This window comes from Pigmentiphaga sp. YJ18 (genome assembly GCF_038066655.1).
Taxonomy (GTDB): Bacteria; Pseudomonadota; Gammaproteobacteria; order Burkholderiales; family Burkholderiaceae_B; genus Pigmentiphaga.
Genome location: NZ_JBBUKU010000004.1, coordinates 1 through 56,101, shown reverse-complemented (window position 1 = coordinate 56,101; position 56,101 = coordinate 1). Strand labels below are relative to the sequence as shown.

At 67.7% G+C, this 56,101-nt stretch carries 53 protein-coding genes and 1 pseudogene (1 of these 54 cut by a window edge); 23 read left to right on the top strand and 31 right to left on the bottom strand.

Going from position 1 to position 56,101, the window contains the following annotated elements; translation table 11 throughout:
- The 4 genes from rho to WKR98_RS22575 form a co-directional block, all read left to right on the top strand.
- Window positions 1-1,223: the 3' portion of a transcription termination factor Rho gene (rho, locus tag WKR98_RS22590; RefSeq protein ID WP_124690466.1), read on the top strand. Its footprint begins 34 nt before the window's first position; only the last 1,223 of its 1,257 coding nucleotides appear in the window; the start codon falls outside the window, past its left edge; it ends in the stop codon at window positions 1,221-1,223.
- Between the two features lie 333 nt (window positions 1,224-1,556).
- The gene (locus tag WKR98_RS22585) at window positions 1,557-1,823 is read left to right on the top strand and encodes a type B 50S ribosomal protein L31 (RefSeq protein ID WP_124690467.1); all 267 of its coding nucleotides are present in this window, start codon (window positions 1,557-1,559) and stop codon (window positions 1,821-1,823) included.
- Window positions 1,824-2,035: 212 nt separating this feature from the next.
- Entirely contained in the window at window positions 2,036-3,838 is a 1,803-nt protein-coding gene (locus WKR98_RS22580) for an ArnT family glycosyltransferase (RefSeq protein ID WP_341434730.1), read from the top strand.
- Window positions 3,835-5,271, top strand: coding sequence for an MATE family efflux transporter (locus WKR98_RS22575; protein WP_238160104.1), 1,437 nt, complete (start codon window positions 3,835-3,837; stop codon window positions 5,269-5,271). The genes WKR98_RS22580 and WKR98_RS22575 overlap by 4 nt, the downstream gene beginning before the upstream one ends.
- Here WKR98_RS22575 and orn read toward each other — a convergent pair.
- Window positions 5,268-5,813, bottom strand: a complete 546-nt coding sequence (orn, locus tag WKR98_RS22570) for an oligoribonuclease (RefSeq protein ID WP_124690469.1) — start codon at window positions 5,811-5,813, stop codon at window positions 5,268-5,270. The genes WKR98_RS22575 and orn overlap by 4 nt on opposite strands.
- Window positions 5,814-5,949: 136 nt before the next feature.
- Between orn and WKR98_RS22565 the strand changes: the two genes are divergently transcribed.
- The 4 genes from WKR98_RS22565 to WKR98_RS22550 all read left to right on the top strand — a co-directional run bounded on the left by WKR98_RS22565 (window position 5,950) and on the right by WKR98_RS22550 (window position 9,476).
- Window positions 5,950-7,260, top strand: a complete 1,311-nt coding sequence (locus tag WKR98_RS22565) for a M48 family metallopeptidase (protein ID WP_341434729.1) — start codon at window positions 5,950-5,952, stop codon at window positions 7,258-7,260.
- Window positions 7,257-7,601 carry a 4a-hydroxytetrahydrobiopterin dehydratase gene (locus WKR98_RS22560; protein ID WP_124690471.1) on the top strand — a complete coding sequence of 115 codons (345 nt, stop codon included), beginning with the start codon at window positions 7,257-7,259 and terminating at the stop codon, window positions 7,599-7,601. The genes WKR98_RS22565 and WKR98_RS22560 overlap by 4 nt, the downstream gene beginning before the upstream one ends.
- Window positions 7,598-8,527: a ribosome small subunit-dependent GTPase A gene (gene rsgA / locus WKR98_RS22555; protein ID WP_124690472.1), complete on the top strand. Its 930-nt coding sequence runs from the start codon at window positions 7,598-7,600 to the stop codon at window positions 8,525-8,527. The genes WKR98_RS22560 and rsgA overlap by 4 nt, the downstream gene beginning before the upstream one ends.
- Window positions 8,528-8,636: 109 nt before the next feature.
- Window positions 8,637-9,476, top strand: a complete 840-nt coding sequence (locus tag WKR98_RS22550) for an EAL domain-containing protein (RefSeq protein ID WP_341434728.1) — start codon at window positions 8,637-8,639, stop codon at window positions 9,474-9,476.
- Here WKR98_RS22550 and WKR98_RS22545 read toward each other — a convergent pair.
- From WKR98_RS22545 to WKR98_RS22510, 8 genes are all read right to left on the bottom strand, one after another.
- Window positions 9,473-10,033, bottom strand: coding sequence for a ferritin-like domain-containing protein (locus WKR98_RS22545; RefSeq protein ID WP_341434727.1), 561 nt, complete (start codon window positions 10,031-10,033; stop codon window positions 9,473-9,475). The genes WKR98_RS22550 and WKR98_RS22545 overlap by 4 nt on opposite strands.
- A gap of 68 nt (window positions 10,034-10,101) precedes the next feature.
- A complete protein-coding gene (locus WKR98_RS22540) occupies window positions 10,102-12,147 on the bottom strand; it encodes a TonB-dependent receptor domain-containing protein (RefSeq protein WP_341434726.1) in 2,046 nt (681 codons plus the stop codon).
- A 193-nt stretch (window positions 12,148-12,340) separates the two neighbouring features.
- Window positions 12,341-12,505, bottom strand: a complete 165-nt coding sequence (locus WKR98_RS22535; RefSeq protein ID WP_192901763.1) for a hypothetical protein — start codon at window positions 12,503-12,505, stop codon at window positions 12,341-12,343.
- 16 nt (window positions 12,506-12,521) lie between these two features.
- On the bottom strand, window positions 12,522-13,679 hold the full coding sequence (locus tag WKR98_RS22530; RefSeq protein ID WP_124690476.1) for a YeeE/YedE thiosulfate transporter family protein: 1,158 nt from the start codon (window positions 13,677-13,679) through the stop codon (window positions 12,522-12,524).
- A 20-nt stretch (window positions 13,680-13,699) separates the two neighbouring features.
- Complete coding sequence (locus WKR98_RS22525; protein ID WP_341434725.1) at window positions 13,700-14,650, bottom strand: sulfurtransferase; 951 nt, start codon at window positions 14,648-14,650, stop codon at window positions 13,700-13,702.
- A gap of 208 nt (window positions 14,651-14,858) precedes the next feature.
- Window positions 14,859-15,638: a 2-keto-4-pentenoate hydratase gene (locus tag WKR98_RS22520; protein WP_124690478.1), complete on the bottom strand. Its 780-nt coding sequence runs from the start codon at window positions 15,636-15,638 to the stop codon at window positions 14,859-14,861.
- Window positions 15,635-16,456, bottom strand: a complete 822-nt coding sequence (locus tag WKR98_RS22515) for a 2-keto-4-pentenoate hydratase (protein WP_124690479.1) — start codon at window positions 16,454-16,456, stop codon at window positions 15,635-15,637. Before WKR98_RS22515 ends, WKR98_RS22520 begins: the two co-directional genes overlap by 4 nt.
- A 100-nt stretch (window positions 16,457-16,556) precedes the next feature.
- Window positions 16,557-17,063, bottom strand: a complete 507-nt coding sequence (locus WKR98_RS22510; protein WP_124690480.1) for a MarR family winged helix-turn-helix transcriptional regulator — start codon at window positions 17,061-17,063, stop codon at window positions 16,557-16,559.
- 187 nt (window positions 17,064-17,250) lie between these two features.
- Here WKR98_RS22510 and WKR98_RS22505 point away from each other — a divergent pair, with 187 nt between their 5' ends.
- The 7 genes from WKR98_RS22505 to WKR98_RS22475 all read left to right on the top strand — a co-directional run bounded on the left by WKR98_RS22505 (window position 17,251) and on the right by WKR98_RS22475 (window position 24,858).
- A complete protein-coding gene (locus WKR98_RS22505; RefSeq protein WP_341434724.1) occupies window positions 17,251-18,708 on the top strand; it encodes a 2-hydroxymuconic semialdehyde dehydrogenase in 1,458 nt (485 codons plus the stop codon).
- A 47-nt stretch (window positions 18,709-18,755) separates the two neighbouring features.
- Entirely contained in the window at window positions 18,756-19,724 is a 969-nt protein-coding gene (locus WKR98_RS22500) for a LysR substrate-binding domain-containing protein (protein WP_124690482.1), read from the top strand.
- 188 nt (window positions 19,725-19,912) lie between these two features.
- Window positions 19,913-20,449 carry a 3-hydroxyanthranilate 3,4-dioxygenase gene (locus WKR98_RS22495; RefSeq protein WP_341434723.1) on the top strand — a complete coding sequence of 179 codons (537 nt, stop codon included), beginning with the start codon at window positions 19,913-19,915 and terminating at the stop codon, window positions 20,447-20,449.
- Complete coding sequence (locus tag WKR98_RS22490; RefSeq protein ID WP_341434722.1) at window positions 20,446-21,342, top strand: MBL fold metallo-hydrolase; 897 nt, start codon at window positions 20,446-20,448, stop codon at window positions 21,340-21,342. The genes WKR98_RS22495 and WKR98_RS22490 overlap by 4 nt, the downstream gene beginning before the upstream one ends.
- A 29-nt stretch (window positions 21,343-21,371) precedes the next feature.
- Window positions 21,372-22,547, top strand: coding sequence for an ABC transporter substrate-binding protein (locus tag WKR98_RS22485; RefSeq protein ID WP_341434721.1), 1,176 nt, complete (start codon window positions 21,372-21,374; stop codon window positions 22,545-22,547).
- Between the two features lie 91 nt (window positions 22,548-22,638).
- The gene (locus WKR98_RS22480; RefSeq protein ID WP_124690486.1) at window positions 22,639-23,805 is read left to right on the top strand and encodes an ABC transporter substrate-binding protein; all 1,167 of its coding nucleotides are present in this window, start codon (window positions 22,639-22,641) and stop codon (window positions 23,803-23,805) included.
- 87 nt (window positions 23,806-23,892) lie between these two features.
- On the top strand, window positions 23,893-24,858 hold the full coding sequence (locus tag WKR98_RS22475) for a glycosyltransferase family 9 protein (protein ID WP_238160108.1): 966 nt from the start codon (window positions 23,893-23,895) through the stop codon (window positions 24,856-24,858).
- A 34-nt stretch (window positions 24,859-24,892) separates the two neighbouring features.
- Here the strand turns inward: WKR98_RS22475 and msbA are convergent, their stop codons facing one another.
- Window positions 24,893-26,644, bottom strand: coding sequence for a lipid A export permease/ATP-binding protein MsbA (gene msbA / locus WKR98_RS22470; RefSeq protein ID WP_124690487.1), 1,752 nt, complete (start codon window positions 26,642-26,644; stop codon window positions 24,893-24,895).
- A gap of 129 nt (window positions 26,645-26,773) precedes the next feature.
- Between msbA and WKR98_RS22465 the strand changes: the two genes are divergently transcribed.
- The 4 genes from WKR98_RS22465 to WKR98_RS22450 are packed head-to-tail and all read left to right on the top strand — an operon-like array spanning window position 26,774 to window position 31,261.
- Window positions 26,774-27,733: a glycosyltransferase family 9 protein gene (locus tag WKR98_RS22465; RefSeq protein WP_341434720.1), complete on the top strand. Its 960-nt coding sequence runs from the start codon at window positions 26,774-26,776 to the stop codon at window positions 27,731-27,733.
- Complete coding sequence (rfaQ, locus tag WKR98_RS22460; RefSeq protein ID WP_341434719.1) at window positions 27,730-28,887, top strand: putative lipopolysaccharide heptosyltransferase III; 1,158 nt, start codon at window positions 27,730-27,732, stop codon at window positions 28,885-28,887. Before WKR98_RS22465 ends, rfaQ begins: the two co-directional genes overlap by 4 nt.
- Complete coding sequence (locus WKR98_RS22455; protein WP_341434718.1) at window positions 28,884-29,960, top strand: glycosyltransferase family 4 protein; 1,077 nt, start codon at window positions 28,884-28,886, stop codon at window positions 29,958-29,960. The genes rfaQ and WKR98_RS22455 overlap by 4 nt, the downstream gene beginning before the upstream one ends.
- Window positions 29,957-31,261, top strand: coding sequence for an O-antigen ligase family protein (locus tag WKR98_RS22450; protein ID WP_124690491.1), 1,305 nt, complete (start codon window positions 29,957-29,959; stop codon window positions 31,259-31,261). Before WKR98_RS22455 ends, WKR98_RS22450 begins: the two co-directional genes overlap by 4 nt.
- Here WKR98_RS22450 and dnaE read toward each other — a convergent pair.
- The 4 genes from dnaE to WKR98_RS22430 form a co-directional block, all read right to left on the bottom strand.
- Entirely contained in the window at window positions 31,258-34,749 is a 3,492-nt protein-coding gene (dnaE, locus tag WKR98_RS22445) for a DNA polymerase III subunit alpha (protein WP_124690492.1), read from the bottom strand. The genes WKR98_RS22450 and dnaE overlap by 4 nt on opposite strands.
- A 68-nt stretch (window positions 34,750-34,817) precedes the next feature.
- Complete coding sequence (locus tag WKR98_RS22440; protein ID WP_341434717.1) at window positions 34,818-35,789, bottom strand: Bug family tripartite tricarboxylate transporter substrate binding protein; 972 nt, start codon at window positions 35,787-35,789, stop codon at window positions 34,818-34,820.
- 19 nt (window positions 35,790-35,808) lie between these two features.
- The gene (locus tag WKR98_RS22435; protein WP_341434716.1) at window positions 35,809-36,789 is read right to left on the bottom strand and encodes an alpha/beta fold hydrolase; all 981 of its coding nucleotides are present in this window, start codon (window positions 36,787-36,789) and stop codon (window positions 35,809-35,811) included.
- Entirely contained in the window at window positions 36,776-37,102 is a 327-nt protein-coding gene (locus WKR98_RS22430; protein ID WP_341434715.1) for a hypothetical protein, read from the bottom strand. The genes WKR98_RS22435 and WKR98_RS22430 overlap by 14 nt, the downstream gene beginning before the upstream one ends.
- An 84-nt stretch (window positions 37,103-37,186) precedes the next feature.
- Here WKR98_RS22430 and WKR98_RS22425 point away from each other — a divergent pair, with 84 nt between their 5' ends.
- Window positions 37,187-38,101 carry a LysR family transcriptional regulator gene (locus tag WKR98_RS22425; protein ID WP_161567879.1) on the top strand — a complete coding sequence of 305 codons (915 nt, stop codon included), beginning with the start codon at window positions 37,187-37,189 and terminating at the stop codon, window positions 38,099-38,101.
- 13 nt (window positions 38,102-38,114) lie between these two features.
- Here the strand turns inward: WKR98_RS22425 and WKR98_RS22420 are convergent, their stop codons facing one another.
- Window positions 38,115-38,579, bottom strand: coding sequence for a MarR family winged helix-turn-helix transcriptional regulator (locus WKR98_RS22420; RefSeq protein ID WP_161567880.1), 465 nt, complete (start codon window positions 38,577-38,579; stop codon window positions 38,115-38,117).
- Window positions 38,580-38,709: 130 nt separating this feature from the next.
- On the opposite strand from WKR98_RS22420, the gene WKR98_RS22415 reads away from it, so the two are divergent.
- Window positions 38,710-39,864, top strand: coding sequence for a M20 aminoacylase family protein (locus WKR98_RS22415; protein WP_341434714.1), 1,155 nt, complete (start codon window positions 38,710-38,712; stop codon window positions 39,862-39,864).
- A gap of 26 nt (window positions 39,865-39,890) precedes the next feature.
- Window positions 39,891-40,868 carry a Bug family tripartite tricarboxylate transporter substrate binding protein gene (locus tag WKR98_RS22410; protein ID WP_341434713.1) on the top strand — a complete coding sequence of 326 codons (978 nt, stop codon included), beginning with the start codon at window positions 39,891-39,893 and terminating at the stop codon, window positions 40,866-40,868.
- Between the two features lie 85 nt (window positions 40,869-40,953).
- Here WKR98_RS22410 and WKR98_RS22405 read toward each other — a convergent pair whose 3' ends face one another.
- From WKR98_RS22405 to WKR98_RS22360, 10 genes are all read right to left on the bottom strand, one after another.
- Window positions 40,954-41,733, bottom strand: a complete 780-nt coding sequence (locus WKR98_RS22405; RefSeq protein ID WP_341434712.1) for an SDR family NAD(P)-dependent oxidoreductase — start codon at window positions 41,731-41,733, stop codon at window positions 40,954-40,956.
- A 149-nt stretch (window positions 41,734-41,882) separates the two neighbouring features.
- Window positions 41,883-42,578 carry an ABC transporter ATP-binding protein gene (locus tag WKR98_RS22400; protein WP_341434711.1) on the bottom strand — a complete coding sequence of 232 codons (696 nt, stop codon included), beginning with the start codon at window positions 42,576-42,578 and terminating at the stop codon, window positions 41,883-41,885.
- Window positions 42,579-42,593: 15 nt separating this feature from the next.
- The gene (locus WKR98_RS22395; RefSeq protein WP_341434710.1) at window positions 42,594-43,349 is read right to left on the bottom strand and encodes an ABC transporter ATP-binding protein; all 756 of its coding nucleotides are present in this window, start codon (window positions 43,347-43,349) and stop codon (window positions 42,594-42,596) included.
- Complete coding sequence (locus tag WKR98_RS22390; protein WP_124690501.1) at window positions 43,346-44,356, bottom strand: branched-chain amino acid ABC transporter permease; 1,011 nt, start codon at window positions 44,354-44,356, stop codon at window positions 43,346-43,348. The genes WKR98_RS22395 and WKR98_RS22390 overlap by 4 nt, the downstream gene beginning before the upstream one ends.
- Window positions 44,357-44,476: 120 nt before the next feature.
- Complete coding sequence (locus tag WKR98_RS22385) at window positions 44,477-45,391, bottom strand: branched-chain amino acid ABC transporter permease (RefSeq protein WP_124690502.1); 915 nt, start codon at window positions 45,389-45,391, stop codon at window positions 44,477-44,479.
- 324 nt (window positions 45,392-45,715) lie between these two features.
- Entirely contained in the window at window positions 45,716-46,876 is a 1,161-nt protein-coding gene (locus WKR98_RS22380) for an ABC transporter substrate-binding protein (RefSeq protein ID WP_341434942.1), read from the bottom strand.
- Window positions 46,877-46,914: 38 nt separating this feature from the next.
- Window positions 46,915-47,106, bottom strand: coding sequence for a 2-hydroxymuconate tautomerase (locus tag WKR98_RS22375; RefSeq protein WP_087840781.1), 192 nt, complete (start codon window positions 47,104-47,106; stop codon window positions 46,915-46,917).
- Between the two features lie 10 nt (window positions 47,107-47,116).
- Window positions 47,117-48,571 carry a 2-hydroxymuconic semialdehyde dehydrogenase gene (locus tag WKR98_RS22370; RefSeq protein ID WP_124690503.1) on the bottom strand — a complete coding sequence of 485 codons (1,455 nt, stop codon included), beginning with the start codon at window positions 48,569-48,571 and terminating at the stop codon, window positions 47,117-47,119.
- 10 nt (window positions 48,572-48,581) lie between these two features.
- Window positions 48,582-49,283 carry a class II aldolase/adducin family protein gene (locus tag WKR98_RS22365; protein WP_341434709.1) on the bottom strand — a complete coding sequence of 234 codons (702 nt, stop codon included), beginning with the start codon at window positions 49,281-49,283 and terminating at the stop codon, window positions 48,582-48,584.
- The gene (locus WKR98_RS22360; RefSeq protein WP_124690504.1) at window positions 49,280-50,143 is read right to left on the bottom strand and encodes a VOC family protein; all 864 of its coding nucleotides are present in this window, start codon (window positions 50,141-50,143) and stop codon (window positions 49,280-49,282) included. Before WKR98_RS22360 ends, WKR98_RS22365 begins: the two co-directional genes overlap by 4 nt.
- Window positions 50,144-50,347: 204 nt before the next feature.
- On the opposite strand from WKR98_RS22360, the gene WKR98_RS22355 reads away from it, so the two are divergent.
- A complete protein-coding gene (locus WKR98_RS22355) occupies window positions 50,348-51,076 on the top strand; it encodes a GntR family transcriptional regulator (RefSeq protein WP_238160112.1) in 729 nt (242 codons plus the stop codon).
- Window positions 51,077-51,097: 21 nt separating this feature from the next.
- Here the strand turns inward: WKR98_RS22355 and WKR98_RS22350 are convergent, their stop codons facing one another.
- The 6 genes and pseudogenes from WKR98_RS22350 to WKR98_RS22325 all read right to left on the bottom strand — a co-directional run.
- Window positions 51,098-52,033 (bottom strand): D-2-hydroxyacid dehydrogenase, encoded by a 936-nt coding sequence (locus WKR98_RS22350; protein WP_341434708.1) that lies wholly within the window; start codon window positions 52,031-52,033, stop codon window positions 51,098-51,100.
- Window positions 52,034-52,039: 6 nt separating this feature from the next.
- Window positions 52,040-53,269, bottom strand: coding sequence for a M24 family metallopeptidase (locus WKR98_RS22345; RefSeq protein WP_341434707.1), 1,230 nt, complete (start codon window positions 53,267-53,269; stop codon window positions 52,040-52,042).
- Window positions 53,266-54,282 (bottom strand): amidohydrolase family protein, encoded by a 1,017-nt coding sequence (locus tag WKR98_RS22340; RefSeq protein WP_341434706.1) that lies wholly within the window; start codon window positions 54,280-54,282, stop codon window positions 53,266-53,268. Before WKR98_RS22340 ends, WKR98_RS22345 begins: the two co-directional genes overlap by 4 nt.
- Window positions 54,283-54,294: 12 nt before the next feature.
- The gene (locus tag WKR98_RS22335; RefSeq protein ID WP_124690509.1) at window positions 54,295-55,272 is read right to left on the bottom strand and encodes a Bug family tripartite tricarboxylate transporter substrate binding protein; all 978 of its coding nucleotides are present in this window, start codon (window positions 55,270-55,272) and stop codon (window positions 54,295-54,297) included.
- A gap of 47 nt (window positions 55,273-55,319) precedes the next feature.
- Window positions 55,320-55,790, bottom strand: coding sequence for a MarR family winged helix-turn-helix transcriptional regulator (locus tag WKR98_RS22330; RefSeq protein WP_161567881.1), 471 nt, complete (start codon window positions 55,788-55,790; stop codon window positions 55,320-55,322).
- A 221-nt stretch (window positions 55,791-56,011) separates the two neighbouring features.
- Window positions 56,012-56,101: pseudogene (locus WKR98_RS22325) on the bottom strand (oxidoreductase); the annotation flags it as partial.

The window sequence follows — 56,101 nt, the reverse complement described above, 5'->3', positions numbered from 1 at the left end:
CGCAACTGCTGGAAATGGCCGCCACGCTCGAGATCGAGAATGCCAGCCGCCTGCGCAAGCAGGAGCTGATGTTTGCCATCATGAAGCGGCGCGCCAAGCAGGGTGAGCCGATCTTCGGCGATGGCGTGCTGGAAGTGCTGCCCGACGGTTTCGGCTTCCTGCGTTCGCCCGAAACGTCCTACCTCGCCAGCACCGACGACATCTACATTTCGCCTTCCCAGATCCGGCGCTTCAACCTGCATACCGGTGACTCCATCGAGGGCGAGGTCCGCACCCCCAAGGACGGCGAGCGCTACTTCGCCCTGGTGAAGGTGGACAAGGTCAACGGCCAGGCGCCCGAGAGCATGAAGCATCGCATCATGTTCGAGAACCTGACGCCGCTGCACCCGAACAAGCCGCTGCGCCTCGAACGCGACATCAAGAGCGAAGAAAATCTGACCGGCCGGATCATGGACATCTTCGCCCCCATCGGCAAGGGCCAGCGCGGCCTGCTGGTGGCAAGCCCGAAATCCGGCAAGACGGTGATGATGCAGCACATCGCGCATGCCATCACCGCCAACCACCCCGACGTCACGATGATCGTCCTGATGATCGACGAACGTCCGGAAGAAGTGACCGAAATGCAGCGCTCGGTGCGCGGCGAAGTGGTCGCCTCCACTTTCGACGAACCGGCCACCCGCCACGTGCAAGTGGCCGAGATGGTCATCGAGAAGGCCAAGCGCCTGGTCGAACTCAAGCACGACGTCGTCATCCTGCTCGACTCCATCACCCGCCTGGCCCGCGCCTACAACACCGTGGTACCCGCCTCCGGCAAGGTCCTGACCGGCGGCGTCGACGCCAACGCCCTGCAGCGGCCCAAGCGCTTCTTCGGCGCGGCCCGCAACATCGAGGAAGGCGGCTCGCTCACCATCATCGGCACCGCCCTGATCGAAACGGGTAGCCGCATGGATGACGTGATCTACGAAGAATTCAAGGGCACCGGCAACAGCGAAGTCCACCTGGAGCGCCGCCTGGCCGAGAAGCGCGTCTACCCCGCCATCAACCTGAACAAGTCCGGCACGCGCCGCGAAGAGCTGCTGATCAAGCCGGATGTGCTGCAGAAGGTGTGGGTGCTGCGCAAGTTCATCTTCGACATGGACGAGATCCAGTCCATGGAATTCATCCTGGACAAGATGCGTTCGACGAAGAACAACGGCGAATTCTTCGACATGATGAAGAAATAGGGCTCCCCCCTACGCGCTTCGCGCGCCCCCCGGGGGGCGATGCGGGTGGACCGGCGGAGCCGGATCCACCGCATCCTGGCAACTACCGGGCTGGCGGGGGGGGGTTGCTCTGCCAAGCGATGTCTTTGAAGCGCGAAATACGCCAAAAACATGGTGCCGATTGCACAAACCCGAGAATCCCGCGATAATTCAAGGCTTAGCTCTAGAAATTGGGCACGTTGTCGGACCGGCGCTCCGCCTAGCAAGTCACCACGGAAGCCGCCCTAAGGAAAAGCGCCCCCAAGGCGCGAACCTTCGTCCCGGCTGGCGACCCGCATACCCCCAAGGAAGACCATGAAAGAAGGCATCCACCCCGAATACCGCGACGTCGTGTTCCAGGATCTGCAGACCGGCAACAAGTTCGTTACCCGCTCGACCCTGAACTCGCGTGAAACCATCGAACTCGATGGCAAGACCTACCCCCTGTTCAAGTGCGACGTGACCTCCGAATCGCACCCCTTCTACACCGGCGCGCAAACCCGCATCGTCGAAACCGGCCGCGTCGAGAAGTTCCGCGCCCGTTTCGCCCGCACCACCGGCGCCGGCAAGACGTCCGCCTGACCGCACCGTCCGCGCCACGAAAAAGGCAGCCTGCGGGCTGCCTTTTTTCTGTGGTCGACCTTTCCCGCCCGCCTGGCCGGGGCTCGCGGAAATCCGCCCCTTCGCTGCAATTGCTTGCAATCCGGCCTCGCATTCCGCCTTTTTTTGCGTGTCGCGGCCTGCCGGGACACTAGAATCCGTCTTGTCGCCTGTTAGGTAATCCCAGCGGTTCGATGCCCCACCGATTCCCGTCGCCCTTCCATACGTCCATCCTGCCGCCCACCCCCGCGCGGCTGACCGCGCTCGCGGCCACGAAACTCCCGCGCTGGGGCCTGCTGGCCCTGTGCCTGCTGTACATCGTGACCGGCCTGGTCATGCGCGAGCCCTGGAAGAGCGAGGACGTCATCGGCCTGGCGCAGATGTGGACCGCCTACGACGGCGGCTGGGCGCAATGGCTGGCGCCCGAGGCGGCCGGCGTGGCTGTGTCGCAGGAAGGACCGCTGGCGACATGGGTGGGCGCGCTGTGCATGGCCATTTTTTCGCCGCTGCTGGGCCATATCCTGGCAGGACGCATCCCCAACCTCATCTGGTTCGGCATCGCCAGTACCAGCCTCTGGTACGGCGCCTACCTGCTGGGCCGGCGGGCCGAGGCGCAGCCGCTGGCGCTGCCTTTCGGCGGCCAGCCGGAACCGCGCGACTACGGCCGCATGCTGGCCGACGCCGCGCTGCTCCTGTTCCTGGCCACCCTGGGCATCCTGTGGCGGTCCCACGAAACGTCCGCCGAACCGGCCGCCCTCGCCTTCCACGCGCTCGCCTTCTATTCGCTCGCCCGCATGCTCGATCACCCGCGCTCCGGCGCGCTGACGCTGGGGCTGGCGCTGGGCGGCGCATTCCTGGCGCGCGGCTTCCCCGCCGTCATGCCGCAACTGCTGGCCGTCGCCGTTCTGGCCGGCACCTGCTCGGCGCTGCGGCCGGCGGCGCGCTGGATCGCGCTCCTGAGCCTGCCGCTCGGCCTGGCGCTGTCGCTGGCCTGGTGGCTCGCCACGGCCCAGCTCCACCCTTACTGGATGAGCGGCTGGTGGCACTGGAACGCCAGCGTGTTCGGCATCCTGACGCCGCGCGGACTGTCCGACGTGTTGCGCAACATGCCCTGGTTCCTGTGGCCCACCGGACCGCTGGCGCTGCTGGCGCTGTGGCGATGGCGCGGCTACCTGCGCTCGCCCCACGTGCAGATTCCCGTGGCATTGATGCTGGCGGGCCTGGTCATGCTGTTCGCCACCCGCGAGCCGGTCGACGCCGAATACCTGGCGCTGGTCATTCCCTGCGCGATGCTGGCCGCGCTCGCGCTGCCCACGCTGCGGCGGGGCCTGATCAATGCCCTGGACTGGTTCGCCGTCATGGTGTTCTCGGCAACGGCCTGCGTGGTCTGGATGGGCTGGATCGCCATCATGACCGGCGTGCCGCCCAAGATCGCCCGCAACATCGCGCGCCAGACCCCGGGCTTCGACGCCGATTTCTCGCTGTTCGCCTTCACCGCCGCGGTCGCGGCCAGCGTAGCCTGGATCGCGCTGATCATCTGGCGCTTCCGCTCGCGCCCCACCGGCTTGTGGCGCGGAACGGTGCTGTCGGCGGGCGGCGTGGTCGCGTGCTGGCTGCTGATCATGACGCTGTGGCTGCCCTCGATCAACTACAACAAGAGCTACCGCGAAGTCTCGAACGGCATGGCCCATGCGCTGGCCGCCGAGCAGGGCCGCACCGGCCGGCACGAGTGCGTGCGCAGCTCCGGCCTGGGGCTGTCCCAGCGCGCCGCGTTCGCGGTCTTCGACAACCTGCACTTCGAACTGTCCGGCGACTGCCCGCTGGTCCTGCTGCAAGGCAACGCCAGCGTGCTGTTGAACGCGGTCCAGCGCGGCGAATACGCCGGCAGCCGCGTGCTGTGGGAAGGCACCCGCGCGGCGGAATTCCGCCGTGCCCCGCAGTTCCGGGAATACTTCATCCTGTTGCGTCCGGTCCCGGCCGGACGCCCCGCCTCGTGACCGACACCGGGCTCGCGCTCCCTTCCAGTTGGGGCGCGACCCTGCGCCGCATTCTCCAGCAGGGCTGGCCGGTCCTGGTCGGCCAATGGGCCAGCATGGCCTTCGGCGTGCTCGACACCGCGATGACCGGCCATGCATCGCCCGTGGCGCTGGCCGCCATGGCACTGGCGGTATCCATCTACGTCACCGTGTTCATCGGCCTGACCGGCGTGCTGCACGCACTGATCCCCATCGCCGCCCAGCACTTCGGCGGCCGCCGGCTGGCCGAGATCGGCCGCGCCTGGGGCCAGGCGGTCTGGCTGTCGCTGGGCCTGTCGGTGGTGGGCGGACTGGCGATGCTGTTTCCGGACACCTGGCTGGCGATGTCCGGCAACGTCGACCCGGCCGTGCGGGACCAGGTGCGCGGCTATCTGGCCATGCTGATCATTGCCCTGCCCGCCGCGCTGGTCTTTCGCACGGTCTACGCCCTGAACACCGCGGTGTCGCGGCCCAAGGTCGTGATGATGATCAACATCGCGGGCATAGGCTTCAAGGCATTGTTCAACTGGCTCTTCATCTACGGCAAATTCGGCCTGCCCGCGCTGGGTGCGGTGGGGGCGGGGCTGTCCACCGCGCTGGTGTTCTGGATCAGCGTGGGCCTGAGCGCCTTCATCCTGCGCCGCGACCCGTTCTACCGGCAGTTCGGCCTGCGCATCGGCCGTCCCGACAGGAAGACACTGGGAGAACTGCTGCGGCTGGGCCTGCCGATGGGCGGCTCCTACCTGATCGAGGTCACGTCCTTCACGTTCATGGCGCTGCTGGTGGCCCGCGAGGGCATCTACGCCACCGGCGGGCACCAGATCATGGCGAACCTGGTCGCGCTGTGCTTCATGATGCCGCTGGCGCTGGGGATATCGACCGGCGCGCTCACCGCGCAGGCCATCGGCTCGGGAGATCCGCTGCGCGCGCGGCGTACGGGATCGGCCGGACTGATGATCAGCACCACGGGCGCGCTGCTGACGATCGCGGTCGTGATCCTGGCGCGCGGCCCCATCGTCCAGGCCTACACCAGCGATACCGAGGTCGGTGTCGTCGCGCTCGGCCTGCTGGGCATGCTGGCCTTCTTCCATCTGTTCGATTCATTGCAGTGCATGACCAGCTACCTGCTGCGCGCCTACAAGATGGCGGTCGGGCCCATGCTGATCCAGGCCGGCGCGCTGTGGGGTATCGGCCTGCTGGGAGGATGGTGGCTGGCATTCGGCCCGGGCGCCGGCGCGCTGGGCGGGATGGTCGCGGTGCTGATGCCCGGCGCGCCCACGGGCGCCGGGACCATGTGGCTGATGGCGACCTTCAGCATGGCGGTCTCGTCGCTCATGCTGCAGTTCTTCTACTGGCGGGTGGCCGCCCGGCGCCCGGCCGGCCCCACGCTGGCGCAGTCCCGCCCCCAGGCCTAGACGCGCAGGAAGTGCTCGCGGTAGTACTTGAGCTCGTCGATGGACTCGTAGATGTCGGCCAGCGCCTCGTGCCGGCTTTTCTTCTCGAACCCCTTGTAGATCTCGGGCTTCCAGCGGCGGCAGAGCTCTTTGAGCGTGCTGACGTCCAGGTTGCGGTAGTGGAAGAAGGCCTCGAGCCGGGGCATGTAGCGGACCATGAAGCGGCGGTCCTGGCCTATGGTGTTGCCGCACAGGGGCGACTTGCCGGCCGGCACGTACTGGCCCAGGAACTCCAGCAGGATGTCCTCGGCCTGGGCTTCGGCCAGCGAGGAAGCCTTCACTTTGTCGATCAGGCCGCTGCGGCCGTGGGTGGCCTTGTTCCAGTTGTCCATGCCATCGAGCAGTTCGTCGGACTGGTGCACGACCAGGACCGGCCCTTCGGCCACCACTTCGAGCTGGGCGTCGGTCACGACCACCGCGACTTCGATGATCCTTTCCTTTTCCGGATCCAGGCCCGTCATTTCCATGTCGAGCCAAACCAGGTGATTTTCGTTCAACGCCATATAATCGGTGCTCCGGAACTATGCATGATCGCGCGCGCGGCGCCATGACGGCGGCGCGGGCACAAATGTCAATTTTCTCACAGGCTGGCGCCTCCGCTTTCCGAACCCGCGTCGGGATCCATCGGGGCTTGCGCGTATGCCCCGACTACGAGCCGTCATCGTGTTTACCCTGCTGTTCGTCCTGATGCTGCTGGCCGGCGTCGCCACCCGGCTGTGGCTGTCCACCCGCCAGACCCGCCACGTCGCGCTGCATCGCGATCGCGTCCCCGCCGCATTCGCCGACCGCATCGGGGAAACCAGCCACAGGCGGGCGGCCGACTACACCATCGCCCGCATCCGTTTCGACATCGTCGCGCTGCTGTTCGATACGGCGGTGCTGATCGGCCTGACGCTGCTGGGCGGACTCCAGGCCCTGAACGAGCTGGCCGCCTCGCTGGCCTCGTCCGACTTCGTCCGCCAGTTGCTGCTGGTCGCGATGGCCGCCGCCCTGCTCTCGCTGCTGGATCTTCCCTTCACCCTGTGGCGCCAGTTCGTGCTGGAGGCCCGGTTCGGGTTCAACCGGATGACCTTGCGGCTGTTCGCTGCCGATACCGTGAAGGGTCTCGCGCTGGCCGTGGTGTTCGGGCTGCCGCTGCTGTCGGCCCTGCTGTGGCTCATGGCCGGTGCCGGTACCTACTGGTGGCTGTGGGGCTGGGGCCTGTGGATCGTCTTCAACCTTTCGGTCATGCTGCTGTTTCCCACCGTCATCGCGCCGCTGTTCAACAAGTTCACGCCGCTGGCCGACCAGGCGCTGGCCGAGCGCATCCAGGCGCTGGCGCGCCGCACCGGCTTTGCGCTGAACGGACTCTTCGTCATGGACGGCTCCAAGCGGTCGGCGCACGGCAACGCCTATTTCACCGGCTTCGGCAAGAGCAAGCGCATCGTCTTCTTCGACACCCTGCTGGCCCGCCTGGCCCCCGAGGAAATCGAGGCCGTGCTGGCGCACGAGCTCGGCCATTTCAAGCACCGGCACATCCTCAAGCGCCTGATGTTCAGCTTCGGCGTGTCGCTGGTGTTCTTCGCCCTGCTGGGCTGGCTGTCCCGGCAGGTGTGGTTCTACACCGGTCTCGGCACCGCACCCCTGCTGGGCGGGCATAACGACGGCCTGGCCTTGATCCTGTTCTTCCTCGTCGCGCCGGTCTTCACCTTCGCCTTCATTCCGCTCGCGAGCTGGTACTCGCGCAAGCACGAATTCGAGGCGGATCGCTTCGCCAGCGAACAGACCGATCCCGCGAACCTGGTCTCGGCGCTGGTCAAGCTCTACGACGACAACGCCGCCACCCTTACCCCCGACCCCGTGCATTCGGCCTTCTACGATTCGCACCCGCCCGCCGGCATACGCATAGGCCGGCTGCGGGCCGCCGCGCCGCATGCCGCCCCACTCGACCGCCTCCAGGAACCGGCATGAACCGCGTATTGAGTATCGAACAGCTGCGCTCGGGCCGCTGCGTGCCCATGAAGAACCGGGCGCCGATGAGCTCGGCGCACATCGACGAGCAGATCCATGTGCTGCCCATCTGGGCGCGGCGCGGCGAGGTCCTGGAACGCGACTACGAATTCGCCGACTATGCCGGGGCCATCGCCTTCGTGAACGCCGTCGCCGAGGTCGCCGGCCAGGAGAACCACCACCCCGAGATGCTGGTCGCGCACAGGCGCGTACGCGTGCACTACACCACGCACGAGATAGGCGGCATTTCCATCAACGACTTCATCTGTGCGGCCAAGATAGACGCGCGCTACGAATCATGAAGCCGCCACGGCGCGCTTCGGGTGCCGGCCTGCAGGGCCGCGTCGTGGCCGCCTTCGGCCGCCACTTCACGGTCGAATGCGACGACGGCTCGACCCGCCAATGCTACCCGCGCGGCAAGAAAGGCACCGCCGCCGTGGGCGACCGGGTCGAGGTGGCGCCCGAGGGGCCGGCCGAAGGCGCCATCCAGTCGGTCCTGCCGCGCCGCAACCTGCTCTATCGCTCGGACGAAATGCGGACCAAGCAATTCGCCGCCAACGTCGACCAGTTGCTGATCGTCGTGGCGACCGAACCCGATTTCTCCGACGAACTGGTGGGCCGAGCCCTGGTGGGTGCCTTCAACGCCGATATCGCCCCCATCGTCATCCTGAACAAGGTCGACCGCACGGCCGGCCTGGAAGTCGCACGCCGCAAGCTGGCGCCGATCCAGGCCCTCGGGGTGCCGGTACTGGAACTCAGCGCCCGCGACACCGCCGCCACGCAGGCCGCGCTGGCGCCCCGGCTAGCCGGCCAGGCCAGCCTGCTGCTGGGCCAGAGCGGCATGGGCAAGTCCACGCTGCTCAACGCCCTGGTTCCGGATGCCCTGGCCGCCACCCAGGAACACTCGCAGGCACTGGGCGCCGGCAAGCACACCACCACCAGCACGCGCCTGTACCACCTGCCCGCCACGCTTGCCGCCGGAGCCGACCTGATCGATTCGCCGGGGTTCCAGGCCTTCGGCCTGCAGCACCTGGACGGCGCGCAGATCGTGAAGGGCTTCCCCGAGTTCTCGCCCTACCTGGGCCACTGCCGCTTCTACAACTGCACCCACATCCACGAACCGGGATGTGCCGTGCTGGAAGCCCTGGAGGCCGGCCGGATCGCGCCCCAGCGCCATGCGCTCTACGGCCGGCTGCTGGAGGAACTGCAGCTCGGCCAACGCTATTGAGCCTTCAGAACCGGAAGGAATATCCGATCGGCAAAACAATCGTTTGGCGTTATGGTGATCGGCGGTACGCTCGGGGAAATCTTCCGTGCGTCCCCTTCAGGAGCTTTCCGTGGCCTATGCGGCAGTCCGGACACTGATAGAAAAACTCTCCAGCCAGCCCGACCTGCATGCGTCGCTGCGCCTGGCGCCCGACGGCACCGTTTTGGGCAGGTTCTACGAATTCGAGCTGGCCAGCGGCTTCCAGCCAGTGGTCAGGATCGATACGCGGACGGTGGCCGGCTATGACGCCTATGCCCGTTCGCACGCGACCGACGGCGACGTCATCAGCCCCTGGGGCCTGTTTTCGCGCGCGGCCGACGATGCCACGCTGGTGCGGCTGGACCGGCTGTGCCGCCTGGTCCATACGCTGAATTATTTCTCCAAGGCCGACGCCACCCATCCCCTGTACTTGCGCGTCCACGGCCGGCTGCTGGCCGCCATCACGCATGACCACGGGCAGGCGTTCCGCCGCATGGTCGAGGCACTGGGCGTCCCGCCTGCGCGCATCGTGCTGCAATTGCCTGGCGAGGCCGCGCAGGACGTGCTGCTGGCCGGCATGATCCTGGGCAACTACAAGAAGGCGGGTTTCCTGTCGGGCGTACACGCCAACAACGTGGGCGAGGCGCAATCGCTGCTGCACCTGCATGCGCCGGAAGTCATCAAGCTGGACCTGCGCACCGTGGCTGACCCCGAGCACGAACTGCCGCCGTTGCTGGAGGCGGCGGCCGGACTTTCGTGCCAGGTGGTGTTCAAGCGCGTCGAGGACGAGGCCAGCCTGGCCCGCCTCGCAGCGCTGGGCGCGCAATACGCGCAGGGCTATCTGTTCGGCGCGCCATCGGCTTCGCTGGCGCAGCCATCCCCGCGAGCGGGAGCGGGCCACGATCCGCCCTCCGCCCAAGGTCCAGCCTAGCCGCGCGCGAGCAAATCGGACATGTCGTCCGCGTGCTCTTCCTCGACCGCCAGGATTTCCTCCAGCATGCGGCGCGTGGTCGGGTCCTTGTCCCCCAGGTAGCGGACCATGGCCCGGTAGCTGTCGATGGCGATGCGCTCGGCCACCAGGTTCTCCTTGATCATGCCTTCGAGCGTACCGGCTTCGACGTACTGGGAATGGCTGCGCCGGGACAGGCTGTCGGGCGAGAAATCCGGCTCGCCCCCCAGTTGCACGATGCGCTGGGCGATCTGGTCCGCATGCTGCTGTTCCTGGGTGGCATGCTCGGCGAACTCGGCCGCGACCGGATCGGCATGGATGCCGCGCGCCATGAAATAGTGGCGCTTGTAGCGCAGCACACAGACCAGCTCCGTGGCCAGGGCCTCGTTCAGCATCTCGAGCACGACGCCGCGATCGGCGCCGTAATCCTGGGTCACCGCGCCCTCGTCCAGGTGCTTGCGCGCCCGGGCGCGGATGGCCTCCACATCGACGGAAAACTTCTCGGCACTGGGGGCTTGCGGCTTGACGGCCTGCTCCATATCGCTCTCCTTTCTCGAGTGAAACCTCCACTCAGGATAGGCCGCGCCCCCGGTCACCGCTGTAACAATCAGAACGTCAGCCGCACGCCCATGACGATGTTCCGGCCCATCAGCGGCGCGGCATTCTTGATGAACGACGTATGCCGGTAGGCGAGCTTGTTCGTGAGGTTATTGGCCCGGACGTAGATCTGGTAACGGGTCCCGCTCATGCGGCCTTCATAGGCGGCGCCAAGGTTGAGCATCGTGTAGCCGGCCGTCTCGGTCTCGAACTCGGCCACCTTGTCCTGACGCCCCACGTACGACAGTTCGACGTCGCCGCTCCAGGCCTGCCACCGCGCGTCCAGCCGCGTGCCGATCCGGTAGGCGGGGATGCGCGGCAGATTGCCGCCACCGTCCAGTTTCGCGCGCACGTAGTCGCCCATCAGCGAGACGGCGAAGATACGGTCGATCTGGTGGCGCACCTTGGCCTCGAGCCCGGTGAAGGTGGCATCGTGCTGCGTGTACTCCAGCAATTGCAGATTCTGGTAGACGTCCAGCGTGCGGCCATAGATGAAGTTGTCCATCTTGTTGTGGAACACCGAGACCGAGAACGTGGTGGGTCCGGCGAACTTGCGCAGCGTGAGGTCGATGTTGTTGGACGTTTCCTTCTTCAGGTTGGCGTTGCCGATCTCGTAGGTGGACGTGGCCAGGTGCAGGCCATTGGCATAGAGTTCCTCGGCGGTCGGCAGGCGATGCGAGCGCGACGCCGACACGCCCAGCGAATATTGCGGCGCGAATTTCCAGACGGCGCCCGCCGACACCGAGGTGCCGCGATGCCGGGTATCGGGCGCGTCGCCCTGCACGTCGATGCGCTGCCATTCATGCCGCAGCCCGCCCTCGAAGCGCCAGTCGCCCACCGTGTATTCCTCGAGCGCGAACAGGCCGTTGTTGCGCGTGACGGTAGGCTGCACGTAGGCCTCTTCGCCCAGCGCACTGAAGGCGCGGCGCGTCGTCTGCGCGCCGATCACGCCCCGCAGCCCGCCTATGGGCGCGTGTTCCAGTTCCACGCGGCCGTCATGCGCCTTGTTCTTGAAGGTGGTGGCGATCGTGTCGCCCTCGATCTCGTCATGCTGGTAGTCGGTGAAGCCCGCGCGCACGCGCAGCCGGGTAAAGCCGGCGAAGGGGTCGCGCAGCTCGCCGCGCACGTCCCACCGCTGGCTGCGCAGCTTCACGAAAGGCACGCCGTGGCTGTCGCCGTCCTCGCCGTGGTCGTGATCGTGGCCGTCTTCGTCGCCGTGGTCGTGGCCATGGCCGTCGTCGGGGCAGTGCAGGTGCGTGCCGTGCGCATGGCAGCCCTCGTAGGCGTGGTCATGGCCCGGCAGGCCGTAGCGGTTGCGCTGGCTGGTGTAGGCCAGTCCGATGTAGCCGCGGTCGCCCACCCACGACAGGCCCACGCTGCCGGTCTCGGTATGGTTGTACGAACCGTCCACCCGGTTGCCGCCGGCCCAGCCGCGACCCACCTTGTAGTCGTTGGCGTTGCGTTTGAGCCCTTCGGCGTGGAACACCAGGCCCTTGCCGCCGGTAGTCAATTCGAACGCGCCCGACGTCTCGCGCGGACCGGTCGCGCCGCGCAGCTCCACGCTGCCTTCCACCGCGTTCTCCGGCATCTCGGTGGGAATCTTGTTGTCGAGCACGTTGACCACACCGCCCATCGCCCCGCCGCCGTACAGCAGCGCAGCCGGCCCGCGCAGCACTTCCACGCGCTGCGACAGCATGGGCTCCAGACCCACCGCGTGGTCGGGACTGATGGTGGAGGCATCCTGGACCTCGGCACCGTCGGAAACGATCTTGACCCGCGCGCCGTCCATGCCCCGGATGATGGGCCGGCTGGCGCCCGCGCCGAAATGCGACGAGGTGATGCCGGGCTCCTGCTCCAGCGTCTCGCCCAGCGTGGCGGCCCGCTTGGTCAGCAGATCGTTCTCATCCAGCACGGTGACCGGCGCCGCCAGGTCCTGTTCGCTGCGCGACAGGGGCGTGGCGGACACGGTGACCTCCTTCAAGGTCTGCGGCGCGGGCTCGGCCGGCGACGCGGCCTGCGCCCAGGCGGCCGCGGGCAGGCCCCAGGAAACACTCATCAAAGCCAATACGAGGGGGTTCAGCCTTCCCAACATCACGGTTCCTTCTTCATGGATGGCGCAAAAATGCCGCTGGCGGCCGACAAGGCACCCTTGCCAGGCCGCGAGCGGCATTCTTGCTCAAATCCGAAGTTAATGCAACTCTATTGCATATGCATGGTTGTTGCACTTAAGAAACCCTTGCGGGTGCGGGTCAGAACGCCGAGCAATGCCCTCCGCTGGGCGCCTGCCCCGAGCCTATGGCCAGGATGGCGGGTTCCTTCCGGTGGTTGACCGGGCTGGCGTGGGTCCAGTCCCAGGCAAAGAAGACGATCAGCACGGCCCAGAACAGCAGGATGGCGGAAGTACGGGAAGTCATGTCCATGCCCTCCCGTTCAAACGCCGAGACGGCGGCGCAGGCGCACACCGATCAGCGAGCCGGCGAACGCCAGCACGACCCAGATCCAGCCGTGCAGGCTGCCCGTGGAAATGCCGCTGACCATGGCCCCCACGTTGCAGCCGAACGCCAGCCGCGAGCTGTAGCCCAGCAGGAAACCCGCGACCAGCACGGCCGCCCATTGGCGACCCGTCAACGGCTTGCCGCTGGACGGCTTGCGCGCGGCGATCCACAGCGCGCCGGCCATGATGCCGATGTTGGTGATGGAGGTGACGTCCAGGAACACGCTCTGGTCCAGCGTGCGCAGGTTGCCCGCCTGGCCCCAGAAGGCGTTGGCGGCGGGATCGAACACGCCGGCCGCGGTCGCCACCTTGGCTGCCCACAGGCCGAAACCGTAGACCACGCCCCAGGGCTGGCCGGCCACCACCAGGTTGGCCACCGCCAGCAGGGCCAGGCCGATGCCGGCCAGCAGCAGCTTGCGGTTCCATGGCGAGGACGGCGCGGCCGCGCCGCCCTTGCGGCTCCAGATCCAGGCCGCCAGGCCGAAAACGGCCAGGCCGGCGAAGGTCAGCGCCAGCGCGCCACCCGCACCCCAGTCGCGGACCAGGCTGACCGGCGCGACCGCGCCCAGCGACAGCCAGCCGTGCAGGTGCACCGATCCCAGGAAACTGCCCAGCGCGAACAGCGGCAGCACGCCCATGTTCAGCGGAATGCCCAGCCCGGCCTTGTACAGCGTGCCCGAACCGCAGCCGTCGGCGATCTGCATCGTGACGCCGAACACGAAGGCGCCGATCAGCAGGCTGATGCTGGGAGGCCCCAGGGCCGCGGCCAGGTCGCCGGGAAACTTCGCCAGGAGCGGAATGGAAATGGCCGCCGCCACCGCCAGCAGCACGATCTGGGCGAACACGCCGCTGGCGTCGCGGGCCTCGATCAACCGGCGCCAGCCGGTGGTGAAGCCGAAGCGCGCACCGGCCAGCAGGCCGCCCATGCCGATGCCGATGACGAACAGCACCGACTGGCGCACGGTCACGAACCAGGCCAGCGCGAGCACGGCCAGTACGATGGCGGCGGTCAGCGGCCAGCGCGCCTGGCCAAGCGCGGGCGAAACGGGGGACGATACGGCGGGCGCGCCCGCCTGGGAAAGCGTCGTTTGCATCAGGGGGATCCTCTGCCGCGTTACGAGTTGCCGAACAACTTCTTGAATTTTTCCGAGATCTGGCTGGCCCGACCCGGCGCGTTGTCCATGGGCAGGGCCTGGTCGGCATTGGTCCAGTCGGCCAGGGATTCCGGGTACATGCGCACGTGCGGCAGGCCCGCCAGCTCCGACAGCGCGAACCAGTCGGTGGCGGCCCAATGGCCGGTGTTGCAGAACGCGATGTTGTCGCCGCCCGCGTCCGGGAACTCCCGGGCGGCAATGGCGCGGGCCTCGGTGGCCGAGACGATCTGCGTGCTGCCAGGGGCGAACCAGACGCTGTGCGGAACGTTCCGGGCGCCATGGATGGTGCCGGGCACCGCGGCCGTCGGCGCCTTGACCAGGCCTTCGAAGAAATTCCTGGGCCGCGCGTCGATCAGCCGGGTGTCGCCGCCGTTCGTGCCCGCCAGCACATCGGCCTGGGTGGCCTTGATGGCGGTGTTCAGCCTGGGTTCATAGCGGCTGGGCGCGGGCTGGGCCGGCGCATCCTGGCTCAGGGGTTGCTGCGCCTGCTGCCAGGCCTGCACGCCGCCATTCAGGATGGACAGCTGGGTCAGGCCCAGGTACTTGAGCGTCCAGTACACGCGGGCGGCGGCGCCGAAGTCGGTCACGTCCGCGCCCGAGGACACCACCACGGCATGGCGCTCGGGTGTCAGCCCGAGCTTGCGCACCTGCGCGGTCAGCTTGTCCAGCGGCGGCAGCGTGCCGGGGCTGTTGGCCGGGCCCCGCCACGAGCCATAAGGGGCGGACAGGGCGCCGGGAATGTGGCCTTGCAGGTAGGCGGCAGGCGAACGGATATCGATGACCGTGACCGAGGGCGAGGACAGCACCGCCTTCAGTTCGTCGGGCGACAGGATGGGAGACGTAGCGGCCTGGGCGCCGGCCGTTGCGGCAAAGGCGATCAGCCAGGCGGAAAGAATGGCAAGGATTCTCATGATGATTGCGCGCGGTGCGCAGGGGGTGGGCATCCTGAGAATTTTAAGACCTGGCCAGGCGCTGGCTCAGACCAAGTCCCCATATCATCATAACATGAAGTTATATAAGAACCTGGGGGATATAGCTCCTGGCCATACGCCCGAAGGGCGCGGGCCAGGGCATCGGGCAGCCCCGGCCGGGGCTGCCCGGCGGCGGCCGGGAGCCGCCTCAGGCCGTGACGTGGAAGCCCACGCGGCCGAGATTCTGCATCTCGAGCTCGACCCAGGTACCGGCCACGAGGGCCTCGGCGGCACTGGCGCCGCCGGCCATCACGATGGACCCCTCGGGCAGGATCTCGCCCGCCTGCGCCACCAGGCGTGCGGCCGCGACCAGCGAACGCACGGGATGGCCCAGGATGGCGGCGGTGGTGCCGACCTGCTGGGCCTTGCCGTTGCACGACATGATCAGGCCCAGGTTGGAGAAGTCGACGCTGGGCTTGTGCCAGGCACCCAGCACCACGCCCGACGACGAGGCATTGTCCGCCACCACGTCTTCGAGCGAGAACTTGAAGGCCTTGTAGCGCGAGTCGATGATCTCGAGCGCGGGCGCGATGGCCTCGACGGCGTCCAGCGCCTCGATCGGCGACACCATGCCCGACAGCGGCTTGCGCAGCAGGAAAGCGATCTCGGGCTCGACGCGCGGATGCACGCGGGTCGACAGCTTCAGTTCGCCGCCCTCGTCCACGCGCATGTCATGCGTCAGGCGGCCCCAGATCATGTCGTGCACGCCCATCTGGACCATCTTGGCGCGGCTGGTGAAGCCCATCTTCATGCCGATGCGGCGATGGCCGCGGTCGACGCGGCGCTGGATCAGCATGCGCTGCACTTCGTAGGCCTCGGCCAGCGTGAGCGGACGGCGCTCGACGAACTGTTCGGCCGCGCGCGGCGTGCTGGCGGCTTCGTCCAGCTCGCGGGCCACTTCGGGTAGGGACAACAGCGGACCGCTCATGCTTGCTCCTTGGCGCCAAACACCGCGCGCACCGAGCCCAGTCCGGCGATGCGCGCTTCCAGAATTTCCTCTCCCTGCACCGCGACCATCGGGCCCAGCGCACCGCTCAGCACGACGTCGCCGGCACGCAGCGGATTGCCACGCTCGGCCATCTTGCGCGCCAGCCACAGGGCGGCGTTCAGCGGGTGGCCCAGGCAGGCGGCGCCGGCACCGATCGAGACCTGGTCGCCGTTGCGCTCCATGACCATGCCGCACAGGCGGGCGTCGAAGTCGCCCAGCTTGACCGGCCGATTGCCCAGTACGAACAGGCCCGACGAGGCGTTGTCGGCAATCGTGTCGACGATGCTGATCTTCCAGTTGGCGATGCGGCTGTCGACGATCTCGATGGCCGGCACGGCGTAGGCGACGGCCGAGATCAGCTCGGCCATCGTGGCCATGGGCTGGACCAGGTCGCGCTCCATGACGAAGGCGATCTCGGCTTCGACCTTGGGCTGGATCAGGCTGGACAGCGGCACTTCCTCGCCGTCGCACACCGACATGTCGGCGAACAGCATGCCGTAGTCGGGCTGGTCCACGCCCAGCTGCGCCTGCACCGCCTTGGACGTCAGGCCGATCTTGCGGCCCACCAGCCGGCGGCCCTGCTTGACCCAGTGGTCGGTATTGGCCTGCTGCACCGCATACGCAGCGTCCAGGTCGCCTGCCGGCAACTGATCGCGGATCGGATCGATCGCGACGCGGCTTTCATGAGCACTGCGCAGGCGCTGCGCAAGCCCGGCGATCGCCTCGGCGGCGACGCCCCCTTGTCCTATCTGCCCCATGGGTAGTCCTGTTTTGAAGTTGAAGAAAAGAGAAAAACACCTTTATGCCGTATACGTACGAATATACGGGAGAAACCTGTGCCCGGACAATGGCGGCGGCTCATCGTCCCACCCCCGCCATCAATTTGAGGCATTTGACGAACAGCGCTTGGTACTCGGGCGGGAGGGCCGCGATGATGGCCTCCTCGACTTCCTTGTCGCGGGGCAGCACGCGCTCCAGCACGTCCACGCCCGCCTGGGTGATGGTCACGGCATAGGCGCGCTTGTCGTCGGCCGAGCGCCGGCGCCGCAGGTATCCCTTGCGCACCAGGCGGTTGATCATGTCGGCCAGCGAATTGCGGTCCAGCGCGATGTCCTCGGCCAACTGGTTCTGCGTGGCGCCGGGATGCTTGCAGACGGTGATCAGCAGCGCCTTCTGGCGCGGCGTCAGGTCCTCGTCGTGGAAGGTCTGCATGAACAGTGCCTCGGCCCGGAAATGCGCACGCCGCAGCAGGTGCGACACGACGTCCGTCAGCTCGAACGCGCGCACGGCCTCCGTGCAGGGCACGGTTTCCGGTTCGGAGGACGGCGCGGCGGGCGGGCGTCGCAGGGCGGAAGGTCGATTCATGATGGCGGGCCGGAGCAGACCTGAGATCTTAACTGATGTCGCGCGCCCGGCAGCCGACCCCCTGGCGATTCTTCGAAGCGGTTATGGCTGGCGCCGAAGTTGTTATGCCCCCGGGGATGGACCGGTCGCGCTGATTTCCACTATATTATGACGTATACGTACTATAACCTCAACGGAACCCAGCACCATGTCGGTCAAAACCCTGCGCAACTTCATTGGCGGCCGCTTCGAAGACGGCATCCGCACCTTCGACAAACTCAATCCCGCCAACGGGGAACTGGTGGCGCACGTGCATGAAGCCAGCCGCGACCAGGTGAACGCCGCGGTGGCGGCGGCGCGCCAGGCCCTGCCGGCCTGGGCGGCCCTGCCGGTCAACCAGCGCACCGACTATCTGTACGCGCTGGCCGACGGCATCGAACGCCGCTTCGACGACTTCCTGGCGGCCGAGATCGGCGACACCGGCAAGCCCGTGGGTTGGGCCGGCCAGATCGACATCCCGCGCGGCGCCGCCAACTTCCGCGCCTTCGCCGAGATCGCCCGGACGCTGGACATGGAAAGCTTCATGACCGACACCCCGGACGGACGGCAGGCGCTGAACTACGCCTACCGCAAGCCGCTGGGCGTGGTGGGCGTCATCTCGCCGTGGAACCTGCCGCTGCTGCTGTTCACCTGGAAGGTCGCGCCCGCGCTGGCCTTCGGCAACACCGTGGTGGCCAAGCCTTCCGAGGTCACGCCCTCCACCGCCACCCTGCTGGCCGAAGTGGCGGCCGAGGTCGGCCTGCCCGCCGGCGTGTTCAACGTGGTCCATGGTTTCGGACCGAACTCGGCCGGTGAATTCATCACCACCCACCCGGACATCGACGGGATCACCTTCACCGGCGAATCGGCCACCGGCAGCACCATCATGAAGGCTGTCGCGCCGGGCGTGAAGCCGGTGTCGTTCGAACTGGGCGGCAAGAATGCCGCGCTGGTGTTCGAGGACGCCGACTTCGACGCGGCCGTCGCCGGCGTGGCCCGCTCGGTCTTCGCCAACTGCGGCCAGGTCTGCCTGTGCACCGAACGCGTCTACGTCCAGCGGCCGATCTACGACCGCTTCGTGGCCGCGCTGAAGCTGGAAGCCGAGAAGCTGGTGCTGGGCCGCCCCATGGACACCGCCACCACCATGGGTCCGCTGGTATCGCACGAGCATCGCGAGAAGGTGCTGTCCTACCTGCGCCTGGCGGTCGAGGAAGGCGCCACCGTGGTCACCGGCGGCGGCGTGCCGACCTTCGGCGACGAGCGCGACCAGGGCGCCTACATCCAGCCGACCATCTGGACCGGCCTGCCCGAGACCGCCCGCTGCATCAAGGAAGAAGTGTTCGGCCCGGTGTGCCACATCGCCCCCTTCGATACCGAGGAAGAAGCCATCCGGCTCGCCAACGACACCCACTACGGGCTGGCGGCGGCCGTCTGGACCACCAACCTGACCCGGGGCCATCGCGTGGCCCAGGCCATGCAGGTCGGCCTGGCTTGGGTGAACTGCTGGTTCCTGCGCGACCTGCGCACGCCGTTCGGCGGCAGCGGCCTGTCGGGCATCGGGCGTGAAGGCGGCCGCCACTCGCTGCATTTCTACACCGAGCCGACCAACGTCTGCGTGAAGCTGTAAGAGTAGGAATGGGCGATAATCGCAGGGGAATGTCCCCTGCGGCCGCCATGTCCAATTTTCGTCTGACTCCCAACGCGCTGGGGCATAAGCTCAAGCTGCACCAATTGCAGATCTTCGAGCGGGTGCTCGAGCGCCGGTCGCTGTCGCGCGCGGCCAATGAGCTGAACCTGACGCAGCCCAGCGTCACCAAGGCCATCTACGAACTGGAGAAGTTCGTGGGCGCGCCGCTGTTCGAGCGCTCCAACCGCGGCGTGGTCCCGACCGATCTGGCGCACCTGCTGGGACGGCGGGTCAAGACGTTGATGGCCGAGCTGCGCTACATGACCGACGAGCTCAACGCGGCGCTGACGGGGGAAAGCGGGCACGTCATCGTCGGCACCCTGATCGCCGCGTCGGCCAAGCTATTGCCCGAGGCGATCTCGATGCTGATGCAGGAGCACCCGGGCATCCGCGTCACCGTGTCCGAAGGCCCCTCGTCGCAGCTCTTTCCGGCCCTGGCCACGGGCGACCTCGACATCGTGGTGGGACGCCTGCCCGAGCGCGACATCGCGCTGGGCTATGCCTATCCGCTCACCCACCATACGCTGTACGAGGAAAAGCTGCATGCCGTCGTCGGCGCCCATCACCCGCTGGCGCGTGCGGAAAACCTGGAACTGGGCCAGTTGATGGATCTGCCCTGGATCCTGCCCTCCGCCGAATCGCCGCTGCGCTCGGCGGTGGAACAGACCTTCCACCGCACGGGGCTGGGCATCCCGCCCCGCCACATCGAATCCCTGTCGCTGCTGACCAACCTGGGCATCCTGCTGCGCGGCGAGGCCATCGCCCTGATGCCGCAGGACGCCGCCGCGCAGTTCCTGGACCACGGTCTGCTCAAGCTCCTGCCGCTGGCCGAATTCGGCTTGTTCGGACGCGTGGGCTATTCGGTGCGGGCGAACCGGCAGCTCACGCCCGCCAGCCAGCACCTGATCGAATACCTGCACCGCATCTGCGACAGCCGGCGCGCCGCCGCCTCCTGACGCTTCCCTCGGGACGCGGGGCCTGGATGAGCCATAGCCAATACGCATACCCCGGGCGCCAACTTCTATTTCTCGCCAGGCGCCTGGCTCACATAGACTGCAATTAGCCTACGATAGGCCACGACTGCCTTCTCCCGGCGCGGGAGCCCGCTCCGCGGGCGCAGACCTACCGACCCAACGAGAGCACCATGTACAAATACGGTCTTCCGCTCAATTTCCAGAAATGGATCGACGACAACGCCCATCTGCTCAAACCGCCGGTCGGCAACCAGCAGATCTGGCAGGACTCCGATTTCATCGTCACCGTGGTCGGCGGCCCCAACCACCGCACCGACTACCATGACGACCCGCTGGAAGAGTTCTTCTACCAGATCCGCGGCAACGCCTACCTGAAGCTCTGGGTGGAAGGCAAGGAAGAGCGCGTGGACCTGAAGGAAGGCGACATCTTCCTCTTGCCTCCGCACCTGCGCCATTCGCCCCAGCGTCCCGAGACCGGCAGTGCCTGTCTCGTGATCGAGCGCCAACGCCCCGAAGGCCTGCTGGACGGCTTCGAGTGGTACTGCCTGCATTGCGGACACCTGGTGCATCGCGTCGAGGTCCAGCTCAAGAGCATCGTGACCGACCTGCCGCCGCTGTTCGAAGCCTTCTACGCCAGCGAAGACAAGCGCCGCTGCCCTTCGTGCGGCACGGTGCATCCCGGCAAACATATCCCGGGCGCCGCATGACGGCACGGTTCGACTTCGGCGGGGTCGAACTCACCCGCATCGTCGAGGCCGAAGGCCCGCTGCTGCGCCCCGCCGAGATCTTCCCGGATTCGACCCCCGAGGCCATCCAGGCCAACCTGGACTGGCTGGCTCCGCGGTTCTACGACCCGGCCTCCGACCGGCTGGTCATCTCCATCCAGTCCTTCCTGCTGAAAAGCCAGGGCCGCCTGATCCTGGTGGACACCTGCGTGGGCGACTGCAAGGCGCGGGTACGCGCCGATTTCGACCGGCAGCACTGGGGCTGGCTGGATCGCCTGGAAGCGGCCGGCGTGCGCCCCGAGGACATCGACGTGGTCGTGTCCACCCATCTGCACGTCGATCACGTCGGCTGGCACACGCGGCTGGTGGACGGGGCCTGGGTACCCACCTTCCCCAACGCGCGCTACCTCTTCACCCACGAGGAATGGGCCTACTGGAAGGAACACGAAGGCCATCCCGGCCTCGTGCGCACCGGCGACTACGTGGGCGACTCGGTCCTGCCCGTGTTCGAGGCCGGCCTGGCCGACCTGGTCGACATGGACCACCGCATCGACGAAGCCATCCGCCTCGTCCCCGCACCCGGACATACGCCCGGCCACGTGGCCGTCGAGATCCAGGGCACGCACCAGCGCGTCCTGCTGACCGGCGATGCCTTCCACCACCCGCTGCAGTGCTGCTACCCCCAGTGGAGCACGCGCTTCTGCGCCGACCCCGACCACGCCCGCCGCACCCGGCAATCGCTGCTGGAAGCCTGCGCCCGCGACGGCACGCTGGTCCTGCCCGCCCACTTCCCCGCCCCCACCGCCGGCCACATCCGCCGCGCGGCGCCGGAAGACGAACACGAATTTCGTTTCGAATTCCAAAAATTACTTTAAACTTAAAACGTAAGTCCAAGGAATCGTCCATGACTTTGCAGCGCCCCGTTCCGGCCCTGGTGGCCAGCCTTTGCCTCGCGTTCGGCGTCACCGCCGCCGCGCACGCCGACATCAAGATCGGCTTCCTGGCCACGATGTCCGGGCCAGGGGGCACGCTGGGCCAGGACCAGTACGACGGGTTCATGCTGGGCGTGGAAGCCGCCGGCGGCAAACTGGGCGGGCAAGCGGTCAAGATCATCCAGGAAGACGACCAGCTCAAGCCCGAGGTGGGCCGCCAGGCCGCCAAGAAGCTGATCGAGCGCGACCGCGTGCAGATCGTGACCGGCCTGAGCTTCTCGAACGTGCTGATGGCGGTCTATCGCGACATCGTCAACAGCGGCACCTTCCTGCTGGTGAACAACGCCGGCCCGAGCCAGATCGCCGGCCAGATGTGCTCGCCGCTGTATTTCTCCACGTCCTGGCAGAACGACCAGCAGCACGAGGCCATGGGCAAGTACGCCCAGCAGAAGGGCTACAAGCGCGTGGCCCTGATGGCGCCGAACTACCAGGCCGGCCGCGAGGCGCTGACGGGCTTCAAGCGCTACTTCAAGGGCGAGGTCCTGAGCGAGACCTACACCCAGGTCAACCAGCCCGACTACTCGGTGGAAATCACCCAGTTGCGCACCGCCAGCCCCGACGCCGTGTTCATCTTCTACCCCGGCGGCATGGGCGTGAATTTCGTCAAGCAGTACCACCAGGCCGGCATGCTGGGCAAGGTGCCGCTGCTGTCGGGTTCGACCGTGGACGGCACGACCCTGCCGGCGCTGCAGGACCTGGCCCTGGGCGTGATGTCCGGCGGCCCGTGGTCGCCCGACCTGCCCAACGCGGCCAACCGCAGTTTCGTCGAGCAGTTCCGCAAGAAGTACGGACGCGTCCCCTCGCACTACGCGGCCTATGGCTACGATTCGGCGCAGGCCCTGAACGCCGCGCTCAAGGCCACCGGCGGCCGCCTGGACGACAAGAAAGCCTTCGAACAGGCAATGGTCAAGGCGAATTTCCCCTCAGTGCGGGGCGGCTTCAAATTTAACAATAATCACTTCCCCGTATCGAATTACTACGCATTCGAAGTGGTGCGCGATCCCGCGGGCGGCGTGACGCTGGCCACGCGGGAAACCGTGTTCCCGGACCACCAGGACCCCTACCATGGGGAATGCAAGCTGAAATAGCCGTCCGGCACCGGCGTCGCGCCGCCGACCGCAGTATCCAGGGGGCCGGGTATCCGGCCTCATCCACCCCGCAGGCAAGCCAGGAGTCCGCATGAAAACCGCCAAACTGATAGCCGTCGCATCGATACTGCAAGCGGCCTTCGCCGCCCCCTCCTTCGCCGCCGTCAAGATCGGCTTCGTCTCCACGCTGTCCGGTCCGGGTTCGGTGCTGGGACAGGACCAGTACGACGGTTTCATGCTGGCCGTGGAACAGGGCAAGGGCAAGCTGGGCGGCGTCGACGTCCAGGTCCTCAAGGAAGACGACCAGATGAAGCCCGAGGTCGGCCTGCAGGTCGTGCGCCAGTTGCTGGAGCGCGAGAAGGTGCCGGTCATCACCGGCCTGATCTATTCGAACGTCATGATGGCGGTCCACCGCCCCATCACCAGCGCCGAGGTCTTCCTGGTCGGCTCGAACGCCGGGCCCACCCCGATCACGGGCAAGGGCTGCTCGCCTTACTTCTTCTCCACCTCGTGGAACAACGACCAGTTGCACGAGGCCGGCGGCGAGCTCGCCAACAAGATGGGCATCAAGAAGGTCCAGCTCCTGGCGGCCAACTACCAGGCCGGCAAGGACGCCATGGAAGGCTTCAAGCGGACCTTCAAGGGCCAGGTGGTGGGCGAGACCTTCACCCAGGTCAACCAGCCCGACTACTCGGTCGAGATTTCCGCGCTGGCCGCCAGCAAGCCCGAGGCCATTTACACGTTCTATCCCGGCAGCATGGGCGTGAACTTCGTCAAGCAGTACCGGCAGGCCGGCATGTTCGACAAGGTCCGCATGCTGTCGACCTCGACCATCGACGGCTCCACCCTGCCCGCCCTGCAGGACGCCGCGCTGGGCGCGGTCACGGCGGCGCCCTACTCGCCCGACCTCGACAATCCGGCCAACAAGAAATTCGCCGACGCGTTCCGCAAGAAATACAACCGCGAACCCTCGATGTACGCCGCCCAGTCCTACGACGCCGCCAGCCTGATCGCCTCGGCCCTGGCCAAGACCAAGGGCAACGTGTCCGACAAGGCCGCGTTCCGCGCGGCGCTGCGGGAAGCCAAGTTCGACTCCGTGCGCGGTTCCTTCGCGTTCAACACCAACCAGTTCCCGATCGCGCCGTTCTACCGGGTCGACGTGGCCAAGGACGCCAGCGGCAAGCCGGCGTTCGTGACCAAGGGCGTGATCTACGAGCACAGCAAGGACTCGTATGCGGGCGAGTGCCAGATGAAGTGATGCAGGCACCCGTGGCATCGCCATGGGTTGCATACAATAGGACCCCGTGGGCCGCCCGGCCCACGGTTTCATCCTAGCCTAGACATCGTGCCGCCCAACAAGGATTCCCTGGCGAAAGTCGCCCTGGTCACCTCTCCCGCCATCGGCGATTCGCTGCTGTCGATGACAGTGGCCCACAACCTCCGCCGCTCCGGATCGGCCGTTACCGTCTTCGGCCCCCATATTCACGCGTTGCGGCGCTGGTTCCCCGGCATCGACATCCAGCCTGGCCTCTCGCCCGACGGCGCCGGCCTCACGCTGGAAGCGTTCGACACCGCCATCCAGCTGCACGATCACAGGCCGCTCCCGCGCTTCACCGAACTGCATCCGCGCGCCTGGGTCCTGGAAGACTTGTGCCGCATGCGTTCGCCCAAGTCCATGGCGACCCGGCTGACCGAGTTCTGCCGGAACGACCTGGGACTGGCGGACGCGGAAAAGAACAACGGTCTCCAGCCTCCTGCCGGCCTCGTCCACCGCCTGCACGGCTCGCGCGTGGTCATCCACCCCGCGGCCAGCACGCCGGACAAATGCTGGCTGCCCACGCGTTTCATCGCCCTGGCCGGCCGTCTTCGCGACGAAGGGTTCGATCCGCAATTCATCGTCGGCCCCGCCGAACGCCCGCAATGGGAACCCCTGCTGCGCGCCCAAGGGCTGGGGCTGCCGGACCTCGGTGGCCTGGACAACGTCGCCTCGTGGATATTCGAGTCGGGCTGGTTCATCGGCAACGACTCGGGCATCGGCCATCTCGCCTCCAACCTTCATGTCCCGACCTTGTCGCTGTTCATGCGGCAGGGGGGCGCCAGGACCTGGCGACCCGACTGGGGGCCCGGACAAGTGTTGATAGGCAGCGCTGGCATACCCACCGGCCGGCTCAAGGAAAAGCTGTGGAAGTACGTGCTGACGCCTGGCCGGGTCGCCCGGACCTTCGCACGCTTGCGGGGCCAGGAGGCGGTCCAGGCCGGGCGCCTGCCCTGGAACGACGGAACCATGGCAGCCCAGCGCGGCAACGCCTGAGGGCCGGCGGCCGCGCCCCGGTTTCAGTCCGGGATCATGCCGCTTCGCTGAACTGCATCTTGTAGAGCGTCGCGTACAAGCCTTCCGCTGCCAGCAGGTCGGTATGGGAGCCCTGTTCGACGATGCGCCCCTGGTCCAGCACGATGATGCGGTCGGCGTTCTGCACCGTGGTCAGCCTGTGGGCGATGACCAGCGTCGTGCGTCCCGCCATCAGGCGTTCCAGCGACGCCTGGACCTGGCGTTCGGACTCGTTGTCCAGGGCCGAGGTGGCCTCGTCCAGGATCAGGATGGGCGCATCCTTGATCAGCGCCCGCGCAATGGCCAGGCGCTGCCGCTGGCCGCCCGACAGCCGGGCGGCGTTCTCGCCCACCTGGCTGTGCATGCCCTGCGGCAGCGAATCGACGAACTCCAGCAGGTTCGCGTCGGCCAGGGCCTGGCGGATGGCCGCTTCCGACGGCTCGGTATTCGCGCCATAGCTCACGTTGGCGGCGATGGTATCGTCGAACAGCACCACGTCCTGGCTCACGAGCGAGATGGCGTCGCGCAGGCTGGTCAGCGTCAATTCGTCGACGGGAATGCCATCCACCCGGATCGATCCCGCCGTAGGCAGCGCAAAACGGGGCAGCATGGAGACCAGCGTGGTCTTGCCGCTGCCGGATCGTCCGATGAAAGCCACCGTCTGGCCCGGCTCCACCGTGAACGAGATCCGCTCCAGGGTGTCGCGGCCGGCGTCGGGAAAGCGATGGGAGACCTGTTCGAACTCGATATGCCCGCGCGCCGGCCGGGGCAGCAGGCGCACGCCGTTATCGCTTTCGGGTTCCTCGTCCACCAGCGCGAACACGCTTTCCGCGGACACCAGCATGCGCTGCATGGGACTGGCGACATTGGCCAGCCGCTTGAGCGGATCCAGCATCTGCAGCATGGCGGTCACGAAGGCGGCAAAGCCGCCCACGGTGATCTGGTTGGCGCCCGACTGCCCGAGCGCGGTCGACACCACGACCGCCAGCGCCACGGCGGCGATGGCTTGCGTGATGGGTGCCGAGGCCGCGCCGGCCACCGTGTTGCGCATCGCGAAGCGCCGCAGCCGGCCGTTGATATGCAGGAAGCGCTCTTCCTCGTGGGCATAGCCGCTGAACAGCTTGATGACCCGCTGCCCATCGATGGCCTCGCTCACCACCCGGGTCAGCTCGCCGTTCATGGTGATGGTCTCGCGGTTGATGCGGCGGATGCGGCGCGCGATGGCGCGCATGATGAAGGTGGACAGCGGGAAGGCCACCAGCGCGATCAGCGTCAGCTTCCACGACAGGTAGAACAGCACGCAGGCCAGCGAGATCACGATCAGGGTCTCGCGCACCAGCACCGTGATGACCTCGGTGGCCAGCTGCATGACGTTGGAGGCGTCGACCACGAAGCGGTTCAGCAGGACCGACGAACCCATGCGCTTGAAATAGCCGTCGGGCAGGCGCAGCAGGCGGTCGAACATCTCGCGCCGCAGGTCGGCCAGCACGTGGTTGGCGGACCAGGCCATGAGATAGTCGCTCAGGAAATTCAGCGTGCCGCGCACGAGGAAGATGCCGACGATGGCAAGCGGGATCTTCCACACATAGTCCGGATTCTGGCCGTTGAAGCCCCCGTCGAGCAGCGGTTTCATCAGGATCGCCAACAGCGGCTGGGACGCGGCCACGCCGACCAGGAACAGCATGCCGAGGGCCAGTGCCTTCCAGTATTTCAGGACACGGCTATAGACGCGGCGCCACAGTTCGGATTTGACGGGTTGGGAGTTCACAAGGTGCTCGTGGTGGGCCCGGCCGCGAGTGGCGCGCGATTCGCGCGACGGCTGGCCCGCCGCTTACAATAGAAAGCTTCCGATTGTACGCGCAGCCGCCACGCCCGACCTGCCTTGTTGACGTCCTCGATGCCTGAAGCCGATCCCGTACACGTCCGGCTGCCCAACTGGGTGGGCGACGCCTGCATGTGCCTGCCCGCGCTGGAACTGCTCCGGCATGCCGGGCACCCCCTGGTCCTGCATGGCCGCCCCTGGGCGCGCGAACTGCTCGAGGGGCTGTCCCCCGCGGGATTCGTCTCGCTGGGCAAGGCATTCGGCCCCAACCTGACCGCCACCCGGCAGGCGGCGGTCACGGGCGGCAAGCCCCGCGGCGTGGTCTTTCCCAATTCGCTTTCCAGCGCGGCGCTGTTCCGGCTGGCCGGCATCCGCGCGGCCGGCTACCGCGGCGACGGACGGGCGCCGTTCCTGAGCTGGGCCCTGACCAAGCCGGAAGGGCTCCACGAGGTGGAGGTCTTCCACCACCTGGCGCGCGAGACGCTGCAACGCTGGCATCCGGGCATAGACCTGCCGGCCTCCCCCGGCCCGCGGCTGGAACTGCCCCTGACACCCGCGCACCGGGACATGGCCGCTCGCGTGCTGGCCGATGCGGGCATCGGCCGCCCCTTCGTCCTGCTGGCCCCGGTCGCGACCGGCCTGCACCACGGACAGCCCAAGGCCTGGCCCTTGTTCGCCGACCTGTCGCGGGCGCTGGCCGCGCAGGGGGTGGCCTGCGTGGTCTGCCCGCCGCCCCACGAAATGGAAGCCACCCGCCAGGCCGCCCCGGCGGCGACCGTGCTCCCGCCCCTGGGGCTGGGCGCCTTCGCCGCCCTGACCGCCAGCGCCGCGGCGGTCGTCTGCAACGACTCGGGCACTTCCCACGTCGCCGCGGCGGCCGGCGCGCGCCAGATCACCTTGTTCGGCGTCACGCGCCGCGAGCGCACCGGCCCCTGGTCCCCCGACGCGATCTGCCTGGGCGCCGAAGGCCATTGGCCCGCCCTTCCCGACGTGCTCGACGCGGTACGGCACCTGGTGCCCCCTTCTTCGACATGAACCCCATACCCGTCCGCGCCCCCCAACGAGTGCTGGTCATCGCCCTGCGCTACCTCGGCGACGTCCTGCTGACCACTCCGCTGCCCCATGCGCTGCGCGCACGCTACCCGGACTGCCAGGTCGACATGCTGGTGTTCCGCGGAACCGAGGGCATGCTGGAAAACAACCCCGACGTCCACGAAGTCTTCACCATTGCCGAACGCCCGGCCAAGGGCGAAGTCCGCGCCATGGTCCGCCGCCTCTGGCGCCGCTACGATCTGGCGCTGGTCCCGCAGCCCGGCGACAAGCCCCACCTGTTCGGCCTGACGTCGGCCCGGGTACGCGTCGGGCTGGTGCCGCCTGAGGCCGGCCACGCCTGGTGGAAGCGGCTGTCGCTGCGCCGTCCGCTCGTCATCGACGAACACATGCACCGCGTGCACGAGAACGAAAGAGTGGCGGCCCTGCTGGATCTTGCTCCGGCGCGCACACTCGTGCCGCCCACCGCCCACGTCCTGCGCGACGCCTGGACCGCCCGGTTGACCGCCCTCGCTCCCGAAGCACCGCCCTTCGATGCTCGCCGGCCCTATGCGGTCATCCATCCTTCCCCCCGCTGGCGCTACAAGCAGTGGCACGCCGACGGCTGGCGCGGCCTGTTCGCCAGCCTGCACGCGCGCGGCCTGCAACTGGTCCTGAGCGGCGGCCCCGGCGAAGCCGAGTCGCAATATCTCGACAGCCTGCTCGAGGGTCTGGACGAGAACGTCCGGCGGGCCATCGTCCGGGTCCAGGGCCGGCTGAGCCTGGCCGAACTTGCCGACCTGCTGCGCCATGCCGACGTCTACGTCGGCCCCGACACCGCCACCACGCACCTGGCGGCGGCCTGCGGCACGCCCACGCTGGCGCTGTTCGGCCCCACCGATCCCCGCCAGTGGGGACCGAGCCCCGCCGCCGGACTGGACCAGCCGTGGTCCAGGGCCGCGCCGCGGCAGGTACGCGGCAACGTGCTCATGCTGCAGGAGCTGGTCCGCGATTGCGTGCCCTGCCAGCGCGAAGGCTGCGACCGGCATCGCGGCAGCCACAGCGACTGCCTGGACGCGCTCGCGACCTCCACCGTGGTCGCGGCGGCGCAATCCCTGGTGGACGCCGCCGCGCCGGCCCGGCAGGGAGCCGGCGCATGAAGCTGGGGATCGCCTGCCATCGTTTCGGCTACGGCGGAGGCATGGAGCGCTATGCCATGGACCTCGTCAAGGGCCTACGCCAACTCGGCATCCGGCCGGTCGTCTTCGCCCGCAGCTTCGATACGGCCATCCCGGAGTACGCGTTCATCGAACCGGTACGCATCGCCGTCTGGGCCCTGCCGGGCAAACTGCGCGATCACTACTTCTCGTCCCGCCTGCGAACGCTGAAGGCCGCGCATGGCGTCGACCTGCTGATCGGCTGCAGCCGCACGGCCGTGTCCGACGTGGCCATCTGCGGCGGCACGCACCTGGGACACCTGGCCCACGCGAACCGGCGGCCCACGCACTGGGACCGCTGGCAGATCCGGCTCGAACGCGCCCACTATGCCCAGGCGCACCTGGTGCTGGCGCATTCACGCATGATGGCGGATGAACTGCGCCGCTACTACGACGTACCCGAGGCGCGGATACGCGTGCTGTACCCGCCGGTGGACGTGGAGACCTTCAGCCCGGTGGACGCCGCGCGGCGCGCCGAGCTTCGCCGTGAACTGGGCATTCCGGAAGGCACCACCGCCTTCCTCTTTCCCTCCACCGGCCACGAACGCAAGGGTTATCCGATGCTGGAAGCCTGTTTCGGCGCGACCGACCTGCCGGTCTCGCTGCTGGTCGCCGGCCGGCCGGTGGAGTCGCGCTGCCCGAGGATCCGCTACGTCGGCTACCGCCAGGACATCGCCGACTGCTATCGGGCGGCCGACTACACCATCCTGGCCTCGCGCTACGAGCCCTTCGGCCTGGTCGGACCGGAATCGGTGCTGTGCGGCACGCCCACCGTGCTGCCGGGCGGCATAGGCAGCACCGAGGCACTGTCCGGGGAAGCCTGCCTGACCTTCGACGTCGATGCGCCGGCGTCGCTCGCGGACGCCGTCGTGCGGGCCGAATCGCGGGCAAGGGAGGGCCGTGCCCGCCTGGTAGATCCGCTGAACCATCTCTCCTACGCCCCCGACACCCGCGCCCATGTCGAGGCCCTCCTGAACCTGTCCGCATCCCTGCGCTCCCCCTCCGAGGTTTCATGAGCCGTTCCATGCCCCGGCACGGCGGGCTGCCTGTCCCGCTGCTGTTTCTTTCCGCATTGGCCGTTTCCCTGGTACCCGCTCTTGCACTGTGGGTGCGGGGAAGCGCCAATCAGTTGCTGTTCCTGCTCCTGCTCTTCGCCCTGATCGGCACCGCCTGGCGCGGCCGCCTGGCGCCCCAGGACCGTTTCGTTCCCGTCGTCCGCCGATACTGGCCGATCTGGGCCGCGCTGGCGGCGCAATTTCTCGCCGCCTGTACAAGCACCGTCGTGGTGGGCCTGCGCGATGCGCGCGTGTTCGACGATCCCAGCGTGCTCGATACGCCGCTGCGCATGGCGCTGTTCGGCCCGCTGCTGTGGCTGCTGCTGAACGTGCCCTCACGCTGGCTCAGGCAGATCCAGTGGGGCTGCGTGGCCGGCGCGCTGATCGGCGCCGGCATCCTCCACCACCAGTTCGGCCTGTCGCCCGACGGCCGGCCCGGACAGATCCTGTTCTCCAACCTGCTGCCGTTCAGCAATATCACGCTGTTGCTGGGCCTGTTCTCGCTGCTGACCCTGGGCTGGTCCGACCGCGCCACGGTGTGGGGCAGGATCGGCATCGCGCTGAAGCTGCTGGGCGGCGCGGCGGGCCTGTACGTCGCCTACGCCTCCGGCACGCGCGGCGGCTGGCTGGCGCTGGGCGCCTTCGCGCTGGTGTTCTTCTTCCTGATGTCGGGCAGTGTCTGGCGCAAGCTACTCGCCATGGCGGCGCTGGCCTGCGCGGTGCTGGCCGTCTACCATGCCAGCGACCTGGTCAACCAGCGCGTGGACGAGGCCTATACGGAAATACAGGAATATCGCAAGGGCCAGGCCCTCGATTCCTCGGTGGGCAACCGGCTGCAGCTCTGGTCGGCGGCGCTGGAAGTGTTCGAGGCCCATCCGCTGGTCGGCGTGAGCCGGCAGGATTACCGCCGCACGATGCGCGAGGCGGCCGAGCAGGGCTTGATCACCAAGCACGCCGCCGAATTCCGGCACTCGCACAACGAGTTCCTGTTCAACCTGGCCACGCTCGGCATCCTGGGGGGAATTGCGATCGCGGCGGCCTGGCTGGTCCCCGCCCTTTTCTTCGCGCGTGCCACGCGCCGTGGCGGCCGCGATGAAAAAATCGCCGGCACCATGGGCCTGCTGCTGGCGATCGGCTTCCTGGTATTCGGCATGACCGAGGTCATGTTCGCGATGTCGATGGTCGCCGCGTTCTACACCCTGATGATCGCGGCGCTGATGGCCATCGCGATACGCGCCGGCCGGGACGACCCGGCCGCCTAGTACTCCAGCCCGACATCGGCCGGCTGCCCCGTCAGCTTGCCCAACTGCTGGATCAGCACGTCCGGCACCCGCACCCGCCAGTCCTCGCTCAGGCGCACCACGCACTTGGCGTCGCCGCGGTTGTAGACGATCTCGACGGGCGTACCCGGGAAGCCGTTCTCGGGGTCGGCGCGATGCGGGTTGAGGACTTCGCGCAGGGAATCCGCGTGCGCGTTGCCGTTCAGGCGGATGGACAGCGCCCGGGCCTTGGCCTCGCGCGCCATCTGCAGGTCGAACAGGTCGTCGGCCACGATGCGCATGCCGCCCGAATATTCATCGTTGCTGACCTTGCCGGAAATGATCAGCAACTGGTCTTCGCGCAGCCGGCTGCGATGCCGTTCGTACAACTCGTTGAACACCGAGATCTCCACCTGCGCGGAGCCGTCGTCCAGCACGGCGAACACCATTTTGCCGCGCCGCGTCATCTGCGTGCGCACGGCGGACAGGATGCCCGCCATCCACTGCAGGTCGCGGCTGGGCTGCAGGTTGGACAAGGGATTGCGCACGAACCGGCGGACCTCGGTACGGTAGGCGTCGAACAGATGGCCGCTGAAGTAGAAACCCAGCGCGGTCTTTTCCTGGCCCAGGCGCTCGCGTTCGTCCCAAGGTTCGACATCGGCCAGGTCGCCCGCCAGGTCGGCGTGGTCGTCCCCGCCGAACAGCGACACCTGGCTGGCGGCGCGAGCGGCCTGTTCGGCGGCGTCCATGGCCGTGCCCAGGGTGGCCAGCACCGCGGCGCGGTTCGGCGACAGCGTGTCGAAGGCGCCGGCCTTGATCAAGGCCTCGATGGCGCGGCGATTCACCAGGTGGCGGTCGATGCGCCGGCAGAAATCAAACAGATCGACGAACGGCCCCTTCTCGGCCCGCGCGCGCAGGATTTCTTCGACCGCGCTCTGCCCGGTGCCCTTGACCGCGCCCAGCCCGTAGCGGATGGTGCGCGGCGGCAGGCCGCGCGCCGAATGTTCGTCCAGCACCGGTTCGAAGCGGTAGTTGGACAGGTTGATGTCGGGCGGCAGCACCTTGACCTTGTTGGCCACCGTATCGGCCCAGAAGATCTGGACCTTGTCGGTGTCGTCCATGTCGGACAACATGGTGGCGGCCATGAACTCGGCCGGATGGTGAGCCTTGAGCCACGCGGTCTGGTAGGCGATCAGCGCGTAGGCGGCGGTATGCGACTTGTTGAAGCCGTATTCCGCGAACTTTTCCATCAGGTTGAACAGCGTGACCGCGATGTCGGGGTCATAGCCCTTCTTTTCGGCGCCCGACTGGAAGATCTCGCGGTGCTTGGCCATTTCCTCGGGCTTCTTCTTGCCCATGGCCCGGCGCAGCATGTCGGCGCCGCCCAGCGTGTAGCCGCCGATGATCTGCGAGATCAGCATCACCTGTTCCTGATAGACGATGACCCCGTAGGTGCTCTTGAGCACCGCCTCCAGATCCGAGTGGAAGTATTCGGCCTTGGCGCGGCCGTGCTTGCGGTTGACGAAGTCGTCCACCATGCCGGAACCCAGCGGGCCCGGCCGGTACAGCGCCAGCACGGCGATGATGTCTTCGAAGTTGCTGGGGCGCAGCTTCTTGAGCAGTTCCTTCATGCCGCGCGATTCCAGCTGGAACACGGCGGTGGTGTTGCCGTCGCTCAGCAGCTTGTAGGAATCGAGGTCGTCCAGCGGCAGCGCCATGACGTCGAAGTCGCGCATGCCCTCGTTGAACTCGCGCACATAGCGCACGGCCCAGTCGAGAATGGTCAGGTTGCGCAGGCCCAGGAAGTCGAACTTCACCAGGCCCACGGCTTCCACGTCGTCCTTGTCGAACTGCGACACCGCGATGTGGCTCTGGCCCGGCTGGCAGTACAGCGGGCAGAAATCGGTCAGCTTGCCCGGGGCGATCAGCACGCCCCCGGCGTGCATGCCGATGTTCCGGGTCAGGCCCTCGAGCGGCTGGGCCAGGTCGATCAGCGCATGCGCTTCCTCGTCGTTGTCGTAGCGCTCCTTGAAGACGGGCTCTTCGTTCAGCGCGCGTTCCAGGCTCCACGGATCGGCCGGCGAGTGCGGGATGATCTTGGACAGGCCGTCGCAGAACAGGTAGGGCAGGTCCAGCACCCGCCCCGCGTCGCGGATGACCGCCTTGGCGCCCAGCGTACCGAAGGTGGCGATCTGGCTGACCGCGTCGCGCCCGTACTTCTGCTTGACGTACTCGATGACCTTGTCGCGGTTGTCCTGGCAGAAGTCGATATCGAAGTCGGGCATGGAGACCCGCTCGGGATTCAGGAAGCGCTCGAACAGCAAGTCGTAGCGGATCGGATCGATGTCGGTGATGCCCAGGCTGAAGGCCACCAGCGAGCCGGCGCCCGATCCCCGGCCGGGGCCGACGGGCACGCCGTTGTTCTTGCCCCAGTTGATGAAGTCCTGAACGATCAGGAAGTAGCCGGGAAAGCCCATGTCGATGATGGTCTGGCATTCCTTGTCCAGCCGCTGGTCGTATTCCTCCTGGTGCGCGGCGCGTTCCTTCTCGTCCGGGAAGAGCTGTTCCATGCGGCGGGCCAGGCCCTCCTTGGACAGCTGCACCAGGTATTCGGACAGCGTCACCCCCTCGGGCGTGGGGAAGTTGGGCAGCTTGGGATTGCCCAGTTCCAGCGTCAGGTTGCAGCGCGTGGCGATGGCCACCGTATTGGCCAGGGCCGAGGGCACGTCGGCGAACCGTTCGGCCATTTCCTGCGAGGACAGCAGGTACTGTTCTTCGGTATACAGCCGCTGGCGGCGCGGGTTGGCCAGGATCTCGCCTTCGGCGATGCAGACCCGGGCCTCGTGGGCGCGGAAATCCTCGCGCTCGATGAACTGCACCGGGTGGGTGGCGACCACCGGCGCGCCGCATTCGGCCGCCAGCCGCATCGCGGCCTGCACGTAGGTCTCGTCGCCTTCGCGGCCGGCGCGCTGCAATTCGACGTAGTAGCCGCCCGGGAATACCTTCAGCCAGTGGCGCGCGAACGCCAGCGCGGCCTCGTGGTTGCCGGCCTCCAGCGCCTGGCCCACGTCGCCCTGGCGCCCGCCGGACAGGGCAATCAGCCCCGGACCGTAGGTGTCCAGCCATTCGGGCCGGATCTCGCCGCGGCCGCGATGCTGATTGGTCAGGAAGGCCTGCGTGAGCAGTTCGCACAGGTTCAGGTAGCCGGCGCGGTCGCGCACCAGCAACAGCATGCGGTAAGGCTTGTCGCGGTCGGCATCGTTGGTCACCCAGACGTCGCAGCCGGCGATGGCCTTGATGCCCTTGCCCCGCGCCGCCTTGTAGAACTTGATCAACCCGAACAGGTTGGACAGGTCGGTCAGCGCGATCGCCGGCTGCTCCAGCGCGGCGACTTTCTTGACCAGGTCGGAGATGCGGACGATGCCGTCCGACACCGAGAACTCGGAGTGGACGCGCAGATGGACGAAGGGGGGGGTAGGCGACTGGGACATGCCGGCATTTTAGCCCCTCGGCGCCGGGTCCGGGCTACCCCCCGGCGCCCCTTTTCCCTGGGACCGCCCTATTCCTTCTCGATGCCGGCGGCCTGGATGACCCGGCTCCATTTTTCCAGTTCCGCGCGGCCGAAAACGGCCAGCTCCGCCGGGCTGCTGTAGGACATTTCCAATCCCAGGCCGACCAGGCGCTCGCGCACGGCCGGATCGCGGGTGGCCTTCTCCAGCGCCTGGCTGAGGCGCTCGATCACCGGCGCGGGCGTGCCCGCCGGCACGTACAACGCATACCAGGCCAGCAGTTCGAACCCGGGATACTGCTCGGCGATGGGCGGCACCTCGGGCAGGAGCGGCCACGGCTTGGCGGAACTGATGCCCAGCGCGCGGACCTTGCCAGCCTTGACCTGCTGGGTGCCGGTCACGATGTCGGTGAACATGACCGACACATGGCCGGCCATGACGTCGTTCAGTCCCAGCGGGATGCTCTTGTAGGGTACGTGCAGCATCTGGATGCCGGCGGCCGTCGTCAGCATCGCCCCCGGCACCAGGGTCCCGGCGCTGCCCGAGGCGTAGGACAGCTTGCCGGGCTGGGCCTTGGCCAGCTTGACCAGATCGGCCAGGGTCCTGACCGGCAGCGCGGGATTGGCGACCAGCAGGGCCGGCGTGTAGGCCACGCGCCCCACCGGCGCGAAGTCCTTGATGGGGTCGTAGCCCGGCTTCTTCATCAGCGCGGGATTGGCCGCCTGGGTCGTTTGCGTGGTGAAGAACAGGGTGTAGCCGTCGGCGGCGGCGCGCGCCGCGGCCTGGGCCGCGATGGCCCCCTGCGCGCCGGCGCGGTTCTCGATCACCAGCGGTTGGCCCAGCTCGCGCGACAGCGCCTCGCCGACGATGCGGGCGGTCGTGTCCACGCCGCTGCCCGGGCCGAACGGCACCAGCACGGTCACCGGACGGTGGGGATAGGAATCGGCCGCCATGGCGCCCGCGGCGCCGAATGCGGCCAGGCAAGCCAGGGCGCGGGCGCCCATGCGGATGTGCTTGGTCATGCTGTCTCCGGTTTCTGGTTCAAGGATGCCGCAGGTCGAGCGCGTCGAGCCAATGCAGCACCCGGTCGGCGATGAGATCGCTGTTGCGGTCCATCATCAGGAAATGGGAATTGCCGCGCATGCCGCCGGCGGGCAGGTCCAGCACCTCGACCGGCGCGCCCCGCTCCGCCAGCGCGGCGGCATGCGCATCCACCGTGGCGCGGTAGCGGCGCCAGACGGGGTGATCGTCGACATGGTCGCCCCAGGCCAGCAGGTGCGGCTGGATCCCCGCCTGCCCGGCGCCCGGCGCTCCCGACGGTTCCAGCGCCACGACGGCGCGCACGGTCTCGGGCCGCTCCTGCGCCGCCAGCAGCGCGAATCCGCCGCCCTGGCTGTGTCCGACGACGATGCAGGATCCCACCCGGTCCAGCAGCGCGCGATAGGCGGCGCTGGTGATCGCTTCGTGGCCGGCCCAGCGCGGCACCCACTGGCGCGCGAACTGATCGAAGGCATCGACCGGGAACTGCTGGCCGGGATGGGCCCGGCGCGCGGCGGGGTCGGTGCGGTAGCCATCGGCCGGCCCCATGCGGAACATGTCCCAGGCTTCGTCCAGCGTGCGGAACAGCGGCGCGTCGGCATACAGCTCCGGATGGCGCGCCCAGGACGCGCGGCCGCGCTCCACGGCGTCGGACACGTAGACGTCGTACCCCGCCCGCAGGAAGCGCCACAGCCAGCCCGGGCGCCCGTCGGGGGTCGTCTCCCAGTTCACGCCCGTCATGCCGCCGCCATGCCAGAGCAGCACGGGCAACGCATGCCGGGGGCGTGCCAGCCGGTAGGCCTGCACGTACATCTGGCCGACGACATGATCGCCGTTGGGATCCACCGGCCGGGGCGCCGCGCCCTGGGCCAGGCGCCGGGTTTCCACCGGCAGGTCGCGCAGCGTGCGCACGGCGCCGCCGACGTGGAAGCTGTCGATCGCGCGCAGGCAGATCTCGTCCGGGGCGGTCTCAGTTGCGGGCATGGAGAAAATCCTGGTCCTCGGAAAAGCAGCGGATGCGCGGCACGGCGCCGAAACAGGCATCCAGGGCACCTTCCATGACGTCCATGAAGCGCGCGACGACCTGGGCGCCGCGGCGTTCATTGCGGCGGAACTGGACCTCGAGGTAGACCGGGCAGCCGCGCGGGACAGCGTGCGCTGCCACCACCACCAGTTGCACCTGGGCGGCCTGCGCGCCCAGCAGGTCCACGCAGGCGCGCTCGGTGGCGGCACCCAGCGCGGCGAGCGGCGCGTCGGCCAATAAAGGGCTGGAAACGAAAGCTTTGATGACGGGCATGGCGGTCACGGACAAGACGTGACGACCATGATGCCGGCGCCCGATAATGAAATCCAGTGCAAACTATTGCTATATTATTGCGCCATGCGCACCAATTGCGATCTTCCCGATCTCCAGGCCTTCTGCGCCCTCGTGCGCTGCGGCGGCTTCAACAAGACCGCCGACATGCTCGCGCTCTCGCCCTCCGCGCTGAGCCGGCGCATCAGCAAGCTGGAGGAAGCCCTGGGCGGGCGCCTGGTCGAACGCACCACGCGCACCATGGTGCTGACGCCGCTGGGCCAGACCCTGCACGAACGCCTGGCGCCGCTGCTGGACAGCCTGGACGACTGCCTGGCGGGCACGGCGCGCATGGCGCGCGGCGAAGGCGGCCAGTTGACCGTTGCCTGCATCACGACCGTGGCGTATTCCTTGTTCCCCGCCGCCCTGTCGCGCCTGCGGCAGCGCCATCCGGACGTGCGGGTGGACCTGCGCGACGATACCGGCGCACGGGTGCGCGATGCGGTGCTGCGGCGCGAGGCCGAGTTCGGCATCACCGTCATGTGGGAAGACGAGCCCGAGCTGACCAGCCAGTTGCTGCGCGACGACCCCTATGTGCTGGCCTGCGCGCCCGGCCATCCCATGGCGGTTCGCGGCCAGGCCGCCTGGGCCGACCTGGCGGGGCAGCGGGTACTGGCCCTGCGCCGCAGCAGCGCCAATCGCCAGCAGATCGATGCCGCGCTGGCCGTGGCGGGCGTGCCCGCTCCCTGGTTCGACGAAGTGGAGCACCTGTCGTCCATGATCGGTTTCCTGGAACACGGCGGCTGGATGGCGGTGCTGCCCCGCCTGGCGCTGGCGGCGACGACGCGGGTCGCGACCATCCCCCTGACCGGACCGACCATCGCGCGGCGCATCTGCCTGGTGCGGCGGCGCGACGCCACGCTCAGCCGGCCCGCGCGCGCCCTGTGGGACGAACTGGCGCGCAGCATCGCCGGCGCGCCGGCCGAAGATCCTGCCGGCTGACGGGCCGGAACGCTCAGGCTGCTTCCCCCGCCCCGCCGTCGCGCGCGGCCCGCAGCGACTGCATGAGCTTGTCCAGCAGCCCATCGAGCTGGCGCAGCTCCTGCTCGCTGAAATCGCCGAACATCACCTCGCGCTCGTGCCCGCCGCCGATGCGATCGGCCTGCTCGCGCACGCGGCGGCCGCGGGCGGTCAGGGTCAGCTCGAACGCCCGCGCATCGCGCGTGCTGATGCGGCGTTCGGCCAGGCCGAGTGCGATCAACCGCGACACGACCTTGGACAGCACGGTCTTTTCGATGAAGGTGGCGGCCTGCAGGGCCGACACGCTGATGCCCGGCGCATCGCCGATCTGGCGCAGCACCCGCAGGTCGCGCACCACCAGCCCGAGTTCCTTGCGATACAGCTCGTTGACCTGCCGCACCGCCTCGCTCTTGATGAGGTCGAGCTTGTAGGTGAAATAGGTCTCGAGTTTCTTGGTCACGGCGGTCTCGTGCGGGCGGCGGGGCATCGCGGCATTGTATGCCCGCGCGCCGCCAGCGGGGTAAATACTTAGTGCAATTTTCAATAGTTGAAATAGCATCCTATTTTTTGCTTCACGCGATAGGATTGCAATGAAAATCGAGGTCTCGGACACCCACGCCCAGGACATGACCACGTGGCGGCGCACGCTCCACCGCAACCCGGAACTCGGCTTCGAGGAACACGAGACGGCGGCCTTCGTCGCCGAACGGCTGCGCGAATGGGGCATCGAAACCCATACCAGCATCGGCGGCACCGGCGTGGTCGGCGTCATCCAGGGCGCGCTGGGCCCCGGCCGCAACCTCGGCCTGCGCGCCGACATGGATGCCCTGCCTATGCAGGAACAGACCGGCCTGCCCTACCAGTCCGTGCGGCCCAACCGCTTCCACGGCTGCGGCCACGACGGCCACACCGCCATCCTGATGGGCGTGGCGCGCCATTTCGCGTCCCACCGCGACTTCCGCGGCACGCTGAACCTGATCTTCCAGCCCGCCGAGGAAACCCTGCGCGGCGGCTCGACCATGATCCAGGACGGCCTGTTCGAACGCTTCCCCTGCGACGAACTCTATGGCCTGCACAACCACCCTCCGCTGGAACCCGGCCGCGTCGGCGTGCGCAACGGCGCCACGCTGTCGGCCTGCGACCTGTTCCGCATCCGCATCCATGGCGTCGGCGGCCATGCCGCCAGCCCGCACCGCACGGTGGATCCGGTGGTGGTCGGCAGCGCGCTGGTGCAATCGCTGCAAACCATCGTCAGCCGTTCGGTGGACCCGTTGCAGACCGCGGTGGTCAGCGTCTGCCAGTTCCATGCCGGCACCGCCATCAACGTCATCGCCGACCAGGCCGTGCTGGAAGGCACGGTGCGCACGCTGGACCACGGCGTACAGGCCGAGGTCCTCAAACGCCTGAAGGAAATCTGCGCCGGCGCCGAGCAGGCCCATCGCTGCCGCATCGAATTCGAGCACCTGCAAACCTCGCCGGCGACCATCAACAACGCCGAGCAGGCGCAGGTCGTTCGCGAGGCCGCCCTGGCGGTGGTGGGCCCGGACGGCCTGGAGCCCGACATCCCGCCGCTGATGGCTTCCGAGGACTTCGCCTACATGCTGCAGGAAAAGCCCGGCTGCTATTTCTTCCTGGGCAACGGCGGCCACATGTGCCACCACCCCAAGTTCGACTTCAACGACGGCGTGCTGCCCGTGGGCATGTCGATGATGATCGAGATCGCGCGCCGCCGTCTGGTGGCCTGACCCCATCCCCCCGCAAGGACACCGCCATGCACGCACCCCGCTACCTTGCCGCCCCCTTTCTGGGGCTGCTCATGCTTGCCGCCGCGCCGGCCCAGGCCCAGACCGCCTATCCCGCGCGCCCCATCCACCTGATCGTCAACGGCGCGCCGGGCAGCCTGCCCGACCTGTTCGCCCGCCCCATCGCCGAGAAGATGCGGACGTCCCTGGGCCAGGCCGTGGTCATCGACAACCGCCCCGGCGCGGGCGGCCTGCTTGCCATGACCAACCTGAAGAACAGCGCCGCCGACGGCTACACGCTGGCGGTGGTCACCAACGCGCACGCCGTCTGGAACCAGTACCTGTTCAGCAAGCTGCCCTACGACCCGCAGGCCGACCTCCAGGCCGTCAGCCCTATCGCCGTGATCCCCATGGTGCTGACCGCCAGCCCCGCCCTGCCCGCGGGGTCGCTCAAGGAACTGGTCTCGCTGGCCAAGGCCAAGCCCGGCGTGCTGAACTACGCGTCCTCCAGCACCGGCTCGCCGCCCCACGTGCTGTTCGAGATGTTCAAGCTGCAAACCGGCGCCGACATCCTGCACGTGCCGTTCAAGTCCGGCCCCGATGCGCTCAACTCCACGATCGGCGACCGCACCCAGCTCTACCTGGCCGGCTCCGCCCTGATCGAGCCGCAGGTCAAGGACGGCCGGCTCAAGGCCCTGGCCGTGAACACCCGGGAACGCCTGCCCAGCCTGCCTGGCGTCCCCACCTTCGCCGAGCAGGGCTATTCGGGCCTGGAAGACACCGTGTGGCTGGGGATCGTGGCCCAGGCCGGCGTGCCGGCCGACATCGTCCGCAAGCTCAACCGCGAGATCGCCAAGGCGGTCCAGGCCGAGGACATGAAAAAGCTCTATGACGCGCACGGTTCGGTGGTCTACACCGCGAGTCCGGAGGAATTCGCCGCGCGCATCAAGGCCGATCACGCGTTGTGGGGGCCGGTGATCAGGAAGGCGAACATTTCGCTCGACTGACGCGCGGTCCGAAAAACCCGGCGCTGAAATACGAAGGCCCCGGCGGCGCATGCCTCCGGGGCCTTCGTCGATCACCGCGCGGCGTTCACTCCCGGGGCGCGCCCGGGACTTCCACCGTGTAGTTCAGCGCCAGCCGGCCGCCATCGACGAACACCGTCTGCCCGGTCACGTAGCTGGCGTCCTCGCTGGCCAGGAACACCGCGGCGCCGGCCACTTCTTCCGGACGGCCCAGCCGCGTCATCGGGATGCGCGACAGCACCGTGTGCAGCGCCTTGGGATTGTCGGTAATGGTCGACATGATGTCGGTGTCGATGCTGCCCGGCCCCAGCGCGTTGACGCGCACGCCGTGCGGCGCCATCGCCAGCGCCATGGCCTTGGTCATCTGCCGCACCGCGCCCTTGCTGGCGCCGTAGGCCAGCTGGTTGGACATCGCCAGTTCGGCCGTCATCGACGACAGCGTGATGATGCTGCCGCCGCGTCCGCCCCGCACCATGGCCTTGGCCGCGGCCTGGGCCACGAGGAAAGTGCCGCGGACGTTGACGTTCATCACGAAGTCGAGGTCCTCCAGCGTCACGTCCAGGAACTCGGCGGCGCGGATCACGCCGGCATTGCACACGCAGATGTCCAGCCCGCCGAACTCGCGCTCGCACAAGGCCACCATCTCGGCCACCTGGGCCGGGTCGGTGACGTCGCCGCGCATGGCGCGCACCGGGCCGGCCATGGCCGCCAGGGCCTCGGTCTCGACTTTCTCGGCGCGATCCACCAGCACCACGTTGGCGCCCTCCTGGCTGTACCGCTTCGCGATCGCCAGTCCGATACCGCCCGCGGCGCCGGTCACCAGCGCCGTCTTGTCCTTCAACCTCATTGCTACTCCAATCGATCCCATGGTTACAAACGGGAAAAACACCGGCCATCATCAGCCCGGTGGTGCCCCAGGGCACAGCGGATCCGGCTTTGCCGGTCCGCCAGTGCCGCCCCCTTGAGGGGGCGCGCGAAGCGCGTAGGGGGTGGGTCCTAGACGCCTACATACTGGGCGATCAGTTCGGGGCGTTCCGACAACTCCGGCGACGTGCCGCGCCAGACCGTCACGCCCTTGTCCAGGATGAAGTTGCGGTCGGACAAGCGCAGCAAGGCCTTGGTGTTCTTGTCCACCACGATCATGGTCAGGCCTTCCTGCTTGAGCCGGGCCAGCACGCTCCAGATCTCGGCGCGCACGATGGGGGCCAGGCCCTCGGTGGCCTCGTCCAGCACCAGCAGGCGGGGGTTGGTCATCAGCGCGCGGCCGATGGCCAGCATCTGCTGCTCGCCGCCCGACAGCTGCGTGCCGAGGTTGGCGCGCCGCTCCTTCAGGCGGGGAAACAGGCCATAGATCTTGTCCAGCGTCCATGCCGAGGCGTCGGTGCGCTTGGACGTGGCGATCAGGTTTTCCTCCACGGTCAGCGTGGGGAAGATCTGGCGCCCTTCGGGCACCAGCGACAGCCCCAGCCGGCCCACGCGGTACGGCGCCATGCCGTTCAGCGTCTGCCCGTCGAAGGTGATGCTGCCGGCCGCCGGCTTGAGCAGGCCGAACAGGCAGTTGATCACCGTCGTGCGCCCCATGCCGTTGCGGCCGATCAGGCCCACGACCTCGCCGCGCTTGACCTCCATGTCGATGTCGAACAGCGCCTGGCAGGAACCGTACTTGGCCGCCAGTCCTTGTATGGAAAGCATGCGTGAACTCCTGCCTCAGGCGTCGGCGTCGTCGCCCAGATAGGCGCGGCGCACTTCGGGATGGTTGCGGATTTCCTCGATCGAGCCGGTCGCGACGATCTTGCCGTAGACCAGCACGCTGATGCGGTCGGCCAGCGAGAAGACGGCGTTCATGTCGTGTTCGATCAGCAGGATGGTGTAGCGGCCCTTCAGCGAACGCAGCAGCTCGATGGCGGCGGCGCCTTCGGCCGCGCTCATGCCGGCCATGGGTTCGTCCAGCAGCAGGATGCGCGGATCCGCCGCCAGCGCCATTGCGACCTCGAGCTGGCGCCGCTGGCCGTAGGCCAGGTTGGACACCACGGTGTCGGCCACGTCGGACAGATGGCACTGCTCGATGATGCCGCGCGCCTTCTCCATGACGCCCCCGTAGGACGACATGGGCTTCCAGACGGCCCAGCGCACGCCTTTCTTGCGCAGCGCCGCCAGGCACACGTTCTCGACCACGGTGAAGGCATCGAAGATGGACGTGATCTGGTAGGAGCGCAGCAGGCCCATGCCCACGCGCTGCTGCACGGGGGTACCGCTGACCTCTTCGCCGCCCAGCACGATGCTGCCCTCGTCCGAGCGCAGTTCACCGGTCAGCAGGTTGATCAGCGTGGTCTTGCCGGCGCCGTTGGGGCCGATGATGGCGTGCAGTTCGCCCGGTTCGATCTCCAGCGTCACGCCGTCGGTGGCGCGCAGGCCGCCGAAGCGCTTGACCAGGTCCTGGGTACGCAGTCCGATGGCGTTCATTGCGACTCTCCCGCGGAAACGGCGGCGACCTTGGGTGCCGCGGCAGGCGCCGCGGACGGCGCCGGGGCGGGCTCCTCGCGCCGGCGGATCAGCCACGCGAAGCCGTTCTTGCTGACCAGGGCGATCACGACGATGACCGGCCCCATGATCAGCATCCAGTGCTGGGTCAGGCCCTTGAAGAATTCTTCCATGACGAGGAAGGCGATCGCGCCGACGATGGGACCGGTGATCGTGCCCAGCCCGCCGATGACCAGCATGACGATCAGCTCGCCCGACACCGGCCACGACATGTAGCTGGGCGAGGCGAAGGCCGTCAGGTTGGCCAGCAGGAGGCCCGCCAGGCCGGTCAGCACGCCGGACATGACGTAGGCGGCCAGTTGCACGCGGAAGACCGAATAGCCGAACGCGTTGACGCGGCGCGGGTTGATGTGGGTGGCCTGCAGCACCATCCCGAACGGCGACTTCTTGAGCCGCGCCAGGAAGATCGTGACCGCCAGCAGGACGGCCCAGGTCGCCCAATAGACCTCGGTACTGCCGGACAGCTCGAACAGCCCGAAGTTGCTGGGCTCGTTGATGTTCAGCCCGTCGTCGCCGCCGAAGGTGGTCATGCTGACCATCAGGAAGTAGAACATCTGGGCGAAGGCCAGCGTGATCATGATGAAGCCGATGCCCGAGGTGCGCAGGCACACCGTGCCGACCACCAGGCCCACCAGCGCGCACACGACCACGGCGGCCAGCAGTTGCAGCCAGCCATCGCTGATGCCGTAGAAGCTGAGTATGCCCACGGCATAGCAGCCCAGGCCGATGAACATGGCATGGCCGAAGCTGACCAGGCCGGCGAAGCCCAGCACGAGGTTCAGCGCGCACGCAGCCAGCGCATAGACCAGCACGCGCGCGAAGAACGTCACGTAGAACGGTTCGCCTATCGCCTGCGCGACGAATGGCACGGCCGCCAGGAGTATGAACAGGACCGGGATCATCCAGGCCCCGAATTTGACGCGATTCATATCGTCTACCTTGCAGGAATATCAGTTACCGCCGCAACCAGACCCAGGGCACCGCGGATCCGGCTCCGCCGGTCCGCCAGTGCCGCCCCCCGGGGGGCGCGCGCAGCGCGTAGGGGGGGCCTACTTCTTGTTCAAAATGCCGTTGGGCCGGAACGCCAGCACCAGCGCCATCAACACGTAGATCAGCATGGAGGCCATGGCCGGACCCACGGCGTTGGCCGAGGCCGGCTGCATGAACGAGCCGAGCAGGTGCGGGATGTAGGCGCGTCCCAGCGTGTCGATCACGGCGATGATCATCGCCGCCACCAGGGCGCCCCGGATGGAGCCGATGCCGCCCACCACGATGACCACCAGCGCCAGGATCAGGACCGGTTCGCCCATGCCGGACTGCACCGACAGGATGGGACCCGCCAGCGCGCCCGCCAGGCCGGCCAGCCCCGCCCCGAGCATGAACAGCAGCTTCTTGAGCAGGTCGATGTTCACGCCCAGCACGCTGACCATGGACGAGTTGCTGGCGCCGGCGCGTATCAGCATGCCGAATCGCGTCTTCTGGATCAGGTACCAGGCGCCCAGCGCCACCAGCACGCCGACCGCGATGATCAGGATCCGATAGACGGGATATTGCGACCCGAACAGCGTCACCGCGCCGTTCAGCGCCGACGGGATGGCCGCGTAGTAGGGACGATTGCCGAAGATGACGATCGCCAGTTCATTGAAGAACATCATCAGGCCGAAGGTCGCGAGCACCTGGTACAGGTGGTCGTGCCGGTACAGCGGCTTGGCGACCAGATGCTCCAGCAGCAGCCCCACCAGCCCGGCGGCGATGATGGCGGCGGCAATGGCGAAGATGAAGGACCCGCTCGCGTTGTAACTGGCCGCCCCGATGAACGCGCCGACCATGTACAGCGAACCGTGCGCGAGGTTGATGAAATTCATGATGCCGAAGATCAGGGTCAACCCTGACGACAGCAGGAACAACAGGACGCCGAGCTGCACACCATTGAGCAACTGCGACAAAAACAGCGAACTATTCATTGACAGACTTCCGTGTCAAAACCCAGGTCTTCCCCGCATACCCGGTTCTTTCGTTCTTAGTGCCCATGCACTCCCCGATCCCATTCCGGCGATCGCCATCCGAGCATACCGGCGCCCGCCCCCATCATCCATCGGTGCCACCCCTGAAGGGAAGCCCAGTCCGTACCACTTAGACAGGTGCCCCGACCCAAGATAAGGGACCTAGACCCAGGATGCGGGTGGATCCGGCTCCGCCGGTCCACCCGCATCACCCCCTTGAGGGGGCGCCCGAAGGGCGTAGGGGGTGGGCTTTCCTTGCGCGCGTCAGCGCGTAGGGGGGATCTTCTACAGCTTGCATTCAGCAGCGTACGCGTCCTTATGGTCCGTCAGGACCTGCGACAGCTGCTTGTAGCCCACGCCGTCGCCGTTCTTGACGATCTCGTAGGCGTAGTAGTGCTGGATGGGCATGTTGTTGGTGTTGAAGGCAAACTTGCCACGGGCCGTGGGGAACTTGGAGCCGGCTTCCTTGACGGCGGCCGCGAAGGCCTTCTTGTTCGACACCTTGCCGCCCAGCTTGGTGATCGCCGCGTCCAGCAGGTAGGCGGCGTCATAGGCGGCCACCGCGTACTCGGTGGGAGGACGCTTGTACTTGGCCTCGTAGCCCGACACGAATTTCTTGTTCTGCGGGTTGTCGAGCACCGGTGCCCACGGCGTGCCGTAGACCGACCCGATCGCCTGCTGCTTGAGCGCGGCCAGCGAGTTCGAATCGATCAGGCTCTCGGACAGGAACGGCAGCTTGCCCATCAGGCCGGCCTGGTTCAGCTGGCGCACGAAGTTCACGCCCACGCCGCCGGGATAGAACACGAACAGCGCGTCGGGCTTGGCGCTCTGGACGGCGGCGATCTCGGCCGCGTAGTCGAGCTGGCCCAGCGGGGTGTAGACCTCGTTCTGGATCGTGCCGCCGTAGAAACGCTTGAAGCCGGCCAGCTTGTCCTTGCCGGCCTGGTAGTTCGACGTCATCAGGTAGACGTTCTTGTAGCCCTGTTCCTTGGCGTACTTGCCCATGGCTTCGGACATGCCGTCGTTCTGCCAGCCCATCACGAACAGGTTGGCCATGCAGCCCTTGCCGGCGATCGGGGCCGGACCCGCGTTGGTCGACAGCGCGACGACGCCCGAGTCCTTGATGCGGCGGGTCTCGGCCATCAGCACGTTCGAGAAGCCCAGTCCGACGATGGCGTCGACCTTGTCGCGCTCGATGAATTTCTGGACGATCTGCGCGCCCACGTCGGGCTTGAGCTGGTCATCCTCGCGCAGCACGGTCACGGGCTGGCCGCCCAGCTTGCCGCCCAGTTGCTCGACGGCCAGCATGAAGCCGTCGTACTGGTCCTGGCCCAGCGCGGCCATGGGGCCCGACAGCACCCCCGAAAAACCGACCTTGACCTCGGCATGCGCCGCGCCAGCGGCCATCAGGGCCGCCGCGATCAGGGCGGCGGTTTGTTTCTTCATCATCGACTATGTCTCCTTCGTCGGGAAATGGCGGGAAATCAGCGCCCCAGCGCTTTGGCGGTCTTGCCGCCGATCCCGAAATTCGTCTTGGGCACTTCGACCAGCACCACGCGCACGGACTCGCGCGGAGCACCGATGGCGCGGTGGGTGGCTTCGGTCAATTCCTCGATCAGGGCCGCACGCTGTTCGTCGGTGCGGCCCTCCATCATTTGCACCTGGATGAGGGGCATGGCGCGCTCCTTACAGTTTCACGCAGACGTTGCGCAGCTCGGTGTAGAACTCCAGCGAATGCACCCCGCCCTCGCGGCCGATGCCCGATTGCTTGGCGCCGCCGAAGGACGTGCGCAGGTCGCGCAGGAACCACGAGTTCACCCAGCAGATGCCGACGTTCAGGGCCTTGCCCAGGCGGTGGGCGGTGCCCACGTTCTGCGTCCACACCGTGGCGGCCAGGCCGTACGGCGTGTCGTTGGCCATCTTGATGACTTCTTCCTCGGTGTCGAAGGGCGTGATGTGGCAGCAGGGACCGAAGATCTCTTCGCGGATCACCGCGGCGGTCTGGGGCAGGCCAGTCCAGATCGTGGGTTGCACCCAGGCGCCCTCCGCCATCTTGCCAGGCATGTCGGGCACGCCGCCGCCGGTGACGATGGTGGCACCTTCCTCGCGGGCCTTGGCGTAGTAGCTCAGGACCTTCTCGCGGTGCACCTGCGAGACCAGCGGACCGAAGTTGGTGGCGTGGTCGTGCGGGTCGCCCAGCTTGAACGCTTCGGCCTTGGCCTTGAGCGCGGCGACGAACTTATCGAAGATGGGACGCTGCACGTAGACGCGCTCCGTGCCCAGGCACACCTGGCCGCTGTTCTCGAAGGACGAGCGGGCGATGCCGGCCACGGCCTTGTCGAAATCGGCGTCGGCGAAGACGATGCCGGGGTTCTTGCCGCCCAGCTCGAACGACACCGGACGCACGCCCTTGGCGGCGGCCTGCATGATGGCCTCGCCGGTGCGGGTCTCGCCGGTGAAGGTGATGCCGTCCACGTCGGGATGGCGGGTCAGGAATTCGCCGGCCGAATCCGGGCCGAAGCCGTGGACCACGTTGTAGACGCCCGGCGGCACGCCCACTTCGTTCATGACCTCGCCCAGCAGCGTGGCGGTGGCGGGGGTTTCTTCCGAAGGCTTGACCACGACGGTGTTGCCGCAGGCCAGGGCCGGACCGACCTTCCAGGTCATCAGCAGCAGCGGCAGGTTCCACGGGCACACCACGCCGATCACGCCGCGCGGCACGCGCACCGCGTAGTTCAGCGCGAAGCCGTTGTCGGGGGTTTCCATGTCGAAGCTTTCGCCCGGCACGTTGCGGATCAGGTCGGCGAAGACCTTGAAGTTGGCGGCGCCGCGCGGGATGTCCACGTGGCTGGCCAGCACGTGCGGCTTGCCGGTGTCGGCCATCTCGGCCGCCAGGAAATCGTCGAAGCGGCGGTTGATGCCGTCGGCGATGGCGTGCAGCATTTCCACGCGCTGCTGGACCTTCATCGTGGCCCACGGGCCGGACAGCGCCGCCCGGGCGGCGCGCACGGCGGCATCGACTTCGGCCTGGCCGGCTTCGTGCACCGGGCCGATCAGGCTGTTGTCGACGGGATTGCGGTTCTCGAAGGTCTTGCCTGTGGCGACCCACTGGCCGTTGATGAAATTCTTGAATTCGTTCATGGACATACCCCTAGATGACATTGGCAAATTCGGGATCCCCGTCGCACAGGTATTCCCACATGCGTTCGAAGATGCGGCCGGCGCCGGTGGCGCGGCGGGCGGCCTCTTCCGGCGACAGCGTCGGACCGTCGGCCAGTCCGGCCGCGCGCAGCTGCAGCTCGATGCGCGCGGCGTCCTCGAGATACCAGTTCAGCACCACGGCCTGTTCGATGTCGGGCGCGGCCACCACCGCGCCGTTGCCGCGCATGACCACGGCCGAGGCGTTGCCCAGCTTCGCGGCCACGCCGGCGGCCTGCTCGTCGGTGCGGATCAGTTGGGGATCGTCCCAGAGCGGCACCGCCGGCGAAAAATACGATCCCATGCCATGGCGCGGCGCCGGCGTCACGCGCGCGGACGACAGGGTCATCACGTCGCGCGGCATGCTGCGGATCACTGCTCCGACCTCGGGACGCAGGCGATAGATGTGCTGGTGGATGCGGACTTCGCCCAGCACGCCCTCGGGCAGCTCGCCGTTCACCGGCACCACCGTGCCGTCTTCGTGCGGGCCGATCATGCCCATGGGCTTGGCGGCGCAGACCAGGAACCGGTCGGCGTCCAGCCGCAGGCTGCAATGCCCGTAGGCGTGGACGAGATTGGCGCGCGCCAGGGCGCGCGCCGCCGCCCGCACCAGGCTCTGCTGCCGGGCGGTCGGTGCGTGGTCGTGCTGGCTCAAGTCTTGAACTCCGGAATATCGGGTTTGGATCCCCACATGCAGAACGACGACGGGATGGCGGGGAAGGTGCGGGGACGGTAGGTCTTCTCGTCCTCTTCCGTGATCAGGCGCACGCCCGTCGAGTATTCGTAGATCATCCCGTCCGGTCCCTCGAAATACAGGAACATCGCGCCCGAGGTCGGATGGCGGCCGGGACCGAAGCGGATGGGGATGCCTTTCTCCAGCAGGATGTAATAGGCCCGCATCACGTCGTCGATGCTCTCGACCTGATGGTTGATGTGCTGCACGCCCGGATAGCTGGACGGGAACAGCGCGATCTTGTGATGCACTTCGTCGATGCGCAGCAGGGGCGCTTCGCCGATGCGGTCGCTGACCTTGGCGCTGAGCAACTGGGTCCAGAAGGCTTCGTCGCGGCGGGGATTCAGGGTGCGCAGGCCGATGTGGCTGAAGCCCGTGATGCCGGCGTCGCGCGACGGGAAATAGCGGCGGCCGCTGTGGTGCGGCGCATGGACCAGGTCGACGCTGTTGCCCGACGGGTCCTTGAAATTGATGAAGTCGCGCACGTGGCGCTTCTCGGCTTCTTCGACGCTGCCGCGGGTGGCCGCGTAGCCGGACTGCTCCAGCAGCACCATGGCCTGGTCCAGTTCCTCGGGCGTGTCCACCTCGAAGGCCGAGGTGTGGTCGCGCGCGTCGCCTTCGAAATAGCAGAGCGTGTGATCGCGGCTGTCGGACTTCAGATAGACCGCCTTGCCGACGCGGCGGGCCACTTCCAGGCCCAGCACTTCGGTCGCGTAGCGCACCGAGCCTTCCAGGTCGGGCGTGCCCAGCCGCACGTAGCGGATGTCGTGTAGATGAATCACTGGTGTCTCCAGCTGGGGGCCGGGAAAGCCCCTGCACTTTCGTAGACGGACACGATACGCCACAAAATATCGGTTGGAAATATTTTTATCGAGATTTTATGGATTTCCCTAATATCCATGGATTTCATCGAGAATGGACTAGAATCTAGCCATCGCTCATGAGAGGGGGCAGCCAGCCGCCCGAGACGCATGCCTGGAATTCCATTGGAACTACCGCCCCTGGCCCACGCCGCCGCCCCCACCACGCTCGTGGGCACGGCCTATGCCGCCCTGCGGCGCGACATCATCGAAGGCAAGCTTGCGCCCGGCTCGCGCCTGCGCGTGGAGCACCTGAAGGATTCCTATGGGGTCGGCGCCGGCACGCTGCGCGAGGCGCTGTCGCTGCTGGTGTCGGACGCGCTGGTGGTGTCCCACGGCCAGCGCGGCTTCCACGTCACGCCCATCTCGATGGAAGACTTCCTGGACATCACCCGCAATCGCATCCTGCTGGAATGCGAAGCCTTGCGGCAGGCCATCCAGGCCGGCGACGACGTCTGGGAAAGCCGCATCATCGCCGCCTTCCACCGCCTGAGCCGGGCCGAGGAACGGCTGGCCACCAACCCCGTCAACCGCTTCGACGAATGGGAAGACCGCAACCGCGAGTTCCACCAGGCGCTGATCAGCGCCTGTACCTCGCGCTGGATGCACCACTTCCTGGGCATCCTGTACCAGCAGGCCGAGCGCTACCGGCGGCTGGTCGTGACCCGCAAGCCCATACCGCGCGACGTGCACGACGAACACCGCAACATCCTGGAGGCCTCGCTGGCCCGGGATGGCGAGCGCGCCGGCCGCCTGCTGTCCGAGCACATCAGCACGACCTACGAGGCAGTCAAGCACCTGCCCGCGGACCTGTTCACGAACGTCACGCCGATCACCGACGGCGCGGCCTCGTAGGACACCACGGGGGCTTCGCCCTCAGCGCACGAGATTGCGCAAGTCCTGTGGGCGGCCTTGCAGAAAGGCCGCGAGATTGGCCCGCAGGATGGGCAGCACCTGGTCCGCGTAGCGATCGGACTCTCCCCCCAGGTGCGGCGTCACGAAGACCCGGTCGGCGGTCCACAACGGATGATCGGCCGGCAACGGCTCGGTCTCGAACACGTCCATCCCCGCCCCGCCCAGCCGCCCTTCGCGCAACGCCCGCAGCACGGCCGCCTCGTCGCAGACGCCCCCGCGCGCCAGGTTGACGAGAATCGCGTCGGGCTTCATCGCCGCCAGGATGCGGGCATCGACCAGATGCCGGGTCTCGTCGGACAACGGCACCAGCAGCACCATGAAATCGGCCAGCGCCGCCGCCTGGGCCAGGTCACGGCGGTCGTGCACGCGATCGAACCCGGGAATGGGACGGGGGGCGGCGGACACGCCATGCACCGGCATGCCGAATGCGCGGCAACGCCCGGCCAGTTCGCCCGCGATCGCTCCCGTGCCGACGATGACCACCGTCTTGCCGTGCAGCAGCGGCTGGGGATAGCGTTCCCATACCGCCCTGCGCTGGTTCGCGGCAAGGCGAGGCACGTCGCGCGCCAGCGCCAGCATGTGCACGAACGCCATCTCCGCCACCGCCGGCCCCTGCACGCCGCGTGTGGAGGTGATGGCAATATCCGGACGCCCCGCGCACAGATCGAGCATGCCATCCACGCCGGAGGACAGGGCCTGGAGCCACTCGAGCCGATGGGCCCGTGCGATCAGGCCCGGCGACAGCGCGCTGGCGAAGGCCATGATGGCCTGGGCGCCCTCAGCATGCTCCCAGGCCGCCTCGGGCGTGGCGGCGGCGCGCAGATCCGCGCCGGGACAAGCCCGCGCCAGTTGCTGGCAATAATAGTCGGCGTCGGCGTTGATGATGAGTACGGTCATCGGGACTTAGCGCTCGATGATCCGCTGCGGCGTCCCGTGCAGACACGAAGGCGGACCATCGGATCGGATCAGGTAGTTTTCGCAAACGGTCATGAACATCGACGCTGATCCGATCGCCGGATGCACCGCGATGTTCATGCCGGCTTCGATGCACAGGCTTTCGTCCTGCCGGATCAGGGGCCGCTCGACCAGGTCGTAGCCCTGGCCATGGCAATGCAGCCGGCGCTCCTCGGGCCAGCCTCGGCCGCGCATGAAGGCATTGTAGGCGGCGAAGACGTCCGCGCACGGCGCCCCGGGCCGCAGCAGTGCCAGCGTCGCGCGCTGCGCTTCCAGCACGGCGTCGAAGGCATCGCGCACGTCGTTGCCGGCCCGGCCCAGGACGATGGGCCGGGCGATGTGCGCGAACATGCCGCCCGGCCCCGCGTTTTCCACCAGCAGCGTGAACATGTCGCCCTCGCGCAGTTCCCTGCCCTGCTGGAAGCGGGGCCGCAAACCGGCCGCCTGGCCCGGCGCCGCGGACGATCCGAAGAACATGCCCTGCTCGCTGCCCAGCAACTGCCCGGCGTGCTGGGCATGCGCCATGACCTCGAAGTCGCGCATGCCCGGACGGATCGCGGCGGCGACCTCGGCAACGATGCGGTCCTGCATCGCGGCGGCGTCCTGGATCAGGGCGATCTCTTCTTCGCTCTTGATGGCCTTGATGGCATCGACCGCGGGCGTCATGTCCACCAGCGCGGCGCCCATCTGCTCGCGCAGGTAGGCGCCGAACGGGTAATAGGCGCTGGCCGCCGCCAGGATGCCGATGCGGCGGTAGCCGTGCCGGCGCATCTCGCGCACCACGATCGCGGCGTCGTAGTCGGCGGTATAGGCCACGGACGGATAGCTCGGAACCATGCAGCGGCGCCCCACGCCGGGATTGGACGGGTCGTCGCCGTCGAACTCCAGCACGGCGTCGAAAGGGCCCTGGTCCACCAGCGTCATCAACCCATCGACGGGAAAGACCAGGGTGCGCGGGTTGTAGTTGCCCGAAGGCTGGCCGGACAGCCAGCGGAAATAGCCTCCGCCGGAAATGCCGTTGGCGCCCTGCACCACCAGCGCATCGACCCCGGCATCGGCCATGGCGCCGCGCACCGCTGCCCAGCGGCGCTCCAGTTCGACGCGCGACACGGGATTCAGCGTCCTGCCATCGGCCGCGAGCCGGATCACCGGACGATCGGCTATCGAGAATACGTTCATTCCTTTACCCCGAGCTTGAGCAAGCGCCTGGCGTTGCCCTCGAAAATGTCCTGCCGCTGGCCATCGGTCAACGCCAGCCCTTCCACGGCCGCGATGGCCGAGCGGATGTAGCCCGCCCCCTGTTCGGGGCCGAACGGCGCATCGGTCGCGAACAGCATGTTCCGCGGACCGAAGAAATCCAGGCAGCATTCGATCGCCGGCTGCCCGATGGCGCCCACCGTATCCGCGTGGAACATGCGGAAGTAGTCCACGGGCCGCTTCGTCATCGCCCGCCGCAGGGATGAATAGTCTTCCTCGGGGGTGCGCGCGCCCAGCCGTTCCCAGACGTTGGTCACGCGCCCCTCCAGGTACGGAATGGTGCCGCCCATCTGGTGGGCGATGACCTTCAGCCCGGGATACCGGTCGAACAGTCCGGACAGCCCGATATGCGCCATCGCCACGCTGGTTTCGTGGGGCCAGCCGAGGGCGAACCAGATCTCGTAGTGGCTTCTGGACTCGGCGGTGTAGTCCGCGTGCGAGGCTTCCCGCTCGGGATGCAGCCAGATGGGAAGATCGAGCGCCGCCATCAGGCCGAACAAGCCCACCGTTCGCGGCGACGTCAGCGGGTGGCCGAGCACATGCGTATAGACCTGGACACCGACGGCCCCCAGGTCGCGCACGGCCCGCTCGGCTTCGCGCATCAGTCCATCCCCGTCGTTCATCGGCAGCGCGGCGACGAAGCCGGGAAAGCGATCGGCATGGCGCGCCACGAGCTCCGCCATTTCGTCGTTCGCGCAACGCGCCAGATCGCAGGCCAGCGCCGGTCCGCCCATGCTTTCGATGGGCGGACCGGACATGCAGACGATCTGCGCATAGTCGTCGAACCTGTCCATGAGGCGGAACCGCAGGTCCATGTCATGCAGCGACGGCACGCCATACAACAGGCGGGCTCGCGCGCCGCCATCGGGCAATACCCGCTCCATGCGCTCATGGAAGGGCCGCGGGCAGATATGCGAGAACACATCGAGCTTCATGAAGCCGGCCGCTCACTCGACCTTGATATGGGCGGTCCTGATGACGCGCCCCCATTTGCCGATCTCCGCCGTCACGAAAGCGCCCAGCGCCTCGGGCGTACCGGGCGCCGGTTCCATGCCGCCCTGGATGACGGCCTGCCTGCCCTCGGGCGAATTCAGAATGCGGCCCACGTCCTGGCTGACCTTGCGCACGATATCCGCCGGGGTGCCCGCGGGCGCGAACATTGCCACCCACCCGCTGGCGACGTAGTCCGGGTAGCCCGATTCGGCCACGGTGGGCACGTCGGGGGCCGATGTAGGCCGCTGCGCGTCGACCACGGCCAGGATGCGCAGGCGCCGGTCCTGCACCAGCGGCAGCAGCGTGGTGAGATCGGATATGCCGAAATTGACCTCGCCCGAGGCGATCGCCAGCGCCGCCGGCGCCGTGCCCTTGTAGGGCACCGCCGCCATCTTCGCGCCGGTGATGGAGGCCAGCAATTCGCCCGCGAGGTGGGTCTGGCTGCCGGAGCCGGAAACGCTGTAGAGCAGGCCCTGCCTGCTGCCCTTGCCCAGGGCGATCAGGTCCGCCACGTTGCGCACCGGCACCGAGGGATGAACGGCGATGGCGGTGGGAATGGTGGCGATCATCGTCACCGGCGCCAGATCCCTGGCCGCGTCATACGGCATCTTGCGAAAGTGCTGGTTGATCGCGATCGCCCCGGGCGAACTCAGCACGAAGGTATAGCCGTCGGGCGGCGCCTTGGCCACCAGGTCCACGCCTATCGCTCCGGCGGCGCCGGGACGGTTCTCGACCACCACCGATTGCTTCCATTGCGGCGCCAGCTTTGCGCTTAGCAGGCGCGCAAGCTGGTCGACGCTGCCCCCGGGCGGGAAGGGCGCGATCAGGCGCACCGGGCGCGCGGGATAGCTCTGCGCGGGCACCGCCATCGGAACAGCGGCCAGGCAGGCGACGGCCGCGATACGGACACAGGACAAGCGACGATGCGACATGACGGTTCCTTCAAGGAAAGGACGCTGCGGAAACGGCGCGAGACGATTCAGGCCAGGCCGACGATCTTGCGCATGATGACGAAGAAGGCCTGGCGTTCTTCCTGGCTCAGGTCGCCCAGGATCTCGTTCTGGGACGAGGCGATCTCGGGCTGTATGCGTTGCAGCAGCGATTCGCCCGAGACCGACAGGCGCAGCTCGTGCGCACGCCCGTCCAGCTCGGAACGGGAACGCTCCACCAGCCCGCGCTCGACGAAGCGCTTGACGATCCGGCCCACGGTCACGACGTCGACCGACACGGAGGCCGCCAGGCTGGCCTGGTCCACGCCCGGATGGAAATGCAGGGCGGTCAGCAGGACCATCTGCGGCACCGTCAGGTCGTAGGGCTGCAGCCGGCGGTCCAGTCCGGCCACGGAGATCTGGTGAGCGCGGCGGATCAGAAAGCCGGGCTTGTCCGCGAAACGGTCGATGTCGTTGCGGGCGGCGACGTTCGGGTGGTCTTTTTTCTCGGGCAGGGACATGGATCGGCAAGCGGTTCGGATAGGCTCCGACAAATAATACGCACGCTTATCAAAATCCGCAACATGATACGCATGCTTATCAAATAGACATAAAAAAGCGGTGCCCAAAGACACCGCCGCACATTCACATGCCCACTCTCCCGCCCCGGGATGCGGTGGATCCGGCTCCGCCGGTCCACCCGCATCGCCCTCTGGGGAGCGCCCGAAGGGCGCAGGGAGGGTCAGATATCCAGAACGAGCTTGCTGCCCTTGCAGCCGGACACGCAGACCATCATGGTCTTGTTCGACTCGCGTTCGCGCTCGGTCAGCAC

Coding starts and splice junctions, on each gene's coding strand:
- WKR98_RS22465 (WP_341434720.1), top strand. CDS start 26,774: ATGCCTGAAGCCGATCCCGTACACGTCCGGCTGCCCAACTGGGTGGGC.
- rfaQ (WP_341434719.1), top strand. CDS start 27,730: ATGAACCCCATACCCGTCCGCGCCCCCCAACGAGTGCTGGTCATCGCC.
- WKR98_RS22400 (WP_341434711.1), bottom strand. CDS start 42,578: ATGCTTTCCATACAAGGACTGGCGGCCAAGTACGGTTCCTGCCAGGCG.
- WKR98_RS22440 (WP_341434717.1), bottom strand. CDS start 35,789: ATGACCAAGCACATCCGCATGGGCGCCCGCGCCCTGGCTTGCCTGGCC.
- WKR98_RS22370 (WP_124690503.1), bottom strand. CDS start 48,571: ATGAACGAATTCAAGAATTTCATCAACGGCCAGTGGGTCGCCACAGGC.
- WKR98_RS22455 (WP_341434718.1), top strand. CDS start 28,884: ATGAAGCTGGGGATCGCCTGCCATCGTTTCGGCTACGGCGGAGGCATG.
- WKR98_RS22425 (WP_161567879.1), top strand. CDS start 37,187: ATGCGCACCAATTGCGATCTTCCCGATCTCCAGGCCTTCTGCGCCCTC.
- WKR98_RS22495 (WP_341434723.1), top strand. CDS start 19,913: ATGTACAAATACGGTCTTCCGCTCAATTTCCAGAAATGGATCGACGAC.
- WKR98_RS22415 (WP_341434714.1), top strand. CDS start 38,710: ATGAAAATCGAGGTCTCGGACACCCACGCCCAGGACATGACCACGTGG.
- WKR98_RS22390 (WP_124690501.1), bottom strand. CDS start 44,356: ATGAATCGCGTCAAATTCGGGGCCTGGATGATCCCGGTCCTGTTCATA.
- WKR98_RS22500 (WP_124690482.1), top strand. CDS start 18,756: ATGTCCAATTTTCGTCTGACTCCCAACGCGCTGGGGCATAAGCTCAAG.
- WKR98_RS22330 (WP_161567881.1), bottom strand. CDS start 55,790: ATGTCCCTGCCCGAGAAAAAAGACCACCCGAACGTCGCCGCCCGCAAC.
- WKR98_RS22520 (WP_124690478.1), bottom strand. CDS start 15,638: ATGAGCGGTCCGCTGTTGTCCCTACCCGAAGTGGCCCGCGAGCTGGAC.
- WKR98_RS22340 (WP_341434706.1), bottom strand. CDS start 54,282: ATGAAGCTCGATGTGTTCTCGCATATCTGCCCGCGGCCCTTCCATGAG.
- WKR98_RS22345 (WP_341434707.1), bottom strand. CDS start 53,269: ATGAACGTATTCTCGATAGCCGATCGTCCGGTGATCCGGCTCGCGGCC.
- WKR98_RS22530 (WP_124690476.1), bottom strand. CDS start 13,679: ATGCAAACGACGCTTTCCCAGGCGGGCGCGCCCGCCGTATCGTCCCCC.
- WKR98_RS22405 (WP_341434712.1), bottom strand. CDS start 41,733: ATGAGGTTGAAGGACAAGACGGCGCTGGTGACCGGCGCCGCGGGCGGT.
- orn (WP_124690469.1), bottom strand. CDS start 5,813: ATGGCGTTGAACGAAAATCACCTGGTTTGGCTCGACATGGAAATGACG.
- WKR98_RS22335 (WP_124690509.1), bottom strand. CDS start 55,272: ATGTCGCATCGTCGCTTGTCCTGTGTCCGTATCGCGGCCGTCGCCTGC.
- WKR98_RS22585 (WP_124690467.1), top strand. CDS start 1,557: ATGAAAGAAGGCATCCACCCCGAATACCGCGACGTCGTGTTCCAGGAT.
- WKR98_RS22350 (WP_341434708.1), bottom strand. CDS start 52,033: ATGACCGTACTCATCATCAACGCCGACGCCGACTATTATTGCCAGCAA.
- WKR98_RS22410 (WP_341434713.1), top strand. CDS start 39,891: ATGCACGCACCCCGCTACCTTGCCGCCCCCTTTCTGGGGCTGCTCATG.
- WKR98_RS22535 (WP_192901763.1), bottom strand. CDS start 12,505: ATGACTTCCCGTACTTCCGCCATCCTGCTGTTCTGGGCCGTGCTGATC.
- WKR98_RS22385 (WP_124690502.1), bottom strand. CDS start 45,391: ATGAATAGTTCGCTGTTTTTGTCGCAGTTGCTCAATGGTGTGCAGCTC.
- WKR98_RS22430 (WP_341434715.1), bottom strand. CDS start 37,102: ATGCCCGTCATCAAAGCTTTCGTTTCCAGCCCTTTATTGGCCGACGCG.
- WKR98_RS22540 (WP_341434726.1), bottom strand. CDS start 12,147: ATGAGTGTTTCCTGGGGCCTGCCCGCGGCCGCCTGGGCGCAGGCCGCG.
- WKR98_RS22375 (WP_087840781.1), bottom strand. CDS start 47,106: ATGCCCCTCATCCAGGTGCAAATGATGGAGGGCCGCACCGACGAACAG.
- WKR98_RS22490 (WP_341434722.1), top strand. CDS start 20,446: ATGACGGCACGGTTCGACTTCGGCGGGGTCGAACTCACCCGCATCGTC.
- WKR98_RS22510 (WP_124690480.1), bottom strand. CDS start 17,063: ATGAATCGACCTTCCGCCCTGCGACGCCCGCCCGCCGCGCCGTCCTCC.
- WKR98_RS22525 (WP_341434725.1), bottom strand. CDS start 14,650: ATGAGAATCCTTGCCATTCTTTCCGCCTGGCTGATCGCCTTTGCCGCA.
- WKR98_RS22545 (WP_341434727.1), bottom strand. CDS start 10,033: ATGGAGCAGGCCGTCAAGCCGCAAGCCCCCAGTGCCGAGAAGTTTTCC.
- WKR98_RS22515 (WP_124690479.1), bottom strand. CDS start 16,456: ATGGGGCAGATAGGACAAGGGGGCGTCGCCGCCGAGGCGATCGCCGGG.
- WKR98_RS22380 (WP_341434942.1), bottom strand. CDS start 46,876: ATGAAGAAACAAACCGCCGCCCTGATCGCGGCGGCCCTGATGGCCGCT.
- WKR98_RS22395 (WP_341434710.1), bottom strand. CDS start 43,349: ATGAACGCCATCGGACTGCGTACCCAGGACCTGGTCAAGCGCTTCGGC.
- WKR98_RS22480 (WP_124690486.1), top strand. CDS start 22,639: ATGAAAACCGCCAAACTGATAGCCGTCGCATCGATACTGCAAGCGGCC.
- WKR98_RS22580 (WP_341434730.1), top strand. CDS start 2,036: ATGCCCCACCGATTCCCGTCGCCCTTCCATACGTCCATCCTGCCGCCC.
- WKR98_RS22560 (WP_124690471.1), top strand. CDS start 7,257: ATGAACCGCGTATTGAGTATCGAACAGCTGCGCTCGGGCCGCTGCGTG.
- WKR98_RS22435 (WP_341434716.1), bottom strand. CDS start 36,789: ATGCCCGCAACTGAGACCGCCCCGGACGAGATCTGCCTGCGCGCGATC.
- WKR98_RS22450 (WP_124690491.1), top strand. CDS start 29,957: ATGAGCCGTTCCATGCCCCGGCACGGCGGGCTGCCTGTCCCGCTGCTG.
- WKR98_RS22505 (WP_341434724.1), top strand. CDS start 17,251: ATGTCGGTCAAAACCCTGCGCAACTTCATTGGCGGCCGCTTCGAAGAC.
- rsgA (WP_124690472.1), top strand. CDS start 7,598: ATGAAGCCGCCACGGCGCGCTTCGGGTGCCGGCCTGCAGGGCCGCGTC.
- WKR98_RS22565 (WP_341434729.1), top strand. CDS start 5,950: ATGCCCCGACTACGAGCCGTCATCGTGTTTACCCTGCTGTTCGTCCTG.
- dnaE (WP_124690492.1), bottom strand. CDS start 34,749: ATGTCCCAGTCGCCTACCCCCCCCTTCGTCCATCTGCGCGTCCACTCC.
- WKR98_RS22485 (WP_341434721.1), top strand. CDS start 21,372: ATGACTTTGCAGCGCCCCGTTCCGGCCCTGGTGGCCAGCCTTTGCCTC.